Here is a 50,178-nt window from a genome sequence, read left to right on the forward strand (position 1 = left end):
ACTCTTCACTCTTCACTCTTCACTCTTCACTCTTCACTCTTCACTCTTCACTCTTCACTCTTCACTCTTCACTCTTCACTCTTCACTCTTCACTTACTTGTTCGCCTTCAGTTGCGGCCGGATCATATTCTCCGGCGACAAAACTTTATCTAACTCATCCTGGCTAAGCAGGTTTTGCTCCAAAACCAGATCATAGATGCTACGATCGTTGGCCAGTGCCTCTTTGGATAAGGCGGTGCAAATTTCGTAGCCCAATACAGGGTTTAAGGCAGTTACAATACCGATGCTGTTTTTGACCATATCCCAGCAGCGCTTTTCGTTGACGGTGATGCCATCTATACATTTGGTACGCAGGGTTTGCATGCCATTCCTGAGGATATTGACGGACTCAAACAGGCAGTGACCGATGATGGGTTCAAAAGCATTGAGTTCCAATTGACCGGCTTCGACGGCCATATTCACCGTCAGGTCGTTTCCCATCACGCGAAAAGCAATTTGGTTGACCACTTCTGGAATCACCGGGTTGACCTTGCCTGGCATGATGGAAGATCCCGGCTGCATGGGCGGCAAATTGATTTCATTGAACCCCGTCCGTGGCCCAGAGGAAAGTAAGCGCAAGTCGTTGCAGATTTTGGACAACTTGATCGCCAGGCGTTTTACTGCAGAGGAAAACATGATAAAAGCACCAGTATCCTGGGTGGCTTCAATCAAATTTTTGGCCTTGACTACTTTGAAGCCTGATACATCCCGCAAATGGGCAATCACCAATCGCGCGTAGTTGGGCGAAGTATTGATGCCTGTACCAATCGCGGTACCACCCAGATTCACCTCTAAAAACAGGTTGGTATTGCTTTCAATGCGGTCAATTTCTTCCTCCAGGGTAACGGCATAAGCTTCAAAGGTTTGGCCCATCGTCATGGGTACGGCATCCTGCAATTGGGTACGCCCCATTTTGATAACGTGCTGGTACTGCTCGCCCTTGCGGCGGAAACTGTTGATGAGGGCCACTAATTCCATCAACAATCTGGATTTACTTTTGATCAGTGCAATTTTTAACGCCGTAGGATAGGCATCGTTGGTGGATTGCGACATGTTGACGTGGTTGTTGGGGTGGCAATGGTCGTAATCGCCTTTTTTGTGGCCCATGATTTCGAGGGCGCGATTGGCGATCACCTCGTTGGCGTTCATGTTGGTAGAGGTACCTGCCCCACCCTGAATCATGTCCACTTTAAACTGGTCGTGAAATTTACCCGCAATGATTTCATCACACGCGGCTACAATAGCGTTTTTGACCTCATCGGACAAAAAACCAAGGTCGTAGTTCGCCAAGGTCGACGCTTTTTTCACTTCAGCCAAGGCTTCGATGAACTCCGGGAAAAACTGCATGGTCACGCCACTGATCTTGAAATTTTCCAGCGCCCGCTGGGTTTGAATGCCGTAATAGGCATCCACAGGCAGGTGTTTTTCGCCCAGCAAATCATGCTCAAGACGAACGTTTGGATTGGCATTTGAAATAGCCATAGTGTGGTATAATTTGGTCAGAGTTGAAAATTGCCACAAATTTAGCCATTCTTTTGTGGGAAATGTGTAATTGAAACCTAATTTAAAAAGAAAGCCCGCAAGAGCAATCCTTGCTCCTGCGGGCTTCATCCTCATGATGGTTTTGGGTAAAACCTGGTCTCTATGTTATTTCACAATGGTAATGTCACCTTTGATGATGACCCCATTCGAAATATCCAATCGTAAAACATAGTAGTAGGTACCCGTTGGCAAATCTTGCCCGGTGCTGTTGGTACCTCTCCAGTTATTGACGTAAGGTTTGGCCCGGTACACGATGTCTCCCCAACGGTTGAAGATCACTATTTCGTTGTCTTTGTACTGTTCTGGTTGAACTTCGAGCACTTCGAAACGCAATTCATCGTTGGCACCATCACCGTTCGGCGTAATCCCCGTCGGAACCGAGAATTGGTAGGTGTTGTCTGACTTAACCTGTATTCTTACGGCCGCAGTATCACAAAGGTCGACACAGATTTTGTTACAAACCTGATAGACGAATTGATCCGTTCCCGAGCGCCCAGGTAATCCACGATAGACGATGCTCCCCCCATTGATCCCGTCGATAACACCCAGGCTTGGGTCCTTTGCAACGGTAACAATGTATCCTGGATTAGTAGGAATTTTGAGGTCGTTGGCCACTACATTGATCGTTGCAGTAGGCTTGTCAGCAGTGGCTACAAAATTATCCAGGCGATCTGCAACCGCATCTGGGATATCTTGACGTGTAATGTTCAAAGAGTCGCGGCTATAATTAGGGCAATCTGCGGTAGAAAGCGACCAAATGAAGCGACTGCTTCCTGGGTTAAGCCCTATTGCCATCGTGCTGGCCAAGGCTGGCATTTCAATGGTAATCCCGTTTGGACCTGACCATTGCCCGGTAGTACCCGCTGGCAAGTTACCGATCAGTGGTGCTTCATCGTTACAGGTAGAAGTATCACGACCTGCGGAGGCACGAGCCAAGGAGTTGTCCAATGAAACCGTTACCATAGACTCACTGGTACACCCATTTTCACTATTGGTGACCACCAGTTTGTAGGTACCCGGCGCGTTGACTTGCGGCGTCAAGGTATTGTCGGGTGTAATGGTGCCATTGCCGGTCCCAACGGTCCATTTGTAGGTAATTCCTGCTCCAGTAGCCGATCCAGCTCCATTGAGGGATACTTTCACACCAGCACAAGCGATTGGAACCGGAGTGACAGCCTGGATAACTGGTTTTTGCGAATCATCAGCAATGGTTGTAGTTGCTACGGTAGAACAGGAGTTTTGAGTATTCAAAATCGTCAGTTCGTACGTGCCACCCACCGATGCACTGATCTGCAATGGGTTGGCACCAGGCGTTACTGCTTGTCCATTCGGGCCCTTCCAAGTGACCTGAAACAGCGCACCTTGCGAACCCGTAGCAGTCACTTGTACGGCAGGGGTTTTACAGGTAATGGCAGGTGCCTGGGCAATCGACGCTTGTGGTGCTGCTTTATCCGAAGTGACATTCAAACTATCTGCGCGGAAACAGCCATTTGCCGTATCCCGCACAGTCAGGACGTACACCCCTGGCTGGCTAATCTTTGCTTGAAGTGCATTGGCCGGAGCAGGCGTTGCACCGCCACTTTTCGCTGTCCAGGTATAGGTATATTGAGTGCCTGTCGAAGAACCTGTACCATTCAAGGAAAGGGTATCCGTTTTACAGCTCAAAGCTTGATCTACCCCTGCTTGAGCCACCGGGCGCGTTGTATCTGCGATGATTTGTGCCAATCCTTCTCCGATACATCCGGTAGTTGAATTGGTAACTTTGATGGAATAAGATCCAGCTCTGTTCACACTGGAACTGACCGTAGCACCACCACTTACAATGTTTCCATCGGTAGTTGTCCACTCAAAGCTGTAATTCGCAGTGGCCGGACTAACCGTGGCAGTTAGTGTAGCATTTGGTGTTTTACAGGAGATTTTCGGCAGGTTGGCGATGGTCACTTGTGGCAATGCTCCATCTTGAGCAATTACCGCGGAATCTACTACCGAGCATCCACTAAGGGTATCCAATGCCTGCAAGCGGTAGGTGCCCCCTGCGGTAATGCGCAGTGAAGTAGAGTCTTTAGCGAATGCCTGGCCATCCTTTGTCCAAGTTAAGCTCAGGTTTTGGCTTCCACCCACGGTAGCCGTCAGAGACAAGCTTGGCACCGTACAGGTCAAGGATCCTCCAGCACCAACATCAACAGTTGGAGTGGTTTTATTCTCTTTAACCAGCACGGTATCATTTGTGACACAATTGCTCGCTGTATTGGTTACCACCAGGACATAAGTACCTGGTGCAGTAACGATGGCATTGAGAATGGTATCTGTACCCGTTTGAAACAAACCACCATCCGCGCTGGTCCATTTCGCCTTGAACTGAGGTGTATTGCTGATGCTGGTAGTCAGCACTGGCTTATCAATTTTACAGGAAATGTCGATGTCTTTGGAACCAATGACGCTTGGGTAATCCAAACTTGGCTTCACCAAAATGGTATCTACATCCAAACAACCATTCGCTTCATCCACGATACGTAGCAAATAAGTACCTTGGATAGACACATCAAATTTGATACCCCGGCTCAGGATTGTATTGCTTTCATCCAACCATTCATAAATAACCGGAACACTGTTCTGTGATTTACTCGCATCCAGGGTTACTGTTTCACCATTGCAGCCCAATAAAAGATCCTCGCCCGCATTTGCTACGGGACGGGTTTGAGCACTTTTAATTTCTACAGTATCCACAGACGTACATCGGGTGATGCTATCCTGAACTTGCAAGGTATAAAAACCTGGGTTGGTTGCTTTTGGATTTAGTGAGCTTATTTCTGTTGGGTCGATGGTTGTACCTACTGGGCCGCTCCATTTGTATTTGATGGTAGTACCTTGCGTGGATTTGCTACCATCCAGGCGGAGGGTATCCCCTCGACAATCTAGAAAAGCGTCATTCCCTGCATCAGCTACGGGGACAGGAGCATTGCGGACTTCCACCGTATCTGTCCCCCCACAACCCGTACTTTTATCAAATACGGTAAAGGCATAAATACCCGGTTCGCTCACTATAGTAAAGGTTCGATCGAATTCACCCTCGATTTGACCTGTAATGGCTTTCCATGTATACTGGATATTCGCACCTGCTGCGCCACTTCCATTTAAGCGAATGCCACCACGACAACCTTTGATGGTATCTCGCCCCGCATTCGCTAGTGGGACAGTGGCATTTTCAGGAATGTCAAAGGTATCTACTCGAATAATTGCATCAGCGCCTTGCCCGCTGAATATCCGTAGCTGCACCCTTCCTGCGGGCAAATTGATGGCTTTTTGCGTGAATTGAAGTGGTCCAGTTTGATCCAAGACTGTCCAGGTATAAAAGAAAGGCTTATCCGCACCCGCACCATCTACAGCTTTTATCTGAATGGTTCCGTTGCTAAGCCCAGGACAAGATACCTGGGTAATGAGGGTATCAACAATCAGGATGGTGTCTTTAACACAAACTTCACCTGCTTTAGGGAATACACTTCCTACCCCATCCAAGGTGGTTACCGATGGATTGGGGCTATTGTTGATGTCAATCTTGTGGCATTCATTGATCCCACTGATCAATTCAAAACACATGGTGAAAATGGTTGAAGAATCGGCCAAATCCTTACCAGAAGGGTCGCTGTAATCCACCGTCATTACCCCTACATTTGCCGAACTCACATCCAAATTAAACCCGGTCAATCCAGTCGTAGGCGTTGCAGAAACAAATTTCAGTGCCGTTGGCCAGTTGACTTTGAATTGGGTAGAGGTTACTTTTTTAAAGCTCTCAACTTTAAAATCAACACATACGGTGTCTTTAATGTAACCAGTATTTTCACCCATCAAAAGGAAGAAGCCAGTCGGGTTTAAGATACAAACATTGGCAGGTGCCCCCGTAATCCCTACGTTTTTACCGTTGGAAGTACTGAGAATTGCCTGACTCTCCAACGGGAAATCCAAAATTTCAATATTGTTGTCGCAGTTATCCTGGGTACCCAACTCTCCGGGAGAAGGGCCAATGATTTTGTAACAAACCTGGAAAATCACCGTTCCTTCCAGTGCGGTAACGGGCGTTTGTGTTTCATAGTTAAAGGTCAATGCGCCACCTGAAGCAGCTGCCGTATCAAAATTGGCATTGAAGCTTAAACCCGGAAGCCGTGTCGTATTGAGGTTTTTGACCTGGGTAAATTGAATGTCGGCTGGTTCCCAGCTCAACGAGAACTGAAAGTCAATGACATTTTGGAAATTGCCCACCGTTACATCGGTACAAATCTCGTCACCTGGCTTGCCATTTCCTGCCGTGAGTACCACCCGTACCCCAGGAGGCTGTTTGATTTGTACTTCGCAGTTGCTGGGTGCCAATCCCATATTGAGTACGCTACCTCTACGATTGATAATCGCCGTGTTCCGGTTTAATTGAACCGGGGCTTCCAGGATACTATCCGTTGGGCTCAAAGTTCCACCCAAACCAATGGCCTTGAAGCAAACTTCAAAAAGCACCTCACCTGGATCTAATGTTGCTGTTTGATTAACCGATGGTGTTATCCAGTCCACTCCGAGTACCCCATTGGCGACATTGGACTTATTAAAGAATGATTCCGAAAAACCAGGTATTTTGCCTTTTGGATTGGCAATGCGAATGAACTGAAGCGTATTGGGGTTCCATTCCGTCAAAAAGGCCAAACGAGTGATCTCGTTCATTCCTTCAGTAGCCAATACTTTGACACATACCTCCTGATTGATCTGCACTGGAGCACCACAATCAACGGCCAGCTTAAGCCCAGGAGGGTCACACTGGTCAATCGTAATGTATGTTGAGGTACCAATGATCGGAATCACTTCACCTTCTTTAACGGTATTGATGGCCTCCCTTTTGGTTGGCGAATCGGAGAAAGAAACCTCAGCCAGGTCGGATCCGCAGGGGCCGATGATTTTAAAGGAAACCTGAAAAATGGTGGTACTATCCGGTAATGATGTGCCATTTCCCAGCGGATCGATATACGACCAGGAAACGGTTAAGTTCCCCTTCTTAATGCTACCTTGAGTGTCATTAGGCCGTCCAAAACTACTCGTGGAGAGGTTAGTCAAAGCTTCCAGCGGAAGTACATTCGTGAACTCCAACAAGGTAGAATCGTAGTTCATCGAGAACTGACAGCTGGTCAATTTGTCAAATCCACTCACTTTTACGTTGATGACTACAATATCACCCGTATTACCCGCAGCCTCATTGGCGAAAAGTCGAATTGGCCGAACACCAACCGCTACGTCTCCTACGGCTGAATTGGGATTGTACCCAATTGCTGAACAACCAGTCCCGAAGTACCGCTTAAAAATGATTGGATCCAAGTCTCCAATAAAATCTCGGTCATCGGACATGGCAATCGAGGTTGCCTGACCATATTTACCAATAACCGTGAAACATACTTCAAAAATAGTTTCAAAGTCATTGATCGTAATCGAGTTAGCCTCAGCACAGTCCCCCGGGGACCAGTTCAGGAACAACAAACCCGATTTAGTACGGCTAGGATTAAAATCGGAAACGTCCAGGGCAGGTAATTTACCCGTGACGCGCACCTCTTTGTATTCCAAAATTGTGCTATCCCAGCGAATGGGAATCTTAAGCTCGGTCATATCCGAGAAGTCTTTGACCGTCACCTGGATACAAATCTCTTCCCCAGTGTTTTTTACACCAGAGGAAAAGTTAATCGAGGGCCCTTGAGCCCAGGCCATCATTTGAACAGCTAGGACAAAACCTAGCAGAGCAAGAATTTTTTTCATGGAAGAATGAATTTGGGACATGATGTCCATTTTCCAGTCTTAATTCAATTCATGGAAATGAACCGAGCTATCAATTTTGGAACGACAAAGTTAAGTTCAATTCATGGGTACCACCAGTAGAGGGGCCGAATGTACTGAAGTTGTAATCGAAACCATAGCCAAAGCGGAAAGTATTGTTTAACCCCGCATTTTCACCAAGTACAAACCCCGTTTCCAGGTGTACAGCACCCGCCGAAGAACCACCCGCCCCGATCCAAAGTGCCGTTGGCATTTGATAGCGCAAGTTGACATCGACGTTGACTGGTGTATTGGGGGTGTATTTCACCCACATGGATGGCTCAAGAAAACCATCATTGCGGAAAAACTTGTAATAACCGATTTGTCCATAGAAGTGTTGGACCCTTTTGGTGAAAAACTCGCCCTGATCATTGGTAAAGGTGAGATCCAAGCCAAAAGCCTGTGGAACGGAAAGGCCAGCGTAGAAGTAGTCGTCCGAAAATCGACCTCCAACTGCTTTGTAAAAAAACATGCCCACACCTACGTCAGGGAACATTTGTCCTTGATCAGCTCCTGAAAGTGCATCGTTGTCATCCCGAAGTCTGATTTCAGAAGAGCGAACGCGGTATTGAACCATCCCCGCAGTAAGGCCAATCGACAAACCTCCGTATTCGGGATCTTCGCTCAATACCCCGGCAATGCGACCGTAAAAACCAGTGAACCCCGTGGGGCCAGTTTGGTCGTTGATCAAATGACCGCCGAACATCATGGCTACTCCGCTGCCGCCAGAATTGAGGTAGGAAGCACGCAGCGTTTGTGTTTTGGGGGCAGCACCGCCGAAACCAGTCCACTGGCTACGGTAAGAAGCCCCAACACTGATGTTGTTACCATATGCAAGAAAATCCGATTCAACCGCTGCAGGGTTAATAATCGTCTGATTTTCACGATATTGGGTAAACAGGGAAAGCTGTTGAGCGAATGAAACAGCGGTCGTCAATAAAAAAATGACAAGTAAACATACTCTGGTCATGGGACGAGTTTTTGAGATGGCCAAAATTACCAAAATTCCCTTTGCTTGGTTGTTAAATAATTTTCAGCCCCAAAAATATCTTTTTTTTACGTATTTGAATTATTTCCACGCAAAATTAAGGTATCCGTGAAAGATAAAGGAAAACCATACACGTAAGTCGCTGATACAGGGCAAAAAAACCATTGCAAGCAAAACCAACCTTCGCCAAATGCAGCCGAGTGGCTGTTAGACTTGTCTAGGGTATACCAAATCAGGCTGAATTTTAATCGAAGTACTATATGAATGCAGATTTTTAAAAAATATTTTAAAAAGCCACAAAAAAAGGTTCCAGCAGTCAGCTATCAGCTTTGAGCTATCAGCAATCAGATAGAAACTCTAATCGCTCAAAGCCGACGGCTGACGGCTGATGGCTGATAGCTCAAAGCCGACGGCTCAGTACGTTTTCCACCGCGTCTTCAGCCCCTTCTTCACCCCCTTGGCCGCTTTCCCGCTGATGCTGAAAAACTTTTGGGCTTCTTTGAGGCTAGTTTGTGGATTGGCTTCGTGGAAACGATCGGCCATTTTATTCACCAGTGACTTAAAATTTTCAGCTGCTGCGCCCGAGGTGGCATAATGGGCATTGAGGATTTCACCAATTAACGGCATTTGGTCGGTAAACAGACAATTGTGGCCAATGAAGTATTCCGCGAAGTCAAAATGTTTGGGGTCGCGGAGGTATTGTTCCATGGGCTGAAGTTTGAAGCCAAAATTGCCCAGGTTGTTGGTTTCGAAAGCCCGTTCCAGTTTGCGGTATTGGCTTTCAAAAGCTTCCCAGTTTTTATTTTTTTCCAGGTTTTGGAACTCCAATTGGGCTAGTTCAAAATCTTTGGGTGCTTCGTATTTGCGCAATGCTTCGTTGATGGTATAAATGTCGAGGTCGCAATAAGTGGCGGCCTGGCAAACCGTGTATATCTTTTGGTAAATGTCGTAAGCAGCCGCAAACTTGCGTTGACTGATCAATTGTTCGGCGTTTTTCACACCTGTTTCGTACATTTCTCTTTCTTCGAAACAAGACGCTTTGGCAATGTTTTTATAGCGATTTTGTAGGGCAATGGGCACTGGTAAGGGGTAAGAAGTCATGTATTGCCGGAAACTTTTCAGGGCTTCATATTTGGCCTGTTGGTCATAAGTGCGTTCTACTTCACTCAATTTTTTATCCAACAAATCGGCAAAGACCTGATCGCGCAAGCGGATAGCGTCGTCGCGCATGCTCAGGCTGCTGGTTTGATTGGCTTCGACCAATGGGTGCAACAAATCCAAGGCTTTTTGGGCATTGCCTTGGGCGATCAAGGTTTGCCCACGGGTCAGTTGCAATTTGAATTCGGTCTCCACGAAGGGATCTGGCTGCTTGTCGCTCACTTTGAGGGTGCGCGCCAAAGTGACGTTTTCTTTGCGCAAACGGGCCAGTACTGCGGCAGCATCGTCCAACGCGCCAGCTGTAATCATGCCTTCCAATAAACGTTTTTGGGCATCAATTTTGCGGCCAAAAAGAATAGGGCCCCGGGTTACAAACGCATTGGTCAAACTATCACCGGACTGGGCCGTGGTGATGAAGGTACTCAGGTCTTCAAAAAGCACTACACCCGCATCGATCTGGTCGTTGCGCAGGTACTGATCCAAGTATCCCAAGGTGCGCAAACTAAAACTCCGCCGCATGCGTGCCACCTGGGCGGTTTGGGTTTCCGTCAAATAAGGGCGATACAAGGTACGCACCGAATCCAGGGAATTGAAGCGGCGAATGGCCGTTTCCGCAGTGCCGGGATTGTACATCCAGCGCTCCGCTTCTTTGGCCAAAAAGCTGTAGTGATCCTGGCTCAGGCGGCGGCGTTCCTCCCGGCTGTTGTTTTGGGGGAGTGCGCTGGTCATTTGTTGTTCGAGGCTTTCCACCTTGTCCAGGGCGCGGAAACCTTCCTGAAAACGCTGCTGGTCGCGCAGGTTGCCAATCTTGCGCAGGTACTCCTGGTGGAGGTCAACAAGCAGGTCATTGGTGTTCAAAAACTGAAAACCTGAGGTCCGCTGCATGTTTTGCAGGTCGCTAAGTGAGGTTTCGGCCTGGCTCAGGTTGTCGCTGCGCAGGTAATCCACAAAGCGACGTTGGCTGTTGTCCGAATACTTGCGCAGGGCTTCCTGTTTTTCTCCCCGCAAGGTGGAGGTCGCATAACTATTGAAATAGCGTGGATTGGCATCGGCAAATACGATCGCCTGGTTGTAGTAGTTGTGAATCAGGGACCAATCGTTGCCCTGCGCGGCCTGACGGGCGCGTTGCTGCAAAACGGCGAGCTCGGCCTGATACGCTTGTTGAATCAAACTTTCCAGCTCCGCAAAACAGGCATTCTGATCCCGGTCGGTACTCAACAATTTGCAATATTCCCCCGCAAAAGTGCGCAAGTGCTCTTCCTTGAGGCGCAAAGTCGGCTGGCGGCCAGCCTCCGCGATCGCATCATCGCGTTCTTTGAAAATGACGCTGTTGATTTCCCGGTTGAGCTGTTCGGCTATGTAATTGCGGTTGAGGCGAATGGCGTAGCGCAATTGCTCAATGCGGCGGCGGTAATCCAACTGCCGACGGCGGTACAGGATATTTTGAACTTCTGTGCGGGCGGCTTCCCGCATTTTGTAATCCAGGTCATTGAGTGACTTATCGCTGAGTTGGTATTTTTTGACAAAATCTATGGCGTCCAGGTAGGCGTTTTCTTTGTCCTCAAAAGCAGTGGATTGCTCCATCTTTGTACGCAAGCGCGCCAATTCTTCTTCTTGCAAGCGGTATTTGCGGTCGCTGACTTCGGTTTTTTTCCCGCTCAGGTAAGTGGGATTTTCATTGACCAGTGCTTCTACCTCCCCCAAGGCTTTCCATTTCTCCTCAAAAGTGCGGCGACTGCTTGTGTTGTTGAGCAGTTCGGTGTAGCGGTCGGCATGCAATTTTTTCAACAAGTCCTCTGCCGTGGTCTGGCAGTTCCAGTTGAGCACGGCCAGGCTGTTTTTTTCACAAAAAGACTTGGCTTCCAAAAACTTGCTGCGTTTTTGTTCAAAACCACTCGCGTTTTTCCCCGCTTCAATGAGCGCGTCAAAGCGCAACTGGGCATCTTTTTCCCGAATTCGTTCGCTGCAATTGTCAGTACTGTAGAGGTCGCATAACTCTCTCGCCTCTTTGAGTCGATCCTGGTTGTTGAGCTCGAGCAAACGTTTGGTTTCGCGGGAAAAAGCCGTTTTGAGCTGGCTGTCACAATTGTCCAACTTGGCCGTGGTACACAGTTCTTTGGCTTGCCGCAACAAACTAACGACATCCGCACTGCCCTGCGCTTTTTTGAGCAATTCCTCAAATTTGGCTTGATCCGTGGTAGCGGGTGTTTTGATGGAATCCTCCACGCTTGGTTTGATCTCGATTTGGGCACGAGGGCGGCTCGGGCTTTTTTTAAGCAAGCTATCCAGTTTTTGGGCAAAGCCAAATACACTGAACAACAAGAGACTGGTGAGCAGAAGAAGTTTCTGACCTAAATGAGGGTTAAATAGTGTTTTCATACCGCAGCAAATTTGGTTGTTCTGGAGGTAAGTGCTGGACGGGCAATGCTAATTAATATCGCCCGATCATTTAATTCTTTAAAATTACAAACTAAGGACGCAAAGTTCTACAGCAAAGTTAAAGCAGGAGAAAACTTTGCATTTTTCTTAACCAATCAAGCTTGATTTGTTATCAAATTTAAAGGTCATACAATTTTTTATGTTAAAAATTTTAAAAAACAAAATAATAGTATAAGTTTGTTGATTCATCCTAAAACTCGGGGTATCTACATTTTTGATGTGCGCTCGGTGGAGGAAGCCAAAAAATTGATGGAGACCGATCCAGCGATCAAAGCGGGCAGTTTGGTGATGGAGTTACATCCCTGGTATGGCTCGGCAGCATTGCCCCTTCTGGCTCCACTACATAAGAAAGTGCAGAAAAATGCAATTGTGGATTGAGTAATCCGCCATAATACTGGACATTTTGCTCGGAGGACATGGATAGCCCCTGGCTGAAGCCAGGGGCTATTCATGTCCTCCGAGCCTGAAAAACAAAAATGTCCAGTAGTGTGTTACCAGAACTTGATGTAAATCGCCGTCAAGATCAAAACAGTAGCCACAATCATTGCCATGATTTGTGGGCGTACTTTGAACATACTGGCGTCCAATGCAAAAGCTTTTTCATTCACTTTAGGCCCAAACAAACTCATGATGATCATCACCAGCATCGTGAATCCAAAGGCAAGGCCCATACAAATCAAAAATGGAATTTCGAAGCCACCTTTGCCGTTGGGATAAGCCGTGTACAAGATGGTATTGTTGCCAAATACCGCTGGAGCGTATTCGTTGAAGAACACGGACAGGATGAACCCAACCAATACCCCGGCTACTGCCGCTGCCCCGGTGGTGCGTTTCCAAAACATGCCCAAGAGGAACATGGCAAACACCCCGGGACTGATGAATCCGGTGTATTTTTGGATAAAGGTAAAACCACCTTCACCCCCAATGCCCAAAAGGTCATTCCAAGTCAGGGCAATCGCCAATACCATCGAAGCTACAATGGTCATCCGACCCACCCAGACCAGTTTGCGGTCATCGGCTTCTTTTTCAAAGTATTTCTTGTAAATATCCAGGGTGAAAATGGTCGAAATACTGTTGGCTTTCCCAGCCAATGAGGCCACAATGGCCGCCGTCAGTGCCGCCATTGACAAACCTTTCAGGCCCGAAGGCAAGAAGGTCAAAATGGCCGAATAGGCATTGTCGGTCATAAATTTACCATCGGGTGCCATTTGTGCTTGCAATTCGCCGTTTTGGTACAGTACGTAAGCGGCAATACCTGGCAACATCACGATAATCGGCATCATCAATTTGAGGAAACCCGCAAACAAAATCCCCGTACGCGCCGTGTTGAGGTCAGCGCCCAAAGCCCGTTGGGTGATGTATTGGTTGCAGCCCCAATAGTTCAGGTTGACGATCCATTGCCCGGCAAAATACATGGCAATCCCAGGGAGCAGCAAGTATTTATTGATGTACTCCTGCGAGGCTTCCGGTCCGGGTTTGGCCATGATCATGTGAAAATGGTCGTCGGCTTTTTCCATCAAGAGGTTGAAACCAGCAAAGACATTTTGGCCCATGCCAAACTTTTCACTCACCATAGTCAGTGCCAACCAGGTCGTCGCCAAACCACCAATGATCAGTACAAAAACCTGCAATACATCGGTATACCCAATCACCTTCATCCCTCCAATGGTAATGAACAAGGCAAAAACCGCCAGTCCAATCATGATGAGGTGAAAATACCCGCCGCCAATCAGGTTATTGATGGCCAAGGCACCCAGGAACAGGATCGAAGTGAGGTTGACAAAAATGTACAGGAACAACCAGAAAATGGTCATGATCATACTCACCGTCTCATTGTACCGCGTTTTTAAAAACTGCGGCATGGTGTAAATATGATTTTTCAAATAGATCGGCATAAAAAACACCGCCACAATAATGAGGGCAATCGCAGCAATCCACTCATAGGCTGCCACCGCTATCCCCACGAAAAAACCATTCCCCGACATACCAATGAACTGCTCCGCAGAAATGTTAGAAGCAATCAAAGAGGCCCCAATCGCCCACCAGGTCAGTGATCCTTCGGCCAAAAAGAAATCGGTGGTTGTGGTTTCTGCTTTCTTCTTGCGCTGATAGATCCAGTAACCGTAACCAACTACCAGAACAAAATAGGCAAAGAACACCACCAAATCCACCGTTTGTAGATTTTGCATCGATACAAATGTTTTGTTTGTTTAAAAAATTTATGCGGGCCGCGAATATAAAAAACCAATACGTATGGTTACATGCGGTTACTTACAGTTAGATGCGATGACCATAATACACTTCATTCCAGCGCAATTCATTTTTGAAGTCGTACAAATTGGTGCGCTCATTGATCAATACGTATTCAATGCCAGCGATTTCAGCAAAATCGGCCAGGTATTCGGCGCTCAGGTTTTGGCTGTAACAGGTATGGTGGGCGCCACCAGCCAAAATCCAGGCGGCAGCTCCGGTTTTGAGATCGGGTTTCACCTTCCACAATACCCGGGCTACAGGCAGCTTGGGCAAATCTTGTGCGGGTTCAATGGCTTCCACTTCATTGACGATTAAGCGAAAACGGTTGCCCATGTCCACAATTGAAGCATTGAGCGCAGGGCCAGCTGGGCAGTTAAAAACCAAACGCACGGGGTCAGCTTTGCCACCAATCCCCAGAGGATGTACTTCACAACTTGGCTTTTTGGCCGCAATAGATGGGCAAATTTCCAGCATATGTGAGCCCAACACCTGCATGTTGTCGGGTTGGAAGTGGTAGGTGTAATCTTCCATAAAGGAGTTTCCGCCAGGAAGTCCTGCCCCCATTACTTTCATCGCCCGTACCAGCGCGGAGGTTTTCCAATCTCCTTCGCCACCAAAGCCATAACCCGCCGCCATTAGCCGCTGCGAGGCAATGCCGGGCAATTGTGCCATGCCATGCAGGTCTTCAAAGGTATCGGTGTATCCTTTGAAGTTACCTGCTTCCAGGAAGGTCTGCATGCCCAATTCGATGCGGGCGGCTTCAATGAGGGAACCGCGTTGAGCGCCCCCTTTTTGCAAACTGGCTGAAAGGGTATAACTCGCTTCGTATTCTTCGATCAATTGCTGGATTTGAGCATCACTCACCGCATTGATGACTTGCACCAAATCCCCTACCCCATGGGTATTGACCGAATACCCAAATTTGATTTCGGCTTCCACCTTGTCGCCTTCAGTCACGGCTACCTGGCGCATGTTGTCGCCAAAACGGACAAATTTGCCGCCTTGCCAATCGTTCCAGGCTGCCGCTACCCTGCTCCAGACGCCCAGGCGCTCCTGTACTTCGGGGTCTTGCCAATGGCCCACTACTACCTTGCGGTTCAAGCGCATGCGTGCACCAATAAACCCGAATTCGCGGTCACCATGTGCCGATTGGTTGAGGTTCATAAAGTCCATATCGATGCTCGACCAGGGGATGTCCTGGTTGAATTGAGTATGTAAGTGAGCCAGGGGCTTGCGCAATATTTTGAGCCCATTGATCCACATCTTGGCGGGTGAGAAGGTGTGCATCCAGCAAATCAGCCCGATACACTGCGGCGCAGAGTTGGCTTCGATGATGAGTTTGCTGATTTCTTCAGGCCCAACCACGATGGGTTTAAAAACGACCTTTACCGGGATATCTGCAGCAGCATCCAGTGCTTTGGCAATGGTTTCGGCGTTTTGAGCAACTTGTTTAAGGGTTTCGGGGCCATACAGGTGTTGGCTTCCGGTGACAAACCAGGCTTCGAGTTGTTTAAGTTGGATCATATTTTTTGATTATTCGATTATCGTTGGGGCAGCCCTATGTGGCTGCCCTTTCCAAGAGAGGGCAACCACTAAGGGTTGCCCTTACACTAGGGCTGCCCATAATAGCTGGTCGAGCCATGCTTGCGTTCATAATGCTTTTGGATCAAAGCGTCCTTAAGGCGGGGTACATCTGGTCGGATGGTCACACTCAGGTAAGCCATGCGAGCCACTTCCTCCAATACTGCGCTGTTGTACACGGCTTTTTCCACCGTTTTGCCCCAGGTGAAAGGAGCGTGATTGCCCACCAGGATCATTTCCACTTCTTCGTAGCTGTAGCCGCGCCGCGCAAAATCGTTCATGATCTGAAAACCCGTTTCGTATTCGTAGTTGCCCTGGATCATGGCGTCCTCCATGGGGGGGGCGCAAGGAATGTCTACAGTGAGGTGGTCGGCGTGGGTGGTGCCCAGAATGGGGATGTCCAGTTGGGTTTGGGCCCAGGCCGTGGCATAGGTGGAATGGGTATGTACAATGCCTCCGATGTGTTCCCAATGTTTGTACAATACCGCGTGGGTTTTGGTGTCCGAAGAGGCCCGTTTGGTGCCTTCAACCACCTGGGCTTCAAAGTCGAGGATGACGATGTCCTCCGCGCGTAGGCTCGCGTAAGGCACCCCGCTGGGTTTGATGGCAAAGACGCCCGCCGAACGATCCGCTATACTGGCATTGCCAAAGGTGAAGAGCACCAGTCCCAGTTGGGGCAGTTGCATATTGGCTTCGTAACAAGCTTCTTTGAGGCTTTGGTAAGCACTTTTCATTTTGGGTGTTTTTTTGGGCAGCTTCGCTGCGTTTTTTCACCACCTAAGAAACCTAAGGCACTTAAGATACACCACAGCAATTGTGCATTTGGTAAATATTCTTAGGTGTACCTTAGGTGTCTCAGGTTTCTTAGGTGGTGAAAAAAATTACTTTTTTTCCACAAAATCCCCGAATCGGCCGTATTCGGCGTACAAATTTTCGTACAGTGCGGCATTGGCTGGAATGGGGTGGTAAATTTTATCAAAACCATTGCCCATCACCTGCATGGCACTCGCTACATCGGGGTACACTCCTGCCGCTACCGCCGCATACATTGCCGCGCCCAAGGCAGGAGCTTGTTCCGAGCGGGCAATTTTGATGGGACGATTGAGTACATCGGCCAGGGTTTGCATGACCAAATCCGATTTTTTGGCGACACCACCCATACCAACAACAGCTTTGATAGGGATACCTTCGGCTTCAAAACGATCGACAATTTTTTTGGAACCAAAACAAATCGCTTCGACCAGGGCCTTAAATATCGCGGGAGCATCTGAGCCCATGTTCAGCCCCATGATGGCCCCTTTCAGGCTTTGATCCGCATCGGGCGTCCGGCGACCGTTGACCCAGTCCAGGGCTACAATCCCCGTTTGTGCAACCGGAATTTTGGCGGCAGCCGCGCTGAGTTGGGCGATGATTTTGTCTTCTATTTCTTCCAACAGGGCCACTTTTGTAGCTTCATCCAGTACCTGGCTTTGCGGCAGCAATTGTTGCAATGGCCAGGTAATGACTTGTTTGAACCAAGCCAATAAGTCGCCAAAGGCGGACTGGCCCGCTTCCAAACCCATCATACCCGGTACAATCGAACCATCTACCTGACCGCAGATGCCGTGCACGAGTTTGTCTTGCACCTCGTCCAAGGGCGCTACGAGCATGTCGCACGTGGAAGTCCCCATTACCTTGATCAGGGTATAAGCTTCGGCCTCACCGCCTACCGCTCCAGCGTGGGCATCAAATGTGCCGACACTCACCACCACGCCTTCGTGCAAGCCCAGGCGCGCTGCCCATTCGGCAGAAAGCTTGCCAGCAGCCTCATTGGCGGTATAGGTATGTTGGTAGAGGCGCTCGCGCAAGCCCGCGAGTTTGGGTTCCAAGTGGGTTAAAAAGTCTTCGGAGGGCAGGCCATCCCAGGATTCGTGCCACATGGCTTTGTGCCCGGCGGCGCAGCGGCTGCGTTTGGTGCTCAGGGCATCATCGCCACCGATGAGCAAGTGGGTGATCCAGTCGCAATGTTCCATCCAGGAATAAGCGGCTTGTTGTACAGCTTCGTCCTGGCGGATGGTATGGGTGATTTTGGCCCAAAACCACTCGGAAGAATAAATGCCACCTTCGTACATGGTGTAGTCGATTCCACCCCAGGTGCGGGCTTTGTGGTTGATTTCTTCCGCTTCGGCCAGGGCGGTATGGTCTTTCCAAAGGATGAACATGCCGTTGGGGTTTTCGGCAAATTCGGGCAAAAGCGCCAGGGGTGTGCCCTTTTGATCCACCGCTACTGGTGTGGAACCAGTGGTGTCTACGGTGATGGCGACGACAAATAGGGGATCTATACCCGGCAATTGTGCCATGGTGCGTACGATGGCGTCTTCCAAGCTTTCTACATAATCCAGGGGATGCTGGCGGAACTGGTTTTGGGCAGGCTTACAGTACAAACCTTTTTTCCAGCGTGGGTAGTAGGTGACGGCACTGGCCAATTCGGCGCCATTGGCGGTATCAACCAGCACTGCGCGGACCGAATCGGTGCCAAAATCAGCGCCGAGGACGTATCGATTCATGTCAACTATTTTGTTCTTGCGATAATAATTGTAAAAGTAACAATTGTTGCTGCTTGTGCAAATTTGGTGGAAGTTTTTTATCTGGATCGGGCATGCAAGGTAAAAAGCAGCTCGGAAATGGTGATTTTTTTCTGGTCTTAATCCGAGAATTTAAACCAACTCAAGTGGAATCCCCCTAACTTTGCGCCCTGTTAATTGGAGCGGAACGATGAAAAAGAAGCATACCTACAAAGTCAAAGAAATTTTCTATACCCTGCAAGGGGAAGGTGCCCAGGCGGGTCGCCCGGCGGTATTTTGCCGTTTTTCGGGCTGCAACCTTTGGTCGGGCCGTGAGGAAGACCGCGCCAAGGCGATTTGCCAATTTTGTGATACCGACTTTTGGGGCATGGATGGTGAAAATGGGGGGAAATACAATGCGGAGGATTTGGCGGATATGGTGATTGGCTTGTGGCCAGGAAGTGAAAAGCGAAAAGTGAAAAGTGAAAAGCAATTGGGAGATACCTACGTTTTGGAAGGGAAGCCCTATGTGGTGTGTACGGGGGGGGAGCCGCTGCTACAATTGGATGAGGAATTGATTGCAGCCTTTCATGCCCGGGGACTGGAAGTCGCGGTGGAAACCAATGGCACCGTGACGGCTCCTGCGGGGCTGGACTGGATTTGTATGAGCCCCAAAGCGCATACCGAACTACTCATTCAAAAGGGGCATGAACTGAAACTGGTGTACCCGCAGCCGGGCGCTGAACCGGAGCGCTATGAGCAGCTGGATTTTGAACATTTTTACCTGCAACCCATGGATGGGCCGCTAGGACAACAGAATACGCGCTTGACCTTGGAGTTTTGTATGGCGCATCCCAAGTGGAAGTTGAGTTTGCAGACGCATAAGATTTTGGGGATTGCGTGATTGGCTATTACTAACTTCTGGTTTATTCCTGAAAAAAAAAAAAAGTGTATCGGTGTCTAGAATAGCTTGTTTCATAACTGAATTTCGCGACTGAACATTTCACGTCCTGTTTCTTTGGTAACTGCTAAAAAGTCTTCAAAGTCGTCATCAGACATATCTGACCAGCTCCCAGCAAGAGACATGATCTCGACTTGATTTTGTTTTTTATGTTCAATGTTTTCTGAAAAGTGTTGAAGGTAACTATCTACTTTTTGAAGATAGTCGACCGGAATACGGCTTAATCGGAGTAAAATGGATTGATAAATTTTTTCGCTTTCAACCATCGTGTAATTCATTCGCCTTCAAAGATACCGATTATCTTACAACAGGTCAAGAAGTCCATTGGGAAACAGGCAAAATTACTCTCCTTAGTGTCTTTAGTCGAAATCTACAAGCACCTTTTATCCCCCAAACACCATTCCCAAATCCACCTCCAATTCCGGAAACACCGCCGAGCGCAACACCTCATCCTCCAGCACCGGAGCCAAACCAATGTACTTTCCGGCCTCATTCAGCACGTACACCCGTACCTCGCGATCCAGCGGGTATACTAGCCAATACTCCCGCACCCCAGACTCTTCGTACACTTGGTATTTTTCGCGCATTTCTTTTTGGCTATTGCCGGGGGAAAGAATTTCGATGATTAAATCGGGGGCACCATCACAACCCTGATTATCCAGTTTGCCGGGGTCACAGATGACACATAAATCTGGCTGAACCACCGTCGTCGTTTGACCCTTTTTTAAACTAACGGGTAGCCGTACATCAAAAGGAGCAGAAAAAACCTGACAGCTTTTGCCTAAGAAATGGCCATACAGGCGAAAGTTTAAAGCACCAGCGATCTGTTGATGAAATGTGTTAGGGGCAGGACTCATGGGAAACAAACGCCCTCGGATCAACTCCACCCGTTCCTTAATTTGCCAAGTCAGGTAATCTGCATAGGTATACACTCCCTCGGGATCGAGCTGGCTCAAACTGGTGATAGGCGTGGTTACGAGACTTGCCATGGTGCTGGTTTATTGGCTAAAATTAAGCATTTCCACAAGCTTGCGCAAGGGCAGAAGTGGGATGATCATTTCCGAGCCACAAACTTCCCCAAATATGCCTCCGCAAAACGCTGTCCCATCGCCCTTTGCCCCGCCGAATCAAAATGTACCTTATCGCCTTTATGCTGCAAATCCTGCGTGGAAACCACTGCTGTAAATAGGTCTTTCGCTGCGTGTGCCCAGATGAGTTGGTTGATCTTCTTCCATTGCTCCGGGTTTTGCGAATAAGCGCCCAATTCGCCCATCAAAACGGGGAGTTGAGGGTTGCCGACCGCAGTTCGGAAGTTTTGCAACAATCGAACCAGGTTCTCAGGATAAAGGGGGATGTTTTTGTCATTGGCGTCACTTTCGCCCTGGTGCCACAAAATGCCTTTGATCTGACCGTATTTTTTGCCAATGGCCACCTTTTCCAAAAAATTGGACCAGAGTTTGACCTCCCGGTAGGTTGAATCTCCGAGCCATTGCCGCATCGCGCTGCCGCCCACGGCGGTAGGCAGAAGTAGAATGGAAACCTTTTTGGGGATACCTTTGAGCAAGGTTTTTCCGAAGGACAAACCACAATCCAGTCCAACCCGACTAGGTTCGTAAAAGTGCAAGGGCTCTTTGGCGAGGATCACTTCCCCCTTACTATTGATGCTAAAAATGCGTGGATCGGTCAGGGTATCCTGAGCTTCTACTACCCCTCGCCCGGCCATATTGGATTGACCTGCCAGCAAGAAAACCCAGACTTTGTTGGGCTTGGGGAGTTTGACAGACTTACTGTTGCCAATAGAAGACTGATTCCCTGCTTGTGCGCCCATTAAAAATGGGAGCAACAAAAAAACGAAAGAGGCCAAAAGGTTTTTCATGCGATTAGCAATTTCCTTGTTTATTGATTCTTCACACACCCCACCACCTTGTACACCTTTCCATCCGATTTGGTATAAATGAACAATTCATTGTTCAGCCCAACCCCCAAACGGAAATCCGGTTTGATGCCCTTGTTCAAATCCAGCATCTTTACCATTTTATCATCCATTTTTAGCTCCAATTCGTAGATCGTCGCTTGTTTGCCTTGCTTCAGTTGATCCACTTCCGCATAAAATACCCGTCCGAGGGCAATTTCTCCAAAAATGTATTTGCCCCGCAGTTCCGGGATCGTAGCACCTGTGTACACAAAGCCGCCTTCGATGGCTTTGCCTTCATCGTGGTCAAATTGGAGCACGGGGTAGAGGTAGTTGTATTTGCTGTCGTCGGCGGGGAGGGCGTATACTTTGTCCATCTTGGCCTTGGGGTTGATCACATAAGTGCCTTCGCGGTACGGCCACCCATAATCGCCACCAGGAACAGCCAGGTTGAGTTCTTCAATGTTGATGTGGCCGATATCGGCGATCAGTAGTCGGCCATCAGGGGTCCAGGTGTAGCGGTTGGGGTTGCGGAAGCCCCGGCAAAAAACTTCCCGGCAAGCCTCGGCATCACTCATTCTGGCGTAGGGATTACTGGCAGGAATGCCGTATTGGCCATTTTTGCTGTTTTTGCCCTTTGGATCAATCCGGAGGACTGAACTCCAGATGCGACTTTTGTCATGGCAGATGAATGGGAAGCCGCTCTCGCTGGCACCACCATCACCTATGCCGATGTAGAGCAGACCGTAGTCGGGATCTCCTTTTTTGGCCCCTGGGTTGAAAGCACATTCCTGCACGCCGTGGATGCCCGTCACCACATTCACCCGAAATAAGGTACGACTGCTAGCTGGTGTGAAGGTTTTCGCCTTGGGGTCTTTAATGGTCCATTCGGTGATCACCCACTGCAAGGTGACTTTAATGGAATCGGGATAAGCAAAGTCGGCAGGAGCAGTTCCCGGGGGCTCGGTATGGGTGGTGTAAAACAGGCCGTTTTGGTAAAATTCAGGATGAAAAGCAAAGCTACCAAACCCAGTACCCATACCTGGGTCGAAAATAAACTTGGGGCGTTCCTTTTTCATCTCCAGGGCAATATGCCAGCTGGTATCGATCAACTCGTACAAAAAGCCCCGCAAATCGTGGATGAACAAACGGTCTTTGGCCCCTGGCAACACCCGCATTTGATTGATGCGTGCGATAGGCGCTTTGGTGCCCGTGGGAGGTGCCGTAGCTACATGTTCGATTTGTAAGGCTAGCCCACTTTTGGCGATTTTTTCAGCGATGGGGTTTTGCATGGGTGTGCCCAGGTCACTGTTTTGCTTTTCAGGCTCTTTATGTTGGCTATGGATATAAGCAACGATGGCGTCGAGGTCGGCCTCTTTGATTTCGCTAAAAGGTGGCATCAATTGATTGTACTCCGCGAAAAGTTGTTTGGCGCGTGGGTCCCCTTTTTCGATCATCGCTGGCGCGTTGCGGATGAAAGCTTTGAGCCAGCTGGGAGTGACTACAGCCGTTACTTGCTCCAGACTGGGGCCGATGCCTTTTTGTAAAAAATTGTGGCAAGGGGAGCAGTAGCCTTGGAACAGTTGTTGGCCTTTGGCGAGGACTTTGGTGTCCTGGGAGTAGGCTAAAGCGGCCAGGTCTTTGGAGGAATTGGTCGTTTTTTTGGAAGCAACTTTACCCGGGGTGCAGGCACCGAGGCACAACAACAAGCCGAAAAAAATAGCTGAGTACGACAGCTGTCTAAAGCGAAATTGGTTTTCCATTTGGAAAGGTTTTTAGTAGACAGCGGGTATGAATCATCGAGAGTGACCTCAAGCGACATTTTTGTACCACAAAGGAAAAAACGAGAACCCAAAGGGCACAAAGACCGTCAACGTCTAACTTTGTGTCCTCTGTGTTCTTGTTTTTTTTCCTTTGTGATAAAAAAATGTCGCTCGAGTTCTTTTTAGAAACTTGGAGTGATTCATCTATACTGTCCAATAAACGAATAAACAAAAACTCAACGTTTAGCGCCTAACCGGGTAACAGTTCTGCTTGTTTGCGCGGCAACAACGCCACCGCAATACACCCTATCACCGACAACACAATCAAAGCCGTAAAACCCATCGCATAACTGCCCGTTCTATCGCGTAGCGCACCAGCCATAATCGGCCCAAAAGCTTCAGCCAGGCCATCAACGGTCAACACCAGCCCCATTACCCGGCCCATCACTTTGACCCCAAACAACTCTGCGGCCATCAACGGAATGATCATGTAATCCCCTCCAAGCCCAATGCCAAACAGGACGGCAAATACATAAATGGCGGTAGGCGTGGTGCTGCTGTACAACAACAAAATGGACAAGCTGACGATGGCGTAAATGAGCAGCATGACGTGCTTTTTGGCAAATCGATCCGCCAACCAGCCCATCAACAAACGCCCAATGATGCTGGAGCCCAAAACCAGCGACATGATGCCAGCGGCTTGCCCCTGGCTGTATTGCATATCGAGGCTCAAAAACAGTTTGAGGTTCTGGCTGACTCCCGCCACTGCACCAATAGAACACATGCTGCCAATGGCCAATAAATAAAAGGATTTGCTTTTTACGACGCTGGCTAAAGAGACTTTGGGTTCTGGGGCTTTCTGTGCCTCGTGCTGTTCGTCGGGATTCTCCTTGACAAACCAGGCCATCGGAAAGGCCGCCACAATGATGATCCCGCCTAGGACGGTCAGAGCGGTACGCCAACCTACCTCCTGATTCAACCAGCGTGCAATATGGGGCACCAACATGCCACCTACCCCAATACCCAGGTATGCAATGCCCATGGCTTTGCCCCGCGCGGTGCTAAACCACCTGGAAATGAGCACTTGATTGGGCAGTGGACCACCACACATATAGCCCAGGGCGATCAAAAAATAGAAGATATAAAACTGTAAGGTAGATTGCATGATGCCCAGGCCCATTACTGCCAAACCCACCATCAGGATGCCGGACAACATCAGCCGCCGAGGGCCAAAACGGTCGATGAACCAGCCTGCGGCAAAACCAAACAATGGGCCAACAATGACCTTTCCCGCCAGGTTGCCAGAGGTGACCATGGCTCGGGACCAGCCAAATTCTTTTACCCAAAAATCAAAGAAAAAAGGCAGCCCGTAGAACATGATGCCTACGATGGAGAACAAACTTAAAAACCCGGTGGCGGTGACTTTGTACTGTCCTGCGCTTAATTTGTCTGCTTGCATCTGATGTGGTTGAAGATGTACTAAAATGTATTGGTTGAGAAGGTTTAGGGAGGTTGAGAAGGTTGAGGCTGCCGCAGCGGTTTTGACGATGGTTTCATCTAAGTCGCTGCGGCAGCCTAAACCTTCTCAACTTTCTCAACCTTCTCAACTTAAAATCATAAACGCGACAAGGTCAGCCCGCCATCCACCATAAATACCTGTCCGGTAGAGTAAGGGAATCCCCCCGCAGCCAAAGCGCCGACCGCTTTGCCCACATCCTCTGGCGTACCCCAGCGCGGTTGAACACAAAGTCCCCCGCCGATGAGGTTATCGTATTTTTCTTTAACTCCTGCGGTCATATCTGTAGCGATGACACCCGGGCGAACTTCGTACACGGGAATGTTGTACTCGCCCAAGCGCACGGCAAAAAGCTGAGTGACCATGCTGATTCCGGCTTTGGACACACAATATTCCCCCCGATTGACCGAAGCAACCGTAGCCGAAATGGACGAGATGTTGATGATAGAAGCTGAAAAATCGGGCTGGGTGGCTTTTTGTTCGATCATCCAGTTGGCAGCAGCCTGGGTGAGGAAATAACAACTTTTGAGGTTGGTATCGAGTACTTCGTCAAAACTTGTTTCGCTGGTGCTCAGTACATCCCGGCGTTCGCGGGGGGCAATCCCGGCGTTGTTGACCAAGAGGTTTAATTGCCCATAGTGGTCTTTTACCTCCTGCAGGATTTTGGCTCGGTCGTCACTTAAGGCGACATTGCCTTGGCAATAAATGACTTCGACGCCCAGGGCTTTGATGCTGGCCAATACATCGGTGACACCTTCTTTGGGCCTTACGCCATTGATTGCGATGTTAAAACCTTGTTTTGCCAGCTGCTGCACAATGCCAAATCCAATACCTCTGCTTCCTCCGGTTACTAGGGCTACTCCAGCCATTTGATGAATTTTATACGTATTTGATAATTTGAAGGTTTGCCCAAGCCCCGTCAGGGGCGAAATATGGGTAGTTTATTGCGATTCCCTCGATTTTTAGAAGTCCCGTCAGGGACGAAATGTGGGTATAATCTACCAGGGACCCACATCACGTCCCTACGGGACTCGGAAAGCTCGGGAATGGAATGTCGTTTTCTACCCAAATTGCGCTCCTAAAGGAGCTATAATGCGGGGATGTCGACCCAGGCCCGCTTCGCCCAACTTTCCAAGCCCTTCTCCGCCAATTGCACACCTTTGGCCCCAGCCTTCAAATTCCAGGGAAACGGCTCATCGAGCACCACATGTTTTAAAAACAACTCCCATTGGACTTTAAAAGCATTGTCGTGTACTTCCTGCTCGGGCACTTTGGACCAGCCGCCGAAGAAATCGATGGGTTGGACGATATCGGGGTTCCAAACCGGTTTGGGCGTATTGCCATAATGCTGGATGTAACATTCCCGCAAACCAGCCACCGCCGAGCCTTTGGTGCCATCCACTTGCAGGGTGAGCAAATCATCTCGCCTTACCCGGACGGTCCAAGATGAATTGAAATGGGCGATGACTCCGTTGTCCAGTTCAAAAGTGGCGTAGGCTGAATCATCGGCTGTACATTCATAGGTCTTGCCATTTTCATCTACACGCGTCGGGATATGGGTGGCACCGAGGCATGAAACCGCTTTTACATTGCCAAACACATCATCCAATACATAGCGCCAATGGCACAACATATCCACAATGATGCCACCGTCATCTTCTTTGCGGTAGTTCCAGGAAGGGCGTTGCGCGGCGATGTTGTCTCCCTCAAAAACCCAATAGCCAAATTCACCCCGCACGGAGAGGATTTCTCCAAAAAAGCCCTGTTGAATCAGTCTCTTGATTTTTACAATGCCGGGAAGCCACAATTTGTCTTGTACCACTCCGTTTTTGAGGCCCGCTTTGGTGGCCAGGTCGTAGAGTTCCAAAGCGGACTCGGTGCTGACCGCCACCGGTTTTTCGCAATAAATGTGTTTCCCCGCTTTGATGGCTGCTTTGACGGCGTCGGCCCTACGACCAGTCGTTTGGGCATCAAAATAGATGCTGTAATGTGAACTTTTTAAAGCATCCTCCAAATTGGTACTCATATTGGTAATGCCCGTGAGTGCACAGAGCCTTTTTAACTTGCTTTCATCCCGGCCGATGAGGATGGGGTCGGGCATGATGGTTTCGCCATTACTGAGTTTGACGCCGCCCTGTTTCATGATTTCAGCAATAGAGCGCAGCAGGTGTTGGTTGGTACCCATCCGCCCCGTAACGCCGTTCATGATGATCCCGATGGTGTGTTGTTTCATGTTTGTAAGCTTTCAGCGATCAGCAATCAGCAATCAGCCAGGTTTCAGCCTAAATTTAGCTGACAGCTGATTGCTCATAGCTGATCGCTATGAGTGTTGTTTGTATCCAGTGATTATTTTTTGCAAAAATTGGGATTGATCTTGTTGCCAGTATTCCGTGGAAAAAATCTCTACTTCGCGGAAGCCATCGAATCCGGTTGCTTCAACCCAGGAGCGGATTTTTTTGAGGGGAATGCAGCCTTCGCCCATCAATCCACGGTCGTTGAGCAGGTCTACGGTTGGGGATTTCCAGTCGCAGATGTGAAAGGCCAGCAGGTGATTGTTTTCCCCACAACGTTTGATTTCCTGCTCCAGATTGGGATCCCACCAGAGGTGATACACATCCACGGCTACGCCTACCCAAGGGGAATTGATCGCTTCACACATGTCGTTGGCTTGCCCGAGGGTATTGATGGCCGAGCGGGTATCCGCATACATCGGGTGGAGCGGCTCGATGGCCAATTGTACCCCGGCTGCAGATGCTTCGGGAAGTAGCGATTCGATGCCGTCCTGAATTTGTTGGCGGGAATCTTCCAAGGGTTGACCAGGGTCGGCCCCACAAACCAGCACAATCAACTTTGTACCCAAGGCGTAAGCTTCTTCGATGGCTTTGCGGTTGTCGTCAAGAGCCGCTTGCCTTTTGGCTGGATCGACACTGGGAAAAAAACCACCTCGGCACAGGGACACGATCGACAAATCGTGATCCCGGAGCATCGCACCCGTATTTTTGATATTCCTGCCCGCCAGGGCATCGCGCCAAACCGTGATGCCCTTTACACCCGCCGCCGCAAAGTTTTTGGCCGACTCTTCGATCGCCCAGGGTTTGGTGGTGATGGTATGGATGCAGAGTTTGGACAGGTCAGTGATTGGACTGAGACTCATTTGACACAATTGAAAAAAGTGTAATAAGTGTCGTTGTTGATCATGCGCTGCAAGTACAAACAAACTTCCCGAATGTGGTAGTCGCCCCACATGCAGGATTCACCATTGGCAATTTTGCTGCCTGCAGGCACGTGATCCCAACCATTCGGCTGGTGGTAAATGGTATGCAGCAGCAAGCCCTGGTGTTTTTCATCGGTACTCAAGTATGGTTCGTCCAGGAGCGTATCGACTACCTTCAATCCAGCCTGTACGTACTTTTCACCAGCCACTGTGTTCCCTTTTTCCGTTAGGTATTTACCCAAACGCAACAAACCTTGGGCACCAATGGCCGCCGCAGAACTGTCCACGGGCTCAAAGTCATTGTACGGATCGGCGGGGCGATCTAGGTAATCGCCTAGTTTGTACAAATTGGGCGCACCAGTGTCCCAATAAGGCACCCCATCTACGGGTGTATGTTCGATGTAAAAATCACAGGTGGCCTGGGCCGCTTTCAGCATCATTTTTTCGAGCGCTGCTTTGCCGCCAAAAGGAGTCAGGGATGCTTCATCGGCGGTATCCAGCCATTCCAGTTGTTCAGCAAAACCACACATGGCCCAGGCGAGGCCCCGAGTCCAGGTGCTGAAGCCCGTGTACCCTTGTTGTGAGTTGGGGCAACGGAATTGGCCATCTTTTACGTTGAACACACTTTCGTGCGCGGTGCGACCCCAGATGTCGTAAGAATCCCGGCCTTCCCCGTAAAATACTGAATATTGAGCGGTGGCCTCAATGTGTTGTAGCGCCCGTTCCAACATGCTTATTTTTGCATCGCCTTCGCCCTGGAACACATGACCCAATTCATGACTGACAATCAAGGCCCGGCAGGAGCGGATGGTATCCACAAACAAGGAATGCGCCCCGTTGAAAGAGTGAATGAAGCCTCCCGTTTTGATGCTGGTCCAACGACTTGCTTGCACGGCCCCCGATATTTTCAGGGCCAGTTCATAGAAGTTCTTCTCCCATTCGTTAAAGGGGATTTTGCCTTCCTTCATTAAGCGCAGGAGGTTACCGTAGGTACTGACATTGTTGAATCCGTGGTCGTGTACACCGATGTGGCTGACGTGGGGCGCCATTTTAGTGAGGGTTTGTTGTTTGGCCCTTTCCAAAATTTCCTGGTCGCCTGTGGCTTCAAATTGCAAAATGGCCGAGCCAAATTGAAAGCCCTGGGTCCATTCTGTCCAGCCACGGGTGGTGTATTGCCCGGCTACGGTAAAGACGGGCGAGCCTTTTGATTCATCGTAATTTGAATCGATCAGCTTGATTTTTTGTTCAGAAAGCGCCCAAAAGCGTTGGAGTTTGTTTGACAGATCAGTTGCAGTAAGTTTTTCGTTCGTTTTGATCATTTGTGTTTGGGTTTTGATGCAGTAAAGACGATAGTATTGATTGTTACCCTATGGGCAATAAAAAATAAGTGTTCATTTTGCCAGAGGATTAGATGAGTGAACGTTTCATTTCAAGTGTCTTATCTAATCCTCTGGCTCAAGAAAAATGAACACTTATTTTTGCCCCACTGCTACGTTTGGCAAAATAAAGTTTTTTCCTTTTCCTTTTAGAGTAGAAAAAACTTTTGGGTGAAGAATTTTAATGGGAACGTTCCCAGCGGCAATGCTGCTCGTCTGCACCACGACGAATTGTGAACTTCCTTTTCTCCAACATTGAACTCCTTCCCGCTCAAAACTGTACTTTTACCAAAAACCAAATTATGCGCATCTCTTTGTTGCCCTTGTTGGGGCTATTGTTGCTCGTTCAGTCTTGCGACGCCCAAAAAAATACCGACCCCAAAGCTGCGGCCATCATTCAGCAATGCATCGAAACCCACGGTGGCCGCAATTACCGCAACTTCGACATTTCCTTTGATTTTCGGGCTTTCCAGGTTCGACTGAAGCACCAGGGCGGTAAATTTCGCTACGAACGCAGCACCCGGGATACCAGTGGCAAAACCATTGTAGATGTGTTGAGCAATACTGGCCTCAGTCGCAGCATCAATGGGCAGGCCCAAACACCGGAGGAGAAGTACCGCGAAAGTGTCAACGCCCTGGCTTATTTTGTTTTGTTGCCCTACAAACTGAATGAGCCTGCAGTGAACCTCAAACACGTTGGAGAAATCCAGATTGGCGACCAAAAATACGACAAAATTGAAGTGAGTTTTGATCAGGACGGTGGCGGCAAAGACTTCCAAGATGTGTACTGCTATTGGATCAACCAGCAGACGCACACCATGGATTATTTGTCGTACGCTACGGGTGGCCCCCGTTTTCGCAAGGCGACTCGCAGAGAAACCGTAGGTGGGATCGTTTTTCAGGATTACGACAATTACGAAATCAAAGACACAACTATGGCTACCCGGGATTATGATCGGGTATTTATCGAAGGAAAGGCAGTCTTGTTGTCCAAAATTGAACAAAGCAACTTTAAAGTGCACTAAATCGAATGAATCCAGGCAAACCCCATATCCAACTCCGACCCGCTGGTCTCCAGGATTTGGCGCTGCTCCAACACTGGGATGCCCAACCGCATGTATGGAATTCCGACCCCGATGATGCCTGGAACTGGCCTGAAGAACTTACCCACGATCCCGATTGGCGTGAACAATTGATCGCTGAATTGGATGGCCGCCCGATTGGTTTTATTCAAATCATCGATCCCTTATTGGAGGAAAGTCACTATTGGGGTGAGGTGCCCGCCAATTTGCGGGCTATTGATATCTGGATCGGGGAAGCAACGGACTTGGGCAAAGGTTATGGGACGGAGATGATGACCCAAGCGCTCGATCGTTGTTTTGGCCATCCCGAGGTTACGGCGGTGTTGATTGATCCACTGGCGTCCAATACCCAGGCGATTCGTTTTTATGAGGGACTGGGTTTTGAGTTTTTGGAGGCTCGTACTTTTGATGAAGATGATTGTTTGGTGTACCAAATGAGGCGGGAGGTTTGGGCGCAAAAAAGGGAATTCAATCAATCCTCAAAGTAACTTTTAGGCGCATTTAAAGTATCCCTATAAAACCCATACTTCTTCATCTCCTGAGCAAGTTCCCCAGGACTTAAATACATGTCCCCTTTTTCCGCTTGAATTTCTTCGAGGGTGTTACCAAAGGCTTTTCTGACAAAAAAAGCATAATCGTAGAGTTGATAACCCAGGCCATGCGCAACCGCCCTTTTATCGGTTTCCTGCTCAAAAACCGTGGCAAAAGCTTCGTCGTATTGGTATTGGTAAGCCAGCCTGGCTAGATACAAAGAGTTTTTGTCCAGGTAAAATACCACGTGGGCCAGCTCGTGGCCAATGATCCCAACTTGTTCATTAAACGGTGCTTTTGACAAAAGAATCGGGTCGTTCTCCCGCCCCGTATCATTGCTGATCACCACCAGGTACTTGCGCTTTACCCAGGGCAACAAAACGCTGATGGGGTCGGGTCGGGCCGACAATTGGATAAAGGCCGGCTGCACCAAAAAATCGATGGGCACTTTTTTGAGTTCTGGATAATGCGACAAAGCCAGGAGGCATTGGATTTCAAAACCGGGGGCCAGTTGTTTGTTTTCACCCCAGGTTTTTAACAAGGCAAAATATTGACTGGAATCGGCAGGGTGTACATATTTTTTCAGCACTTTGATGGATTGTTGATCTGCTTCGCTGAGCACAATATGCTGGGCATCCCGATCCAAAACCAAAAATAGCAACACCAATACCACTATCCCTAACAGGCTTAGCAATAACCATTTTAATAGGCGTCCCAGGATTTTCATACAATTGTTGTTTTTAAAAAATGAAGGATGGATCAATTGATGGACAGCTAAATAAATAAAAAATGGCGGATAATTTAATTAACTTAGGAAAATTCTGATTGTTGAAGACAAGCCAGAACCTGCTCAAGACATTGCTGAATACCTGTCGGGCGAGCACTATTTATGCGCACGTTAATAACCTGAAAAAGAAACTGGCTGCAGCAGGTTGTAACAGTTATTTGAAAACAATTTATGAAACCGGCTACATTGCCTAACTTCCCAGCACGAAAGGTTTTCATCAAATCCATTAAACTTGATTAACTCAATGAGCAGGATAGCACTTTTGATCACCACCTTTTTTGTTTTATCCTTTTCCGTTTCGTTTGCACAGGTTAGTGCTGTTACCATTTCGGGGATGATAAAAGACAAGACCACTAAAGCAGCTTTGCTCTACGTGAATGTGGTCTTAAAATCAGCCAACGATAGCACGTTTGTAACCGGAACGGTTACCGATGAAGAAGGAAGGTTTACATTGATTAGCGTTAAGCCCGGCAATTACTTTTTGGAAATTTCCTTTATCGGTTACCTTACCAAAAAGCACCCACTGTTTGTGGGCACTCTATCCGCGTTTTTGGATGCGACAAGCATCGAGCTGGAAGAAGGTATCAAAACTTTGGGCGAAGTGGTCGTAACCGCCACCCAAGATGAAATCGCGGGAAAAATGGATAAAAAAACTTTTTCGCTGGAAGACAACATTAGCCAAACTGGAGGTTCGGTTTTGCAAACCCTGCAAAACCTGCCCGGCATTACCGTTCAGGAAGGCAAAGTGCAATTAAGGGGAAATGATAAAGTCACGGTTTTAATTGACGGCACCCAAACTGCATTGACAGGCTTTGGCAATCAGTCGGGCTTGGACAATCTTCCAGCTTCTGCTATTGAAAAAATAGAAATCATCAACAATCCGTCTTCCAAATACGATGCCAATGGAAACGCAGGAATCATCAACATCATTCTTAAAAAGAACAAAACAGAGGGGTTCAACGGGAAGATTGGGTTGGCACTGGGTGCAGGTGCCTTGTGGGTGCGTAAAGAAAATTTGCCAAGCATCCGGCCGCAGTACCAGTTTACGCCTAAAATAAATCCTTCCCTGGCACTTAATTACCGAAAAAAGAAAGTCAACGCCTTCTTGCAGTCGGATAATTTATACACGCAAACGCTGAATAAAAATGAGTTTGTCACCCGCAGCTACGACGATGGAACCATCATCAATCAGCAGGTCAAAAGAAACAGGAATACCAATTTTTTCAATTTAAAAACTGGAGTTGACTGGTACCTGAATGAGAAAAATACCCTTACAGTTTCAGGGGTATTTGGCAGCGAAAAAATAATTGACCGCGGCGATCAACCCTTTTTTAATGCTGAATTAACCGAAAGAAAAAGGTTGTGGCAGTTTTTGGAAGATGAATTGAAAACAACTGTAATGGCGACCACTGCTTATCAGCACAAATTTAAACAAGCAGGGCACCTGTTAAATGTTGGTTTCAATTATACCTACCATCGGGAAAATGAAAAGTATTTCTTCGACAATATTTTTTCAGACTATACGGGGAAAGATGCTTTTAAGTTAATTTCCGACGAACATGTTGCAGACTTCAATATTGATTACATCAAGCCATTGAAATACGGCCGGGTTGAAACGGGATTTAAATTTCGCAAGCGGGACATTCCCACCAATATGCAATTTATCCCGGGAATTAATTCCCCTTTAGACACCAATGCAGGTGGGGAAGCCACGTACAAGGAAGTGATTCCCGCTTTGTATGGCAACTACATCTTCGAAAACAAAACTTTTGAAGCAGAAGTTGGCCTACGTGTTGAATATGTTGAATTGCAATACAACGTTAACCCCAACCACAACACTTATAAAAGCGACGGGTACAATTACATACAACCCTTTCCGAATGTCCGTTTAGCGTATAAGCTAAACAACACCAATAAACTGTCGTTTTTTTACAATCGCCGCGTGGACCGCCCGAACGAAGTGGACATCAGAATTTTCCCGAAATACGATGATGCCGAAATCATTAAAGTGGGAAATCCCGCTCTGCGGCCCCAATTTACCAACTCGCTTGAATTGGGTTACAAAACGAACTGGAAAAACGGTTACTTTTATTCGGCAGCCTACCACCGTTTTGCAGACGGAACAATTACTCGTATTTCCAGCATCGTTCCCGGCAGTAATTTGATTTATGCCATCTTCCAGAATGTGAATAAAAGCTACAATACTGGTGCCGAAGTTGTGCTCAGCCAGGAAGTGTCCAAAGCGTATTCCTTCAATTTAAACCTGAATGCCTACCACAATCAGATTGATGCTTTTACGGTTGAAAACCTGTATCCGGTCCCCCATCTTTTTTCTGCCGACAAACAAGAGATTGTTTCCGGAAATCTCAAGCTAAACAACACCATTCATTTTCCCAAAAGCGTTGACGTACAGTTGACTGCCATTTATTTGGCGCCTGATATCATTCCACAGGGAGAAATTGCTGCCCGTTTTTCTCTAGATGCAGGCATTAAAAAAGCCATTCAAAAAGGAAAAGGTGAGCTGTTTTTTAACGCCACTGACCTTTTAAACACGATGGTGATTAAAAAGAATATTCAGGGCGATGGTTTCAGGTATGTCAGCACCGATTATTACGAAACCCAGGTCATGCGGCTTGGATACAGTTATAAATTTTAATCAGCCCTTTGTTATTTATCGCCGGGGCTTTTGTTTTAATTTTGAAATAGGAATATCTAAATTATTCGGAGGGTTCCAGCTTTGGAACCCTCCGAAAATCAATTCAAAACTTATCGATCACTTTTTAATAAACTTGATCGATCCCATATTTTTGCCGCCAAAAATGAAATTAGCCAGGTAAGTCCCGGCAGGATAATTGGCAATGTTCAAATTGAGTGAGCCCTCGCCGAGGCTGCCTTTGTCAAAATTAAAAGCACCAATCTGGCGACCACTCAGGTCGATGATCCGCACTAACAAATCCTGATTGCCAGGAAGGGCGTGTTTGATGGTCACTTCATTGAGCGATGGATTGGGGTAAGCCAGTTGAATGTAGCGCCCCACATTCTCTTGCAGGTCTTTTAAGCTGGTTACGCCATTCTGGTACAATTTGGCAATCTCTGCGGTAGTCAGTGCCTTATTGTAAATTTTCAGTTCGTCCAATGCGCCAATGAAGTACTGGCCACCTTCCACTGAGTTGTTCCCGATGCCCAGTGGGCGTGTGGTGGGGTTCAAAACTCCCGTGACTGGCTTGCGGTTCACTTCTTTGCCATCGATGTAAATCACGTCATCGGTGCCATCGTGTACCATGGTGACATGCCACCACTCGCGCAGTATCAGCTCGTTGCCGTCCTTGGCATCCATGTCCGAGATGAAGTTGGGGAACTGGGTATTTTTGCTATTGGTCGTCCACACGATGCGTTTGTGTTGGGGTAAGGATATTTTCCAACGTTGATCCCAGTGACCAAAATCGAGCACGTAGGCTTCAGCATCTTGGGTCTTGGTGCTGTCTACCCGAATCCAGAAACTTACCGTGGTGTAATCTGAAATCAGTTGAACCCCATTTGGAACCAATACGGAATCCTGTTGGCCATCAAATTTAATGGCTCTTCCACCCGGGCGCAAACGATTGATGACGGTTTCAAACGTCGGATTTCCACCAATCACCCCGTGGTTGTTGTACGGCGTAGCATCGTTGGCATTACCTTCGAAGGGGTACCAGGCCACTAGACCGGGTTCGCTGGTCACCAGTTCGGGCTTGGTGGTAGCGGTTACATCGGCGAATTCGGAGTTGTTGCCTGCGCCGTCGAAGGCGTAGACCTCGAACGTATACGGTGTAACGGATTCCAGGCCGGAAACCACCAGCGAGGTAGCCGTACCCGCCAAAGAATCCACAATTACTCCATCAACCAGGACAACATACCCAGCCACTTGCCGATCATCGGTAGAAGCGATCCAGGAAAGGATGGCCGTAAAGGTGCCTACATCGACTTTAAGTGAGCCCGGTTTGGTAGGAGGAGTGAGGTCGGGACTGGCTTCTTCACCCGTTTTTACCGAAATGCTGGTCATCACTGATTCATTGCCAGCAGCATCCAGTGCAGTGACGCCGAAAATAAAATTGGTGAGTGGCTTCAGGTTTTCTACCACACTTTCAGATAAAATCGAAGTAGCAATTTTTTTGCCATCCTGGAAAATGTTGTAAGCGGTAACGCCCAGGTTATCCGTAGCATCCCGCCAATCCAGGGAAACAGTGGTGTTTACAGCCACTGCCACCAGGTTCAAAGGCGCATCAGGTGCCAGGGTATCGCTGGATGAAGGCGCAAGGATTTGGGTCTTGTACAAGGAGTCGATTTGGGCATCGCCCAATGCTTTGTTGAAAATCAGGATATCGTCCAGCGAGCCATCCAAAATGGAGCCTCCATCGATAATGTTAAACCCAATGCCGAGTGGCTGGGCCGTTTTGTTCAACTTCCCGGGTACGTTTTTGGTCGCAACTGATTTCCCATTGATGAAAATTTTATCCTGAACACCATTGTGCACCATCGCTACGTGGGTCCAGGTGCCTACAACCAGGGCGTTACCATCACCAGAATCCATATCGGAAATGCCGCCTTCGTAATTGGTCGTCCAGACGGGTTTACCGTGACCGGGCAGAGAGATTTTCCAACGTTCTTGCCAGCCACCAAAGGACAATAAAAATGCTTCTCCATTGGTGGGTAGGCTATTGACTTTGGTCCAAAAACTGATCGTGGTATAATCCGAATTGAGCTGCGCGGAATTGGCAGCACTCACCTCGGTGGTTTTGCCATCCAGAACGACGGCTTTGTTGGACTTGTTGAAGCGGTCTTTGTCCAGCGTTGCTTTGCCCAGGTTGGCGTGGTTGAGGTATGGGGTGGCATCTTCGCCATTGCCGTTGAAGTTGTATTCTGCTACCAAACTGCCTGCAATGGGTGTAGGTAGTTTTTGGAGGTTGTACAAATCCGTCACTTCGGTCGCACTTAGCGCTTGGTTGTACAATTGCACATCGTCCAAACTACCTTTGAAGTAGTTGCCATTGTCGATGTTGTTGTAGCCCAAAGCCAGGTCGTATTTGGTGGCATTGAGGGCACCCACCACGGCTTTTTCATTCACTTTGACTCCGTCAAAATAGATGATGTTTTTGGTGCTATCGTGTACCATCACCACGTGGGTCCAGGTATTGACTGTGAGCGGGGTGCCCGAATCCATGTCCGAAATACCCGTGGCGTAATTGGTAGTAAAAACCGGTTTGCCATGCGCAGGTAAGGAGATTTTCCAACGTTCTTGCCAGCCACCGTGCGACATAATGTAATATTCACCCGTACCCGGCAGTTCTTTTACGTTTACCCAAAAACTAATGGTTGTTTTTGGCGTATTGTAAGCCGCCGAATTGGCTACCTCCACACCTTCGGCACCATTAAAGGCTATGGCATTGTTGGCCAAACCAAAGCGGCTGGTTGCGGGTACCGATCCGTGATTGATTCCATCGTTTTTGTAGGCCGTAGCATCCTTCAAATCGCCCGCCATTTTGAATTCGGCGACCAATGGTGAAGGAGGGTTATTTGGCGCAGTAGACTGCAAGATATACAGGATGTTTATTTGTGCCGCGCTCAAATCGGTGTTGTACAACTGTACCTCATCCAGGTCGCCATCAAAAAAATTGCCGCCATCAATCGGGTTGTAACCAATGCCCAAGGGGTATTGGGTGGCATTGAGGGCACCAACCACGGCTTTTTCATTCACTTTGACTCCGTCAAAATAAATGAGGTCTTTGATGCTGTCGTGTACCATCACCACATGGGTCCATTTTCCGGGCACCAGGGCGTTGCCGTCGCCGGAATCCATGTCGGAAATACCCGTGGCATAGTTGGTGGTAAACACGGGTTTGCCGTGACCGGGCAGGGAGATTTTCCAACGTTCTTGCCAACCGCCATGAGAAAGTAGAAAAACTTCACCCGTAGCCGGCAATTTGTTCACTTTTACCCAAAAACTGATGGAGGCTTTGGGCGAATTGAGTGCGGTAGTGGGTGGAGCGATCAGTTCTGACGAAGTTCCATTGAAACGGTAAGCCGAGTTGCCAAAACCAAAACGGTCGGTTCTCAAACTGAGATTTTTGCCTTCGGCATGATTGGCCAGAATGCCAATGTCTTTGCTGTTGCCTGAAAATGAATAATGGCTCAACAAACCTTTGGCCAGTAGCGGGGCGGTATTTTGAGCGGTATACAAGGCGCTGATTTGTACTTCGGTAAGTGCAGTGCCAAAAATGTTCAACTCATCGAGATCGCCGTTGAAAAAATTGCCGCCATCGACCGCATTGAACCCAATGCCGAGGGGTTTGCTGGTATTGTTGAGGTCACCAACTACTGCTTTTTCGGCCACTTTAACCCCGTTCATGTAGATGAGGTCTTTGGCACCATCGTGTACAAAAGCGACGTGTTTCCAAACCCCAACGGCCAGGGTGTTTCCATCCCCGGAATCCATGTCCGAAATGCCGTTGGTGTGATTGGTCGTCCAAACGGGTTTGCCGTGACCGGGCAGCGAGATTTTCCAACGCTCTTGCCAGCCGCCGAAAGAGAGCAAAAAAACTTCTCCTTGTGCAGGTAGCGCTTTTACTCGTACCCAAAAAGCCACGGTGGTTTTAAGGGTATTGAGGGCAGTGAGGTTGGGCGCTTGCAGGGTGCTTTGTACTCCATCAAAATAAAAGGCCTTGTTCGACCAGCCAAAACGGTCGGCTGATAAACTGGCCCCATTAACCACCGCGTGGTTTTGGTTGGCCGAAACATCATTGGCCGAGCCGTCAAAGGGGTAACTCGCGATGGGCGTTTGCCCGTACAGCGCTCCAGTGCAAAGGAGGCATAAAAAAAGCAATTTCAAATGTTGTAGTTTGAATTTCATTGGATTTTGGTTTTTACGGTTGTTTTACTACTAATTTGGCTTTGATGAGCCCATTCGAAAACAGCTTTAACCAATAAGCACCGGCAGGTAAGTAGGACAAATCCAGTGGGCGACCGCCTACGGATTCCAGCGTCCAGGCCTTGATCATTTTTCCATCGAGCTGATAGAGTTGGAGGGTTCCGGATTGTTTTTTCCAAGCTATATCCGTCAACTGAATGGAATGAGAAAAAGGATTGGGGCTTACCTGCAAGGGCTCTGCACGAATTGGAGCCTGCTGTGTATGTGTAGTCGTATTAGTCGTGTATTGCGCTTTCACTTTATCCGGAGGAAGCGCATAGTTGTAGATGCGCACTTCATCGAGTACTCCGGCAAAATTGTATTGGGCGTCGTCCGGCCACATTTGCCCAAAGAGCATGGGCAGTGTGGTAGTCCTGATTCTTCCAGTAAAGGGGGCTGCTGCTTCCAGTTCGCCATCCAGGTAAAGTGCCAGGTAGCTGCCATCGTAAGTGGCGGTGACCTGGTGGTATTGACCCGGCAGCAATTCGATTGCGCTGTCCAGGTCTTTGATGCCATTCAGGCTATTGACTGTCCAGCGGAGCTGACGGGTAGGGGTTAGGGATAGTTTCCAACGTTGTTGCCAACTGCCATGCGACAACAAAAAACTTTCCCGATCAGGAATGGCATTGGCTTTGAACCAGGTGATTAGGGTGATCGCACGATCAAAATTGAGCAGTGGGTTATTGGGTACCAGGATGTGCTGGATGTTGCCATCAAAAGAAAAAGCTTCGGAGGAAATGCCATTGCGGTCGGAACTGATCCGGGCGCGGTTTACGGTACCATCCAGGTGATTGGGCCCCATGTCGCGGGCGTCGCCCTGGAAGGGGTAAAAAGCGACGAGTTCGCCAGTGGATGGGGCAAAATTGCGCACCCAGATTTTGCTGCTTGCGCTGGTTTTTAAGCCACCCGGGTCTTTGACCTCTACCGTGATGGTATAGATGCCTTCAACATTGGGTGCCTGCCAGTTGATTTGCGCACCAGTGCCTTGGAGGGTTCCGCCTGTGGCCGACCAGTTGTAGGTCAAGGGATCGAGATTGGGGTCGGTAGCCTGAGCAATCAGGGTCAAATTGCCATTGGGTGCAGTATAAGCCGCTGATTTTTCAATACCCTGGATGACTGGTGCTCGGTTGATGGCCGCAACTACTGTAAGCAACAAAGTAGCCGTATCGGCCAGCCCTTCCGAGTCTTTTACGATCAGTTGGACTTTGATTTGGCCAGGTACCGCCGGGGTTTTGAGCAATACTTCTTTGCCCGTCCCCGAAATTTCCCCCTGACTTGTTGACCATATGTATTCCAACGCATTGCCTTCTGGGTCAAGCGCCTGCCCAAAAACGCTGACTTTATCGTTGATGATCAGCGTGTCTTCTTTGATGCCGATGCCCTGGATGCGGGGGCGTTTGTTCAGTTTAATTTTGCTTTGGCGGTAGTCTACCACTACCCCATCCACCAAAAATTGATTTTCGTGATAACTGGCCTTGCCACCCGCAGGCGTCAGCACCAGCAATACCGCTTCATTGAAAGGAATAGAGAGGCTGATTTTGCCTTGTACATTCGTTTTTAAAAAAGCCTCTTGTAGCGTATTGTAAAGGTCAACTGGCGCAGTACCCAAATCCAGTTCTACCTCCTGAGCCGTGGCATAAGGATTGAACAACAGATAGCTGGGGTAAGCCGCCTCCTTAAAAAAGTCGGTCTTCAGCAAATCCAGGCAGAGGATTTTTTCCACATTGGTCTTTTTGACAATGGCGCCCAAGTAGCCAATTGAGGAGGTACTGTACAGCGAGAGATTGGTGGCGGCCCATTTTCCGGCCAGCGCATCACCCGTCGAAACCGGGGACCTTCCATTCAATTTTTCCCGCAGGGCTTCATAACCGATTACCCGATCCGGGTCGTATTGATTGGACCAAGCTGAGGCATCTTGTTGCGCATCGGTCAAAAAGCCGGGGTAAAACAAACGATTGGCATTGCTCAGGTTGAGCATCCACTTGCCGATGGCCCGGGCAAAACGTTTGTCGTAGCGCAACATCGGTACCAAGGCAGCCGCCTGTTGCACACCATTGAGTTGAAAAGCGTAATCGTTGCCCGCGTCGTTGGCTTCACCCACCAGTCCCGACACCTCAAATCCACCCCACTTGCCCACAATGGTGCCCCAGCCACGCAAGGCACCTCGGTTGAAGGACCAATTCAGCATTTTTTCTACATCGTATTGAGTATTGAGTTCGGCATTCATTTTGGCCGCCACGTAGGTTCCGTAGGGCAATTGCAGTTCGTAGGAAGGGTTGTCGGGCCAACCCTGGAGGAATTCCAGGCACCATTCGGCACCCTGGAGGTATTTTTTGTCGCCCGTTTTTTTATAGGCATGGTACAAAATCCAGGCAAAAGCCCCGGCGGCTTCGGGCTCTTTGACTCCGGCGACCAGCGGTTTCATTTGTGCAAAATTCCAGGCGCGGTAATTCATATAGGCGCTGGTCCAGGGAGCCGTGCCGCCGCCCATGGCTTTGGAGGCTTCCAGTAAGCGATCAGCAATGGTGGTAAACTGGAGCTTGGATTCCCCAAATCCTTGTGGGTACAGGTCGGTCAATTGGTAAAAATACAGATTGGGCATCATGTCGTACCACCAATCCTGGCCGCTGCGGGAACTGGCATTGTTGAGGTAGAGTTTTTCGCCGTTGGCTTTGTTGTAAAAGTCCTGGGCCAGCAACAGCCAGTTGCGGCCAAATTGCTTTTGTTTGTCGATGCCTACCAAACTCGCACCCACTAGCGATGGCAACACATTGATGGCTTCATTGCCGGGAGGGGGATTAGAGCCTACATAAGTTGTCAGGCCAAAAACGGGCGATGCAGGATAGTTGATGCCCGCGTTTTTGAAAAAAACCAGTGGCAGGTAGGCTCCGGTTTTGGTTGCATCGTACACAAAGGAGTCGTACTTCAGGGCCACCTGCGCCCAATTGCGGATGTTGAAGGGGCTGGGTTGGTTGGGCATTTGTTCAATGCGGGGAATGGCGATTTGGCCTGCTTGGGCGAAGGCGAAAATGCCAATGCTCCAGAAGGAGAGTAAAAGTGATGTACGAAACCTGATGATGCTAATGTTCATATACAAATGATTGTTTTTTGGGAATCGCCTATCCTGCCGAGCTTCATGCCTGGATAGCTAGGGTGTATCTTAAGTGTCTTAGGTTTCTTAGGTGGTGAAATTTTGCCCTGCTTCGCAGTTTTTTTTTTTCACCACCTAAGAAACCTAAGACACTTAAGATACACCTTAGAAATTGTGCGCCTATGGCGCTCGCAGTAACGGCGGATGTAAAAATTTCACAAATGATTAGTAACCCGGATTCTGCACCAATTTTGAATTCAAATCCAGCTCCGTTTGGGGCAAGGGAAACAACTCGTGTTTGCCCACCTTGAAGTTGGACAAGTATTTGGTCGCCAATCCCCAGCGCACCAGGTCAAAGAAGCGGTGCATCTCGAAGGCCAGTTCTACCTGGCGCTCGTGCCGGATGGCTTCCAACACCGTAGCCTGGTCGGTGGCAATTATTGGAGGCAAGGTCGTGGCGGGTGCAGTCGCCTGCGCCCTGGCCCGCGCCCGGACTGCTTCCAGCGGGATTTTTGCTTCGGGTATTTTGTTGAGTTCGGCTTGGGCTTCGGCTTCCCAAAGCAAAACTTCCGCGTAGCGAATCGCGGTATAGTTGATGTCTCCGTCCGCCTTTTGGGTCGCTTCTTTGTCCGATTGTAAGTATTTGAGCGGGCTGTATTGGGTGGAGGAAAAAGAGGCAAAATAGACGACTCCGAAGTAATCGTCGCGGTTGCGGGCTACCGTGAATTTGAGCCGGGGGTCGCCCGCTTCAAAAGCGTCCACCAATTCTTTGGTCACTTCGGCAAAGCCGTAACCACCCCCGTATTTTTTGGAAGCCCACCATTGGTTAAGCGAGTTGCCGACCCCGAGTTGTAGGTTGCTGTGCTGGATTTCCCACACCGATTCGCTGTTGTTTTGGGTGTTTTTGCGGAAATTATCGCGGAAATCGGGCACCAATTGGTAGATCCCCAGCGCCTTGATTCTTTGAATGTAGTCCAAGGCACCGACCCAATCTTTTTGATAAATTTTGGTTTTGGCCGCCAAAGCCAACGCTGCACCTTTGGTCGCCCGCCCCAGTGAAGTGGCCGGATAACTCTGCGGCAATACCGCAGCTGCACTTTCACAATCTAGTAGAATTTGGGCTTGCACTTCGCGCAAAGGAGTGCGGGGAATTTTGATTTCAGCGGGCGGAAGTAGCCTCGTGATCAGCGGAACATCACCAAAAACCTGGGTTAGGATGAAGTAATAATACCCCCGTAAAAACTGCGCCTCGGCTAAAATTCGGCTTTTTAAAGCAGCATCCATTTCGATGGCGGGCACCTTGTCCAGCACCGTATTGCATTGGGTGATGCCATTGTAATTGAGTTTCCACAAGTCGTTGAGCTCCTGGGTGCGAGGGGTGTGGATCAAAAAATCAAATTCGGTCAAACCTGGCCGTGAACCGTCGCCACCTACTACGGCTTCGTCGGAGGCGATGACACCCAAGCCCCAGTAAAAATTGTTGTTTTCGTTGTTGAACAACAGGGCGTTGTAAGCAGCATTCACCGCTTGTTCGGCATCCTGGGCCGTTTTAAAAAAAGAACCCGTATCCAAAATACCGATGGGTTCTTTGTCCAGGATGTCTGCACAAGCAGAACAAACGAAAAACAAACACAGGCCAAACAATTGTTTCCAAAATCTCATACAATACTGATTAGGAATAGGAATCAAGGACGTTCTGTTCATAAAGTCTGTTAAAAATCCAGGTGAAAACCCAGGATGAAAGTACGTGGGGCGGGCACGGTTCCCCAGTCGATGCCCACGGCAAGGTCTGAGGATACATTGTAGCCACGGGTATCGTTGGCATTGGCCTGAATCTCTGGGTCAAGGCCACTGTAACGGGTGATGGTCAGGGCATTCTGAGCGCTCAGGTACAAACGAGCTGCCCCGATGCCCGGCCAGTTCAGGCTCTTTTTTAGGTCGTAGCCCAAGGTGATGTTTTTGATCCGCAGGTACGAGCCGTCTTCCAAAAAGCGGGTAGAAATGCGGCGATTGCCATTGCGATCGTCCACGCTCACTTTGGGGATCTTGGTGTCGGTGTTGCTGGGTGTCCAGCGGTCTAAAATCTCGCGGTAGGAGTTGAATCCCCGGGATTGGGTTTCATAGGCAAAATTCCCGTAGAGGAAATACACGTCGTTGCCTTGTACGCCCTGGGCCAATACCGATAGGTCAAAACTCTTGTATTGCACATTGAGGTTGAGTCCGTAAATGAAATTGGGGAAAGGGCTGCCCAGGTGGCTGCGGTCTTTGTCGTCGATGGTGCCATCCTGATTCAAGTCGGCGAATTTGACATCGCCAGGGCGGGTATCCAGGGTTTGAAATGGGCTGGCTGCGATTTCTTCCTGGGTTTGGAAGATGCCTTGCATTTGGTACAGGAAAAAAGAACCAATCGGGTAGCCAGGCTCGGTTTTGGTGATGGGGCCATCGGACAGGCCAAATCCACCCAAAATGGGTTCGGAGTCTGCCACGGAAAGCACTTCGTTGCGCACTAGGGAAAGGTTGCCCGTAATGCTGTAACTACCGTCTTTGAAGCGCGCCCGGTAGTTCAGGTTCAGGTCGACACCTTTGTTTTCCACCTTACCCGCATTGACATAAGGTGGGTTGGAGCCGCCGCCCGCCTGGGGAACCGGCACCCGCACGATGATGTCGCTGGTGATTTTTTTATACAAATCGACTGTAAAGTTGAGGCGGTCTTTCCACAAACTCAGGTCGAGGCCCAGGTTGAATTGCGCGGTAGTTTCCCATTTGATTTTGCTGTTGCCCGTTTCCACTAGCCGTGCTCCCGTTGCGACTTCGCCGCCAAAAGAATACACCCGTTGGCCGGTTTGCACGAGCGAGCTATACGGGTACAGGCCAATTTCCTGATTGCCCAGTTCACCGTAGGAGGCTCGGATTTTCAAACCAGAAATGATTTTACTGGAAGCTAAAAATGCCTCATTGGATACATTCCAGGCAGCCGACAGCGCAGGAAAATACCCGTAGCGGTTGCCCTGACCAAAACGTGAAGAGCCATCTCGCCGCAGCGAAGCATTCAACACATAACGGCCTGCATAACTGTAATTGGCCTGGCCAAAAAAGGAGTACAAACTCCATTCAGTGCTGATGCCAGAAGCGCCAAGATTGGTCAAAATCTGTGGCACGGAGTTGTTGATGTTGCGAAAAAGTGGATCGGTACGCGAAAAATTATTGGCCGAAGCGCCCAAGTAATTGGTGCGATTCACGATGGCTTCCATGCCGAGCAAAATGGATGCTTTGTGTTTGCCACTTTTGAGGTTGTAATCCACGGAGTTGTTCCAGACCAGGTTTTGTTCAAAAACCCTCGATTCATTGAGCGAAGTGGGGGAATAAATCGCTGGGGAGAGTCTTTCTTTGAACAGTTTTTCGTTGGTAAACAAAAAGTCGCCGCCCAGGTTGGTGCGAAAATGCAGGTTTTTGAACGGCTGTAGTTCAGCGAAAACATTGCCAAAAACCCGGTAACGTTTGATGTTCCAATCGGTGGCTTCATTGAAAGCCAGGGGATTGGCGTTGCCATCGCCGTATAAAGTGGGATCACTCAATTCTGAACTGGTTTTGTAATACGTTCCATCCGCACGCGAAACGGGGAAGACAGGTGCAGCAATCAGGGCGTAGCGAATGCCACTCAACTCATTGCCGGGGCCTCCCCCATCGCCAGAACTGCCAATCAGTTTGCGGTCCGAAATGGAAAAGGAAAGGTTATTGCCCAGTTTTAGCCAGGAATTGCCAATTTCACTGTTCATCCTGACCGAATATTTTTTAAAACCTTGGCCGGTATAAATGCCCTGTTGATCCAGGTATTCACCCATCAAATAATACGACCCGTTGGGGCCACCGCCCGTGGCACTCAGGTAATAGCGACTCATCGGCGCGGTACTGAAGACCTTATCCAACCAATTGTTGTCGGGCAGGGTATCGAGGATTTTGGGATCGTAACCCGTGAGTTGCCTGCGCGGATCCCGCAAGGCGTTGGCGTTTTGAATGGCTTCGTTGCGGATGGTCAGGTATTCTGCAGAATTCAGCAGTTCGGGTAAATTGGTAGCTTGTTGCAAGCCCTGGTATAGGTCAAAAGAAAACGAGGGTTTGCCCGATTTGCCTTTTTTTGTGGTGATCAAAACGACCCCGTTGGCGGCGCGGGCACCGTAAATGGCTGCTGCTGCGCCATCTTTGAGCACTTCGATGGATTCGATGTCGTTGGTGGAAAACATGTTGATGCTGCCCGTAGTAGGCACGCCGTCGATGATGAACAGCGGATTGTTGTTGCCCAGGGTATTGACCCCGCGGATGCGGATCGAGATGTCATCGCCCGGGGCACCCGTAGCCTGGGTAACTTGTACTCCGGCAACTTGGCCTTGCAGGGCTTGATCGAGGCCCAGAACGGGCAGTTTGGCAATGTCTTTGGCTTTTACGGAACTGATGGCCGAGGCTACGTCGGAGCGAAACTCCCGTTTGTAGCCCACCACCACCATGTCTTGCAAGAGTTGCGCTTCGGTTTCCAATTGGATCACTAGCGGAGTGGCATCCTGGATGGTACGTTCCAGGGAGGTGTAGCCCAAAAAACTAAAGACGAGCACACTGCCTTTGTTCAGTTCGAGGCTGAAGGCACCTGTGAAATCTGTAACTGCGCCCATTTGGGTTCCCTTCACTTGAATGTTTACACCGATCAAGGCTTCCTGAGTAGCGGCGTCAAGTACGGTTCCTTTGAGCTGGAATAATTCAGTGCTTTGCCCACACATGCTGTTGAGTCCACAGAATAGCAGGACCAATAAGGGTAAAATTTGCTTCATATCGTCGAGTGCGCTGCGAAGTCGACTCAGAAAATCCCTTCGTCACTTTGCCAACTCTTGCAAAAATACTAGGAGAATACCTGGGATTATGGCACTTTCCAGCAAATCAATGGTACCTTTAAGAAATCTTTAAAAAGTTTTTCTCCCTATTCCAAAATAAAATTTTACGATGGAAGTTTTTCTCGAAATAACTCCTCTAAAAGAGTCAGATGTATTTGTGGTGTTGGATGCGGTCAATAATAAATTTGCTTACCCCCTGCACAACCATGCTGAATTGGAGCTCAATTTGGTCAGTGGCATCTCGGGCACCCGGACTGTGGGTGACTCTACCCAAAGTTATCTGGAAAACGATCTGGTGTTTATGGGTCCCTACCTCTACCACAAGTGGGATGGAGCAATTGAGGCTCAGCCAAAAGGCAAAAATTACCGGGTGATCACCATCCAGTTTGGCTCCGACCTCTTCACTGCGCAATTGTTGCAAAAAGAGCATTACCACAAAATCAGGAAACTGCTGCAACGCTGCGCACGCGGCATGCGTTTTTATGGAAAAACCTACGAGGATGCCTTCCTACGCATGCAAGAACTGACCACCGATAAGGGCATGGACAGCGTACTGGAGTTTTTTAAACTGCTGGACGTACTTTCCCGTTCGACTGAATTTGAATACTTGAACAGCGTGGGCTTGGCGCCACCAACTTCAAAATCCGACAGTCGCCGCATCCAGCTGGCCTACACCTATATTCTGGAGAATTTTTCCAACCACCTGATGAAAGTATCCGACCTGGCTGGCCTCATGAACATGAGTGATTCGGCTTTCAGCCATTTTTTTCGGAAACATGCGCACCACAGCTTCAAGCAGTTTTTGATCGACATTCGGGTGCGTTTTGCCTGCAAGTTGCTCCTAGACTCGGAAGAAACGATCACCGAAATTTGTTTCCACTCGGGCTTCAACAATGTGACCAATTTCAACCGCTTGTTCATGAAGTACCGCCACTGCGCACCCTTGCAGTACCGGAAATCCCATGAGGAGAATCCTGATTTTGATTGGTCGGGGCAGCTGACTCAGAATCGGTTTGTACCGGCGGGGGGGCCGGAGGGGCATGAATTGCCTCCTGCTTTAGCTGGTGGATAAGCAGTGAACCCTAGTGCATTAACTCATAAGTTTCACCACACTCTAGCTTGCTCTTTTACAGTAAGACTTCGTTGTAAAAAACTTACAGAGCTTAGGCTATGCGCGTTTTTTAACGCCTCTTCTTACTGCAAATTAGCTGCGCTTTAGTGTAGTTCAACTCATGAGTTAATGCACTAGTTTTGGGGCTTTAGCCCAATTGGCTTCAATGCTAGCCCACACCCAAAAAACTCCCCACAAATTGACTGTAATTTTCCCGCATCGGCAAGTCCAAATCAACGTACAAAGCCCGGCGTTGCACTGCTTCGGTTTGTTGCGAAATAAGCAATCACCCGAAATTGCCGGGCTTTGGCCTTGTCGATGTAGCCTTTCCGCTCGGCGCGAGTCGGGTTCGTATTGTCTATCACGAAAGCCTGCTGGGTACTCAAACAGGTGTCGATAAATTGGGCTTCCTTATTGCGCGTGTTGAGCTGGTCCAGGGAGATGTGGATGTGGGTACGAAAGAAGTTGTTGAGGTAAAAGGTGGTTTTGCCGCTGGCTTGGATGCAGATGAATATTTTGTGTCATTAATAAAATTAATTAGCATTAAATGTTGTAATTACAGGACACAAAAAGTAATTTTGTACTAGATCGATTTTTGCTTAAAAATTAGAAAAATACAAGTGTAAGTCAACTCAAAGCGCTGTAAGACGCTGAATAATAATTCATTAACATCTTTTTTGTAAATTTTTAACTTAAAAGTGAAACATAAACCCACAAAATTCAGTTATAAGTGAATACATTTACGCTCGAAGTATGGTATGATGAAGGAAGCATTTGCACCTTCTATACCGTTAGGTGGGTTACGGAAAATGACGATGCAGCATCAGAAACAGACAAGTTTTTCGACGAATACGCAATCCCGAGTCATTCGTTGGAAGACGAAGCAGTCCAATTGTTTCGATTGATTACACAAAGCATTGGCAACAAATATGGGGCAACCGATGATTTTTTCGACAGACCTGAAAATAAGGCACAGGCATTGCCACCAAAACCTAAACAATGGGTAGAAGAAATAAAAGAATTAGGCAGAAATTTTCCATTAAGGTTATTCTGCTATCGAATAACGGAGCAAATTGTCATTCTTTTCAACGGTGGGATTAAGAATGCCAGTTCTGCACAGGAAAGCGACAATTTGAGTATGAAGTTTTATGAAGCACAAACATTCGTCAAAAAAATTGAAGAAGCACTTCAATCAGAAATGATTGAAATTTCAAATGACGGAAGGTATTTACAAGATTTTGGCGGAACGCAAGAAATAATACTCTAAAACAATGAGAAGCAAAACCGTAGACAGATTGCTAAAAAGCACGCCCAAAGATGTAGAAATCTTTGTCGACTTGTATGCTGACCTGGTGGTTCGCATCAACCAGCTATTGCGTGAAAAAGAAATTTCAAAAAAAGAATTGGCTGAAATGTTGAATAAAAATCCATCCGAAATTTCTAAGTGGTTGAGTGCTGAGCACAATTTTACGCTTCGTTCATTGGCAAAATTGTCTGCTGAACTCGGTGAGCCATTGTTGGAAGTACCTCAAAGAAAAGTACAACAGCATTTTATTAGCGGATACAGCAGAAGTGTTCACTCTTTTGTCGTATTAAAAAAATTAGATCTCTCAAAAGAGTCAAAAATAATTCAATGGCAACAAGCCAACGAACCTAATTCATTGAGCAATGTCGGATAAGCATAACCTATTTGACCCAGAAAAAATCTCCATCATAGACTTCAAAATGGTGAAGGGGCAAGTGGACACCTCTGAAGATTTTGACCCTAGCAAAATTGAAGGCTATCATCTGGACAATGGTTTACAATTTGGATTCAGTCAAGATGAAAAATTAGTAAAAGCAGACTTTACTATTGAAATCAAAACAGAAAGCAAAGGACAGAACCACCGGGAATCCAGTGGAAACTTTCACTTTGTATTTATTTACCATGTAGAAAATTGGGCGGAATTAGCAGAATCGAATAAAAACAACTTGATAAAGTTGCATCCGACATTAAGCAATGCCTTATCTTCTGTTACCTATTCAACTTCAAGGGGCATTCTGTTGACAAGACTACAAGGGACTGCATTGCAAAATTTTGTGTTGCCAATTATCAACCCGAACACACTCCTTAATAATAAAAATTGATAAGGCACCCATTACTAGCAAGCGTTTAGCAGCAGTGACATAGGTGTAATTAATTAAAAATCATACTTTTATCTGAATTTATTTTTTTTAGTAAAATTATCATCAATAATGAAAAATGGGAAATATAAGAAAAATAGTTTATTTAGACTGGAACACTCTCAAAGGAATTAAGGACTCCTCAAGGGAACCATTCATATCCATTGGAAACTTGTTGAAGAAATACCACAATGAAATTGTAATTCCTTATTCACCATCCCATCTGTCAGATTTAAACAAAAATTACCAGGAGAATAAAGAAAAAATTGATTCTGACCTGGAGTTTTTGAAAGGAATTTCAGGCAATTTCATTATTGCCAAGTATTCTAAGAGCCTGTAAAAATTTAAGATTTTACAGATGTGAGGAATGAGAAAAAAGGAATCAGCGGTAATTTGGTTGGAGAAAATTTGCAAATATGTACCCAACCAACATCACTGATTCCCAATGGGAAGTTATAAGTTCTTTG

General features: G+C 48.2%; 32 protein-coding genes and 1 pseudogene. 11 read left to right on the forward strand and 22 right to left on the reverse strand.

The window, feature by feature from the left end:
• Nucleotides 1–93: 93 nt before the first annotated feature.
• From aspA to ACEW9O_RS30045, 4 genes are all read right to left on the reverse strand, one after another.
• Nucleotides 94–1,521 (reverse strand): aspartate ammonia-lyase, encoded by a 1,428-nt coding sequence (gene aspA / locus ACEW9O_RS30030; protein WP_373553937.1) that lies wholly within the window; start codon nt 1,519–1,521, stop codon nt 94–96.
• A 165-nt stretch (nt 1,522–1,686) separates the two neighbouring features.
• On the reverse strand, nt 1,687–7,362 hold the full coding sequence (locus tag ACEW9O_RS30035; protein WP_373553938.1) for a gliding motility-associated C-terminal domain-containing protein: 5,676 nt from the start codon (nt 7,360–7,362) through the stop codon (nt 1,687–1,689).
• Nucleotides 7,363–7,432: 70 nt separating this feature from the next.
• Nucleotides 7,433–8,389 (reverse strand): PorP/SprF family type IX secretion system membrane protein, encoded by a 957-nt coding sequence (locus tag ACEW9O_RS30040; RefSeq protein ID WP_373553939.1) that lies wholly within the window; start codon nt 8,387–8,389, stop codon nt 7,433–7,435.
• 432 nt (nt 8,390–8,821) lie between these two features.
• On the reverse strand, nt 8,822–11,944 hold the full coding sequence (locus ACEW9O_RS30045; protein ID WP_373553940.1) for a hypothetical protein: 3,123 nt from the start codon (nt 11,942–11,944) through the stop codon (nt 8,822–8,824).
• 258 nt (nt 11,945–12,202) lie between these two features.
• Here ACEW9O_RS30045 and ACEW9O_RS30050 point away from each other — a divergent pair.
• Nucleotides 12,203–12,382, forward strand: a pseudogene (locus tag ACEW9O_RS30050) (hypothetical protein); the annotation flags it as partial.
• Between the two features lie 113 nt (nt 12,383–12,495).
• On the opposite strand, the gene ACEW9O_RS30055 reads toward ACEW9O_RS30050, so the two are convergent.
• The 4 genes from ACEW9O_RS30055 to ACEW9O_RS30070 form a co-directional block, all read right to left on the reverse strand.
• On the reverse strand, nt 12,496–14,193 hold the full coding sequence (locus ACEW9O_RS30055; protein ID WP_373553941.1) for a sodium/solute symporter: 1,698 nt from the start codon (nt 14,191–14,193) through the stop codon (nt 12,496–12,498).
• An 88-nt stretch (nt 14,194–14,281) separates the two neighbouring features.
• Nucleotides 14,282–15,781, reverse strand: coding sequence for an L-arabinose isomerase (gene araA / locus ACEW9O_RS30060; protein ID WP_373553942.1), 1,500 nt, complete (start codon nt 15,779–15,781; stop codon nt 14,282–14,284).
• A gap of 86 nt (nt 15,782–15,867) precedes the next feature.
• Nucleotides 15,868–16,572, reverse strand: a complete 705-nt coding sequence (araD, locus tag ACEW9O_RS30065; RefSeq protein ID WP_373553943.1) for an L-ribulose-5-phosphate 4-epimerase AraD — start codon at nt 16,570–16,572, stop codon at nt 15,868–15,870.
• A 147-nt stretch (nt 16,573–16,719) separates the two neighbouring features.
• Complete coding sequence (locus ACEW9O_RS30070) at nt 16,720–18,384, reverse strand: ribulokinase (RefSeq protein WP_373553944.1); 1,665 nt, start codon at nt 18,382–18,384, stop codon at nt 16,720–16,722.
• A gap of 208 nt (nt 18,385–18,592) precedes the next feature.
• Between ACEW9O_RS30070 and queE the strand changes: the two genes are divergently transcribed.
• Entirely contained in the window at nt 18,593–19,285 is a 693-nt protein-coding gene (gene queE, locus ACEW9O_RS30075) for a 7-carboxy-7-deazaguanine synthase (protein ID WP_373553945.1), read from the forward strand.
• Nucleotides 19,286–19,356: 71 nt separating this feature from the next.
• On the opposite strand, the gene ACEW9O_RS30080 is transcribed toward queE, so the two are convergent.
• The 9 genes from ACEW9O_RS30080 to ACEW9O_RS30120 form a co-directional block, all read right to left on the reverse strand.
• A complete protein-coding gene (locus ACEW9O_RS30080) occupies nt 19,357–19,608 on the reverse strand; it encodes a hypothetical protein (protein WP_373553946.1) in 252 nt (83 codons plus the stop codon).
• A gap of 117 nt (nt 19,609–19,725) precedes the next feature.
• Entirely contained in the window at nt 19,726–20,331 is a 606-nt protein-coding gene (locus tag ACEW9O_RS30085) for a Uma2 family endonuclease (protein ID WP_373553947.1), read from the reverse strand.
• Between the two features lie 65 nt (nt 20,332–20,396).
• Complete coding sequence (locus ACEW9O_RS30090; RefSeq protein WP_373553948.1) at nt 20,397–21,218, reverse strand: sialate O-acetylesterase; 822 nt, start codon at nt 21,216–21,218, stop codon at nt 20,397–20,399.
• 20 nt (nt 21,219–21,238) lie between these two features.
• Nucleotides 21,239–23,017 (reverse strand): PQQ-dependent sugar dehydrogenase, encoded by a 1,779-nt coding sequence (locus ACEW9O_RS30095; RefSeq protein ID WP_373553949.1) that lies wholly within the window; start codon nt 23,015–23,017, stop codon nt 21,239–21,241.
• Nucleotides 23,018–23,267: 250 nt separating this feature from the next.
• Entirely contained in the window at nt 23,268–24,476 is a 1,209-nt protein-coding gene (locus tag ACEW9O_RS30100) for an MFS transporter (protein ID WP_373553950.1), read from the reverse strand.
• 155 nt (nt 24,477–24,631) lie between these two features.
• Entirely contained in the window at nt 24,632–25,402 is a 771-nt protein-coding gene (locus ACEW9O_RS30105) for a 3-ketoacyl-ACP reductase (RefSeq protein ID WP_373553951.1), read from the reverse strand.
• Nucleotides 25,403–25,620: 218 nt separating this feature from the next.
• Complete coding sequence (locus ACEW9O_RS30110; protein WP_373553952.1) at nt 25,621–26,766, reverse strand: Gfo/Idh/MocA family protein; 1,146 nt, start codon at nt 26,764–26,766, stop codon at nt 25,621–25,623.
• A gap of 87 nt (nt 26,767–26,853) precedes the next feature.
• Nucleotides 26,854–27,687, reverse strand: a complete 834-nt coding sequence (locus ACEW9O_RS30115; RefSeq protein WP_373553953.1) for a sugar phosphate isomerase/epimerase family protein — start codon at nt 27,685–27,687, stop codon at nt 26,854–26,856.
• Nucleotides 27,684–29,066 (reverse strand): glycoside hydrolase family 88 protein, encoded by a 1,383-nt coding sequence (locus ACEW9O_RS30120; RefSeq protein ID WP_373553954.1) that lies wholly within the window; start codon nt 29,064–29,066, stop codon nt 27,684–27,686. Before ACEW9O_RS30120 ends, ACEW9O_RS30115 begins: the two co-directional genes overlap by 4 nt.
• A gap of 359 nt (nt 29,067–29,425) precedes the next feature.
• Here ACEW9O_RS30120 and ACEW9O_RS30125 point away from each other — a divergent pair, with 359 nt between their 5' ends.
• Together ACEW9O_RS30125 and ACEW9O_RS30130 are read left to right on the forward strand one after the other, a co-directional pair.
• Nucleotides 29,426–30,148: a DUF6503 family protein gene (locus tag ACEW9O_RS30125; RefSeq protein WP_373553955.1), complete on the forward strand. Its 723-nt coding sequence runs from the start codon at nt 29,426–29,428 to the stop codon at nt 30,146–30,148.
• A gap of 5 nt (nt 30,149–30,153) precedes the next feature.
• Nucleotides 30,154–30,693: a GNAT family N-acetyltransferase gene (locus ACEW9O_RS30130; RefSeq protein ID WP_373553956.1), complete on the forward strand. Its 540-nt coding sequence runs from the start codon at nt 30,154–30,156 to the stop codon at nt 30,691–30,693.
• On the opposite strand, the gene ACEW9O_RS30135 is transcribed toward ACEW9O_RS30130, so the two are convergent.
• Nucleotides 30,678–31,463, reverse strand: coding sequence for a hypothetical protein (locus ACEW9O_RS30135; RefSeq protein ID WP_373553957.1), 786 nt, complete (start codon nt 31,461–31,463; stop codon nt 30,678–30,680). The genes ACEW9O_RS30130 and ACEW9O_RS30135 overlap by 16 nt on opposite strands.
• A gap of 304 nt (nt 31,464–31,767) precedes the next feature.
• On the opposite strand from ACEW9O_RS30135, the gene ACEW9O_RS30140 reads away from it, so the two are divergent.
• Nucleotides 31,768–34,179 carry a TonB-dependent receptor domain-containing protein gene (locus tag ACEW9O_RS30140; RefSeq protein WP_373553958.1) on the forward strand — a complete coding sequence of 804 codons (2,412 nt, stop codon included), beginning with the start codon at nt 31,768–31,770 and terminating at the stop codon, nt 34,177–34,179.
• A 117-nt stretch (nt 34,180–34,296) separates the two neighbouring features.
• Here the strand turns inward: ACEW9O_RS30140 and ACEW9O_RS30145 are convergent, their stop codons facing one another.
• The 4 genes from ACEW9O_RS30145 to ACEW9O_RS30160 all read right to left on the reverse strand — a co-directional run bounded on the left by ACEW9O_RS30145 (nt 34,297) and on the right by ACEW9O_RS30160 (nt 46,377).
• On the reverse strand, nt 34,297–38,409 hold the full coding sequence (locus ACEW9O_RS30145) for a LamG-like jellyroll fold domain-containing protein (protein WP_373553959.1): 4,113 nt from the start codon (nt 38,407–38,409) through the stop codon (nt 34,297–34,299).
• Nucleotides 38,410–38,422: 13 nt separating this feature from the next.
• Entirely contained in the window at nt 38,423–41,557 is a 3,135-nt protein-coding gene (locus ACEW9O_RS30150; protein WP_373553960.1) for a LamG-like jellyroll fold domain-containing protein, read from the reverse strand.
• A gap of 225 nt (nt 41,558–41,782) precedes the next feature.
• Nucleotides 41,783–43,219 carry a RagB/SusD family nutrient uptake outer membrane protein gene (locus ACEW9O_RS30155; RefSeq protein WP_373553961.1) on the reverse strand — a complete coding sequence of 479 codons (1,437 nt, stop codon included), beginning with the start codon at nt 43,217–43,219 and terminating at the stop codon, nt 41,783–41,785.
• 50 nt (nt 43,220–43,269) lie between these two features.
• Nucleotides 43,270–46,377 carry a SusC/RagA family TonB-linked outer membrane protein gene (locus tag ACEW9O_RS30160; protein ID WP_373553962.1) on the reverse strand — a complete coding sequence of 1,036 codons (3,108 nt, stop codon included), beginning with the start codon at nt 46,375–46,377 and terminating at the stop codon, nt 43,270–43,272.
• A gap of 169 nt (nt 46,378–46,546) precedes the next feature.
• On the opposite strand from ACEW9O_RS30160, the gene ACEW9O_RS30165 reads away from it, so the two are divergent.
• From ACEW9O_RS30165 to ACEW9O_RS30190, 6 genes are all read left to right on the forward strand, one after another.
• Nucleotides 46,547–47,509 (forward strand): AraC family transcriptional regulator, encoded by a 963-nt coding sequence (locus tag ACEW9O_RS30165; RefSeq protein WP_373553963.1) that lies wholly within the window; start codon nt 46,547–46,549, stop codon nt 47,507–47,509.
• Nucleotides 47,510–47,844: 335 nt separating this feature from the next.
• The gene (locus ACEW9O_RS30170) at nt 47,845–48,135 is read left to right on the forward strand and encodes a hypothetical protein (protein ID WP_373553964.1); all 291 of its coding nucleotides are present in this window, start codon (nt 47,845–47,847) and stop codon (nt 48,133–48,135) included.
• A 143-nt stretch (nt 48,136–48,278) separates the two neighbouring features.
• Nucleotides 48,279–48,815: a hypothetical protein gene (locus ACEW9O_RS30175; protein WP_373553965.1), complete on the forward strand. Its 537-nt coding sequence runs from the start codon at nt 48,279–48,281 to the stop codon at nt 48,813–48,815.
• Between the two features lie 4 nt (nt 48,816–48,819).
• Nucleotides 48,820–49,227 carry a multiprotein-bridging factor 1 family protein gene (locus ACEW9O_RS30180; protein WP_373553966.1) on the forward strand — a complete coding sequence of 136 codons (408 nt, stop codon included), beginning with the start codon at nt 48,820–48,822 and terminating at the stop codon, nt 49,225–49,227.
• Complete coding sequence (locus tag ACEW9O_RS30185) at nt 49,217–49,675, forward strand: hypothetical protein (protein ID WP_373553967.1); 459 nt, start codon at nt 49,217–49,219, stop codon at nt 49,673–49,675. Before ACEW9O_RS30180 ends, ACEW9O_RS30185 begins: the two co-directional genes overlap by 11 nt.
• A 115-nt stretch (nt 49,676–49,790) precedes the next feature.
• Nucleotides 49,791–50,051, forward strand: coding sequence for a hypothetical protein (locus tag ACEW9O_RS30190; protein WP_373553968.1), 261 nt, complete (start codon nt 49,791–49,793; stop codon nt 50,049–50,051).
• The last annotated feature ends 127 nt before the right edge of the window (nt 50,052–50,178 follow it).

The organism is Haliscomenobacter sp. (assembly GCF_041740695.1).
GTDB lineage: Bacteria > Bacteroidota > Bacteroidia > Chitinophagales > Saprospiraceae > Haliscomenobacter.

What these genes read in the sequence shown, in the direction of transcription:
- ACEW9O_RS30190 (WP_373553968.1), top strand. Translation starts at nt 49,791, where the DNA reads ATGGGAAATATAAGAAAAATAGTTTATTTAGACTGGAACACTCTCAAA.
- ACEW9O_RS30165 (WP_373553963.1), top strand. Translation starts at nt 46,547, where the DNA reads ATGGAAGTTTTTCTCGAAATAACTCCTCTAAAAGAGTCAGATGTATTT.
- ACEW9O_RS30095 (WP_373553949.1), bottom strand. Translation starts at nt 23,017, where the DNA reads ATGGAAAACCAATTTCGCTTTAGACAGCTGTCGTACTCAGCTATTTTT.
- ACEW9O_RS30115 (WP_373553953.1), bottom strand. Translation starts at nt 27,687, where the DNA reads ATGAGTCTCAGTCCAATCACTGACCTGTCCAAACTCTGCATCCATACC.
- araA (WP_373553942.1), bottom strand. Translation starts at nt 15,781, where the DNA reads ATGATCCAACTTAAACAACTCGAAGCCTGGTTTGTCACCGGAAGCCAA.
- ACEW9O_RS30130 (WP_373553956.1), top strand. Translation starts at nt 30,154, where the DNA reads ATGAATCCAGGCAAACCCCATATCCAACTCCGACCCGCTGGTCTCCAG.
- ACEW9O_RS30105 (WP_373553951.1), bottom strand. Translation starts at nt 25,402, where the DNA reads ATGGCTGGAGTAGCCCTAGTAACCGGAGGAAGCAGAGGTATTGGATTT.
- ACEW9O_RS30145 (WP_373553959.1), bottom strand. Translation starts at nt 38,409, where the DNA reads ATGAAATTCAAACTACAACATTTGAAATTGCTTTTTTTATGCCTCCTT.
- ACEW9O_RS30120 (WP_373553954.1), bottom strand. Translation starts at nt 29,066, where the DNA reads ATGATCAAAACGAACGAAAAACTTACTGCAACTGATCTGTCAAACAAA.
- araD (WP_373553943.1), bottom strand. Translation starts at nt 16,572, where the DNA reads ATGAAAAGTGCTTACCAAAGCCTCAAAGAAGCTTGTTACGAAGCCAAT.
- ACEW9O_RS30180 (WP_373553966.1), top strand. Translation starts at nt 48,820, where the DNA reads ATGAGAAGCAAAACCGTAGACAGATTGCTAAAAAGCACGCCCAAAGAT.
- ACEW9O_RS30185 (WP_373553967.1), top strand. Translation starts at nt 49,217, where the DNA reads ATGTCGGATAAGCATAACCTATTTGACCCAGAAAAAATCTCCATCATA.
- ACEW9O_RS30035 (WP_373553938.1), bottom strand. Translation starts at nt 7,362, where the DNA reads ATGAAAAAAATTCTTGCTCTGCTAGGTTTTGTCCTAGCTGTTCAAATG.
- ACEW9O_RS30055 (WP_373553941.1), bottom strand. Translation starts at nt 14,193, where the DNA reads ATGCAAAATCTACAAACGGTGGATTTGGTGGTGTTCTTTGCCTATTTT.
- ACEW9O_RS30150 (WP_373553960.1), bottom strand. Translation starts at nt 41,557, where the DNA reads ATGAACATTAGCATCATCAGGTTTCGTACATCACTTTTACTCTCCTTC.
- ACEW9O_RS30155 (WP_373553961.1), bottom strand. Translation starts at nt 43,219, where the DNA reads ATGAGATTTTGGAAACAATTGTTTGGCCTGTGTTTGTTTTTCGTTTGT.
- queE (WP_373553945.1), top strand. Translation starts at nt 18,593, where the DNA reads ATGAAAAAGAAGCATACCTACAAAGTCAAAGAAATTTTCTATACCCTG.
- aspA (WP_373553937.1), bottom strand. Translation starts at nt 1,521, where the DNA reads ATGGCTATTTCAAATGCCAATCCAAACGTTCGTCTTGAGCATGATTTG.
- ACEW9O_RS30090 (WP_373553948.1), bottom strand. Translation starts at nt 21,218, where the DNA reads ATGAAAAACCTTTTGGCCTCTTTCGTTTTTTTGTTGCTCCCATTTTTA.
- ACEW9O_RS30040 (WP_373553939.1), bottom strand. Translation starts at nt 8,389, where the DNA reads ATGACCAGAGTATGTTTACTTGTCATTTTTTTATTGACGACCGCTGTT.
- ACEW9O_RS30045 (WP_373553940.1), bottom strand. Translation starts at nt 11,944, where the DNA reads ATGAAAACACTATTTAACCCTCATTTAGGTCAGAAACTTCTTCTGCTC.
- ACEW9O_RS30080 (WP_373553946.1), bottom strand. Translation starts at nt 19,608, where the DNA reads ATGGTTGAAAGCGAAAAAATTTATCAATCCATTTTACTCCGATTAAGC.
- ACEW9O_RS30070 (WP_373553944.1), bottom strand. Translation starts at nt 18,384, where the DNA reads ATGAATCGATACGTCCTCGGCGCTGATTTTGGCACCGATTCGGTCCGC.
- ACEW9O_RS30135 (WP_373553957.1), bottom strand. Translation starts at nt 31,463, where the DNA reads ATGAAAATCCTGGGACGCCTATTAAAATGGTTATTGCTAAGCCTGTTA.
- ACEW9O_RS30100 (WP_373553950.1), bottom strand. Translation starts at nt 24,476, where the DNA reads ATGCAAGCAGACAAATTAAGCGCAGGACAGTACAAAGTCACCGCCACC.
- ACEW9O_RS30110 (WP_373553952.1), bottom strand. Translation starts at nt 26,766, where the DNA reads ATGAAACAACACACCATCGGGATCATCATGAACGGCGTTACGGGGCGG.
- ACEW9O_RS30085 (WP_373553947.1), bottom strand. Translation starts at nt 20,331, where the DNA reads ATGGCAAGTCTCGTAACCACGCCTATCACCAGTTTGAGCCAGCTCGAT.
- ACEW9O_RS30140 (WP_373553958.1), top strand. Translation starts at nt 31,768, where the DNA reads ATGAGCAGGATAGCACTTTTGATCACCACCTTTTTTGTTTTATCCTTT.
- ACEW9O_RS30160 (WP_373553962.1), bottom strand. Translation starts at nt 46,377, where the DNA reads ATGAAGCAAATTTTACCCTTATTGGTCCTGCTATTCTGTGGACTCAAC.
- ACEW9O_RS30125 (WP_373553955.1), top strand. Translation starts at nt 29,426, where the DNA reads ATGCGCATCTCTTTGTTGCCCTTGTTGGGGCTATTGTTGCTCGTTCAG.